The sequence below is a fragment of the Planococcus sp. TJ-302 genome, assembly GCF_058268455.1.
In genome coordinates this window covers 1,843,574-1,901,244 of record NZ_JBZDOI010000001.1, presented here as the reverse complement: position 1 = coordinate 1,901,244, position 57,671 = coordinate 1,843,574, and the positions used below count along the sequence as shown (strand labels likewise).

The following is a 57,671-nucleotide window of genomic DNA, read 5'->3' as shown; positions in this document are numbered from 1 at the left end:
TGGCTGAATCGGCGGAACCGCCGGCAGGCATGAAAGAGCGCATCCTGGCAAATGTCTTTGATGAGAGTGATCAAGAAGAACCAATCAAAAAACAAGAACCAGCTCTAGAAGCTGTGCAGCCTGCATCGAAGCCGGCGCCAAAAGTGGTGCCGATGGCGAAGCCGCCTAAAGAACGGATTTGGTGGCGTCCTTTGATCGCGGCAGTATTACTGCTGTCGCTGCTCGGCAACGCCTACGCATTCATGAAGTTATCAGATGATGGCGGAGGGCAGACAGAAGCCGCATTCCAGTCGATCGACTTGCAAGCAAGCGAAAGCTTCGCCGGCAGTGCCAAAGCAGCCTTAGTAAGCGAAGGCGATTCACTTGAAGTGGTTGTCCAAGGTGAAGGGCTGCAGGAGCTGTCAGGCAGCGAGGTCTACCAGATCTGGCTGTTGAAAGACGGCAAGCCGATACCGGCGGGTGCATTCGAAGCGGATGCAGATGGCCAAGGCGCAGCGTTTTACCAACTTGAACAGAATACGGAAGAATGGGATACAATCGCTATCACGCTTGAACCAGAAGCGGGCAACGAATTGCCGGAAGGCGAAATTGTGCTGAGTTCCGGACTATAGCATATGAAGAGCAAGGAAGGTTCTCGGATTTACACAGAGCCTTCCTTGTTTTTTTGTGGAAAAAAATATTCTTGTGCACTGGTTAAGTTTTTATTCGGCGTGAATCTTTTGCGCCAACACCAGTTAATTTCCCGGCATTGCCTGTTAACCGCTCGCCAACGCCTGTTGATTCCTCCGCAACACATGCTGCGGTTTATTTAACCCTTGTTAACGGGAAAACCTGCTCTTCGAACCCAAAAATATTATTGAGAAACTATAGGAAGTATATCTTTTCTTCAATAAATGATATGATTCGCTATTAAGATACACCATTAAATAAAGGCGAAAGCGTTCGCCAAGAGCGAAATGAAAAGAACTATCTAGAATTTCCCACTATACTACCATCCACCTGTCTGCCAAAAGCGCGTATGCTTTGTGCGCATCCATTCCTTTACAGATTCGAGAGTGATTACTTATGACTTCAGCTAACCGTTTAATTCAAATATCCATCGTTGTCAGCGTCCTGTTCTACTTGACGATTTTCATCGATGAGCGAGTGGGCTTTTCGGATTTCAGCGATCCGGCGTTTCTGATGACGCACATTATCCTAGAAATGACGAGCATCTTCATTGCCATCAGTATTGCCGTCCAAGGCTGGCTTTTTACCCGCATCGGCGACAATTACAAGCAGTTGGTTTTCTCCAGTTTGTTTTTTGCGGTCGGTGTGTTTGACGTCCTGCACATCCTGACGGTAGCGGGCATGCCTGGTTCGTTGATGGGAGAGCCTTCATTGAGCGGCTGGTTCTGGTTAATGGCGCGGATCACGGAGACCATATTGTTCATCATTCTGATGGTGGAGCTGGATTCGCCGCTTAAGCTGAGAGGATTAAAGTCGATGGCGGCGGTGTTGTCAGTTTTTTACGTAGCATCGATCTCCATTTTCATCCTCTTGCTGCAAAACGAGCTGCCGCTGTTGGTCGTGGACGGCAGGCCGACGCTGCTATTTAACGTCGGGATGGCGCTTTCGACGGTTGTCCATCTCGGAATTCTGCTGTACTTGTTTCTGCTCGAGAAGAAAGGGAAAACAAGTTCCGTCGAAGTCGGCTTTATCGCACCGGCTTCCATTTTCCTGCTGTTTTCGACTTTGGTTTATTCTTTCACAGCCATCACCGATTGGAGCGCTACGGTCTCACACGTCTTCAAAGTGGCGGGATACGGGTTTTTATTCGTACTAATTTTTGTGCGCTACGGTCAGCGGCCATTCAAGGAAGTCGAGGAAATTTCAAATACGTATGAACGGTTCCTGAATTCTGTCGGCGAAGGGATTTATGGCATTGATTTTCATGGCAAAATCACTTTCATCAACGATTCTGCGGTGGAAATGCTCGGCTTCCGGCGAGATGAACTCGTTGGAAGGGTCGGCCACCCGATCATCCACCATACGAAGACAAACGGCAGCCCTTATTTCATGGAGGAATGCACGATTTGCATCGCCGTCGAAACAAACGATTATTCGTTTGTGACGGACGAGGTGTTCTGGCGCAAAGATGGCACGAGCTTTCCTGTGGAATATTTCACGCAGCCCCTTGTCAGTGAAGAGGCAGTGGGCACGCTGGTGACGTTCAAGGACATTACGGAAAGCGAGAAGCTGAAGCGCCTGGAAATTCAGCATGAGAACATTCAGTATGAAGTGGCGCTGGCGGTCACAGTGCAGGAAGCATTGCTGAAGTCGACGAATACGCTGCCGATGGCTTTCGACACGGGTGTTGTCAGCATTCCGTTCAAAGAATTGAACGGTGATTTCTATACGCTAGTTCCGGATGCAGAAGGTGTCTTCGTATCGATTGCAGATGTCAGCGGCAAGGGCATTCCGGCGGCCATCCAGATGACGATGATGAAGTTCGCAATGGACCAGAAAGAATCTCCCGCGACCGTTTTGGCGCGGATCAATAAATTTTCAGCGCATTATATGGAACAGGCCAGCTTCATCACGATGTTCTGCAGCTACATCGACTTAGCGACAAAGACGCTTCAATACGCTTCGGGCGGACATGAACCGATTCTTGTCTACCGGCCAGCGACTCAGCACTTCCGTGAATTAGATCCGACAGGGCCAGTCCTAGGCATTGCAGAAGGGTTGGAATTCAAGTCCGACTCCATCCAGTTGGAAGATGGTGACCTGGTCGTGCTCTTTACGGATGGTCTGCTTGAAAGGAAAAAAAATACGGAAGATACGAATGTGCTATTGCGTGAAGCGATCCTTCAAGCGGATTTATCACTTGATGCCACGACTTTGGCGCAGGAGATCTTCGCACGGGTCAATGCTTTGGAACCATACGCCATTGAAGATGATCAGACCTTGATCATCCTGAAAATATAGGGGGAACATAAATGGCCTTTGCAATAGAAGATTTTCTGCTTAATTTTTTTCTGATTCTGACCCCGCTTTACTTTTTCCAGTTCATCCTGTCAGATTACTCGAAGCTGCATGCCAAGTTCTACTTAGGCGGCATACTTGGGCTGTCAGCGATTTTATGTATGACATTCCCGGTCATTTCGGGGGCTGGCTTCGTATGGGATTTGCGGTGGATTGCCCTCCTGGTATCCCTGCTCTACGGCGGCTTATTAAGCGGCGGCATAACGGCAACGATGCTGGTAATTTACCGCTTCACACTTGGCGGCATGCTCGGATCGCTCAACGTCTTGCTGGTAGCCGTGCTCATTCTGCTACTGTTCTTCTTTTTGGGGCGGCATTTCATCCATCAGCCTTTTGGCAATAAACTCAAAAGAGGGATTGCTTTCAGCGTTTTGACGTGGCTAATCGTGGTCAGCGCCATCAGTGTGCATTTCTACATGACCGGTGCAGCAGACTGGCTATGGCATAATAGTTTGCCGATTTTCGGCGTAATGCTGCTTTTGTATGTGCTGTCGACCAGCTTGTATGTTTATTTCTCAGAATCGATTAAGTTCTACTCGGCTTTGAAAGACCAGGCACTGAAGTCGGAGAAGCTGAATTACGTCACCGAAATCAATGACCTGCTTTCGCTGGAGCTTGCGCAAGGACTGGATAGGTCCGTTAAGCAGCTGGAGCCGCTTGCCAATTCGCAAGATCCAGGCGTCAGAGGACAATCCCGAGCGGCTGTGCTGGAAATCAGCAAGCTGAAAGACGCTGTCGCTCAGCATTTCACCATTGCGGAAATGGAAAGGGAGCCAGACACCATTTCCTTAGAGAAAATAATGGAAGATGTGCTGGCTACGCTGAATCCGTATATCGAACAAAAAGGCATCGAAACGGCTTTTGACATCGATCCACAGCTGGTGCTGAAAAAAGACATTTTGCGCATCAAACAAATCTTGTTGAACGTGACAAAAAATGCAATAGACGCTACATCGCGCGGCGGCAAGGTCCAAATTTCCACTTTGATGAAACGACACCATTTGTTGATCTACATTGAAGATACAGGCATTGGCATTGCCCCCGAACAGCTGGCTTCCTTGCTGGATTTCAACCGTGAAGATAGCAACACCATCATTGGCCGGGGACTGAAAGTCACTCAGCAGTTGATCCGTGAAATGGATGGGGCCATCTCCTTTACCAGCGAAATCGGAAAAGGCACGACGGTGAGTTTAAAGTTGCCTTCTCAGATTATTGGCCGGTAACTTATAATCGAACAATAGAGGTAGGAAGAAAAGGCATCCATCTGTGGGTTGAGTTGGAGGTTCTCGCGTTAACATGCACTATTTTTTGGTTAACATGAAGTGCCGGAGAATCCACATGACTTAGTGAGAAGTTAACATGAACTATTCGGAAGTTAACCGGCACTAGCAAAAAAAGGCACCACTCCACGATCCAGGTCCAAAAAAGCAATAGGAAAAACCGTTCGCTTCAGCAAACGGCTCCTTTAATTGAAAAAGTGTATTCCGCCAAGGCAGAATGCCGGCACACATAAGAAAACCGGAGTCCTTAATAAGGGGCTCCGGTTTTTTGCGTTTATTCGTAGACGGGTAAAGCTTTTGGCTGGTACCGCACAAGTATCATGTCCTCGCCCTCGGTAGAAACAATTTTAAGGTGTTTATAAATGATGGCTATGGTTTCGTGCAACTCTTCCATAGAGTTTGCAACAATCGTGAAGCGGCCGAACATCTGGGTGTATGAGCCGGTAACTAGGACTTTGTCGCCAGATGTTTTATTGATAGCGGTATGGATGACAGCCGGGAGTTCTCGGATGGCTTCGATGCCTGACACTTCGCCGATGATTCCCCCGCTGAGCAGAATTGGCAAGTTACAGGAAGGATGGGGCATATGGCCGTTATCATAAGGACTCATGTCCAAATGATCGATGCTTTCTCCGAGTGCCAGTGCCAGCATGATCTCGACTTGATTGATCCCTGTCTGCTTTTCGATTATGGAATACATCTGGGAACCGCCAAGCCGGAAGCCCATCTCATAGATATAGAATGAATCATTCTCAAATAGTGATTGGATGAAAACGACTCCGTTGCGGATGCCGATGCCTTTGATAAGCTTTCTGATATAAGGGTCCACCGACTCGATATATTGTTCGCGGTGCTGCGAAGAGAAAATCATGGCAATTGGCAGCGGCGGGAATTCTTTTGAATGCTTATGGACATAACGATCAGCGACGCCGTTCAGCACAATAATACCATTTTGGATTGTATAGATACTTTGCACACCATATGCTTCATCAACGAAGCGTTCCACAATGACTTTCTTCGATTTAGAGAATTTCAACGCTTTCTCGTAACCGGCACGCACTTCTTCGGGCGAATGGCACACTGTAATCCCCTGGCTGGCATAGCTGTCTACAGGTTTTACGATAACCGGGTATTTCAAAGTTTTTAAGTTTTCATCAGCTAAATCGCCGCCCAGCTCGAATTCCTCGATGACAGGGGCACCGTACTTGCGGCAATACTCCTTGAATGTATTCTTATCGGAGCAGATTTGCAATTGTTGAATTGTAGCGTAGAAGGGCAAGCCCAATTCTTGGCATAAAGCCTGGGCATTCCATGTGTTAATGTCATCAAAGGCATTGAAGACACCGTGAACGCCCTCAGCTTTGGCTATTTCTTTTAATTTCTGGGTGTCAGAAGTGCTGACATCATAAGATTTGTCTGCATGCTTTTTGGCGGGCGAATCAGGATCCCGATCCGTAACAATGGTGTACAAACCTAGTTTCTGCGCTGTTTTCACTACATCGATCATTTGGATAATTCCACTGAGAATTAAAATCTTTTTTTGCTTCGTGCTTTTCACTTAAATACCTCCTTTTATTGTGGTGAAATTCAATGGCGCTTGATCGGTGGACAAATACCCGCAAAGAATATCGGGAAGGAGTTCAACTTCCCTATTCATAACGTCATAAATATGACAATAAGCCTGTCATCTAATGATTCGTAGTTACTATAAAGGTATCAATCACGATATTAAATGTCAATTAATAATCTGAATTATTAATCTTTTGAAACATTCTTATCATTAGCCAGATTTTATTTCAAAAAAGAGGCGGTTTTCCATTTTCAGAAAAGTCTGCCCATTCGTGATAAAATAGAAAGCGGTTCGGTTTAATTGAATAGCAAAAAGGATGGGAGTGAGGGCATTGATGGGATATGAAACGTTCAGAACACCGCAGTTGATCGTCTATGCGCGCGGCGCATTCGAGCGCACAGGCACGGAGGCGGCTTTAAGGGGGAAAAAGGCGCTCATCGTCAGCGACGGAATCATGGAAGCGCTTGGAAATGTCAGCCGCTGCGTTGAATTGCTCAAGAAGGAAAATGTGGAAAGCGAAGTTTATACTGGAGTGGAGTCGGAACCGACAGATACATATGTCGCAGAAGCTTTAGCGTTGTTCAACGAAAGCGGATGTGATTTAATCATCTCGCTCGGTGGCGGAAGTTGCATCGATACAGCGAAAGCGGTATCGGTCCTGACGGCGAACGGCGGTTTCATCGGCGATTATATGGGCATGGCGAAAGTCGCTTCAGCAGCGCCCGTTCCGCATCTGGCCATACCGACGACTGCCGGCACGGGGTCGGAAGTAACGGATGTCACAATCATCACAAATACGGAAAATGACGTGAAGATGATGATCAAGCAACCCGCATTTATGCCGGCTGTGGCGATTGTCGATCCGTTGCTGTCGATGTCGTCGCCGAAAAAAGTCACGGCGGCAACCGGCGTTGACGCGCTGAGCCATGCAGTGGAAGCTTATTTGTCGAAAAAAGCGCATCCGATGACCGACGTCCTCGCGATGGCTGCCATCAAACTGATTGTGCCGAACTTGCGCAAAGCTTACACAGATTCAGAAGATACTGCAGCGCGTGAAGCGATGTCGACCGGATCAATGTATGCGGGAATGGCGTTCTCGAATGCTTCTGTGTGTCTGGTGCACGGCATGTCCCGTCCGATTGGCGCATTATTCCATGTGCCGCATGGTGTTTCGAATGCCATGCTACTGCCGGCAGTGCTGGAATTCAGCAAAGAATCTTGCTCTGAGCGTTTAGCTGATTTAGGGCGGGTCTTCGCCGGAGACACAACGGTGCTGACCCTAGAAGAAGCGGCGCAATTCGCAGTGGATGAAGTCAAGCGGCTATGTCTGGATCTGGAAATTCCGAATTTGCGCGACTGGGGCATCAATGCGGACCAATTCAGCCGTTCAATCGCTAAAATGGCAGTGGATGCGTTGGCCAGCGGCAGCCCGGGCAATAATCCGCGGATTCCGGACCAGCAGGAAATCGAAGAGCTTTACCGCGTTTGTTTCGATTATGAATTTACAGCTAGCGGCGCGGCAAAAGCAAACCTTTAGGAGGAAACTATTATGGAAACTATGACAAAGGATAGATTGAAAAACTATATCAACGGTGAATGGGTGGAAGCGAAAACAGCGGAATTCGATGACGTGCCGAATCCGGCGACGGGAGAAATTCTTGCGCAAGTGCCGCTTTCCACATTGGAAGATGTCGATGACGCAGCAAAAGCAGCGGCAGCGGCTTACAAACTATGGAGCAAAACAGCAGTGCCGCGGCGCGCGCGCATCCTGTTCAAATATCAGCAGTTGCTGGTCGATCATTGGGACGAGCTGGCGGAATTGATCACAGTGGAAAACGGCAAAAGCTTTGCCGAAGCCAAAGGGGAAGTGCAGCGCGGCATCGAGTGTGTTGAATTTGCGGCTGGGGCGCCTACCTTGATGATGGGCAAGCAATTGCCAGACATCGCAACGGATATCGAATCCGGCATGTACCGCTATCCTGTCGGTGTAGTCGGCGGCATCACGCCTTTTAACTTCCCGATGATGGTGCCGTGCTGGATGTTCCCGCTGGCGATTGCACTCGGCAATACATTCATCCTGAAGCCTTCAGAGAAAACGCCATTGCTTGCGAATCGCCTGGCGGAATTATTCGAAGAAGCGGGATTGCCGAAAGGCGTCTTTAATATCGTCCACGGCGGGCGTGAAGTCGTTAACAGCATTCTTGAACATCCTGGCATCCCGGCCATTTCCTTTGTCGGTTCACAGCCGGTTGCGGAATATGTCTATAAAACAGGGACTAGCCACGGCAAACGCGTACAGGCATTGGCCGGCGCGAAAAACCACTCGATTGTCATGCCGGATGCGCAGCTTGACCCGGCGGTAAAAGAAATCGTTTCCGCTGCTTACGGTTCTGCTGGCGAACGCTGCATGGCATGCGCGGTTGTCATTGCAGTAGGCGATGTAGCGGATGCATTGGTCGAAAAATTGATGGAAGCGGCAGACAGCATGAAAGTCGGCAACGGCATGGACGAAGGCGTCTTCCTTGGGCCGGTCATCCGTGACGAGCATAAAGCGAAAACGGCTAAATATATTGAAGTTGGCCAGCAGGAAGGCGCTCTGTTGCTGCGTGATGGGCGCGAAGACGCATGCATGAAAGACAATGGCTATTTCATCGGCCCGACCATTTTCGATAACGTGACGACCGATATGCGCATTTGGAAAGAAGAGATTTTTGCGCCGGTCTTGTCCATTGTCCGTGCCGCTACATTGGAAGAAGCGATTGAACTGACCAATAAATCGGATTTCGGCAACGGCGCTTGCCTCTTTACTGAAAGTGGACGCAGTGTGCGCTATTTCCGTGAGAACATCGAAGTCGGTATGCTTGGCGTCAACTTGGGCGTCCCTGCTCCGATGGCGTTCTTCCCGTTCTCAGGTTGGAAAAACTCATTCTACGGAGACCTTCACGCCAACGGATCTGACGGCGTCGAATTCTACACAAGACGAAAAATGCTGACAGCCCGCTGGAACTGAACGGTGACATAGCAAAGCCCCTCGGAAATGGAATTCCGGGGGGCTTTTTGCATAATCACTTTTGTTGAATTAGAAGCGGTTGCGGTCTTTGTCTTCCACATCGCCGTCAATGTCTGCTACTTCTTTACGGACTGTTTCTTTCACTTGCTCTGTATCTTGGACTTTGCGTTTGCCGATGACAATTTCTTCAGCAACTACGTCTGTTTTCGTCACTTCTACACGCTCTTCCGTCAATGGCACACGGATTGTGTCGCCTTCTGTATAAGCATCTTTAGAATCAAATGAATGATTCGTATCCGTTGAAGTCGATGAATCGTTCACTGGGCGGCGCTCAACGTATACTTCTTCGCGCTCAACAGGAACTTCGATTGTCTGCTCGTTTTCAACAACGTGTTTGCCGACATTCACTTCACCGGTTTGCACACGCTCTTTGTCGACATTCAAACGTTCTTCATGAAGGCGCAACTTTTCTTCTTCGGTAGTAGACGATACGCCATTTGTGCTTCCAGCCGCAAAACCTTCGTTTGTGTTGCCGGCTGCAAAGCCTTCACGGGAAGAAGAAGTTCCGCGTTTTTCATGAAATGAATTATAAGATTCGTTAAAGTCACTGTCGACATAAACCAGCAATTTGCCTTCTTCAAGTTGCCGGCGGGATTGTTCCGCATCTTTTTCATTTAAGTTCATGCTGTTGAATGCGTCGCCTGAAGCTTCTTCGCCTGCCAGCAAGTTGATGAATTTGCCCATGAAGCCTTCTTCTTGTTGCGGTGTACCGTTCGCTTCTGTTGAATCCGCTTCAACATGCACATGAGTCTGCCGCTCAACCATCGCCACCTGGTCGTGGTTTTGCGCAACGACATAAATGTCATCTTCGCTATAGCCCTGTGATTTCAACTCTGTGATTTTATTTAATACTTCTGCCTGTACGTCATATGCGCCGATCAATTTGTTTTCATGGTTTGTCATTATAAATTCCTCCTCCGTATATGGTTCGGTGTAGAACCTAAAAGTTAAGGTAGAGGTAGTGTACCCACCCTTTTCAGTATTATAAACATCCAAAATATACATTATTCTTGAGAATAGGAACTTTTCTGGAAATGAAAATCAAAGTTCCTCAGTCTTTACCTATAATATATATTTAATAAAAGCCTAATTAGGGTATTAGAAAATATCAGAGAAAAAAATGCGATGCTGCTGCCGTCCGTCTTTATATCCGAGAGGAAGGAGGAGGGAATTATGGTAAGAGAAGATCGATTAAGCAAAGAGCGTGAGGTGAATCCATTCACCGATATTTGGCTGAGAACGCGTGAAACAGTGCGTTTCGTCATTGAACGAAAATCGGCCAAATATATGATTTTGCTCATTGTCCTGACAGGATTCGCATCCGGCCTGTTAGGGATGATGAATACCCGCAGTTCGGACATGGCACCGTGGGCGGCCATTCTTCAGGCATTGATCACCGGTCCGATAGGGAGTGCTGTAGGCTATTTCTTAGGAGCAGCTATATTGACACTTGTAGGACGGCTGTTCAAAGGAACGGCGACTTATCAGGAAATGTTTAAAGCGCTTCCAGCAGCGCAAATACCGCAGATTTGGCTGTTGCCGCTGCTGATCATTTGGGCGCTTGCATCTCCGGAAACGTTCTTTGCAGACCGCGCAGATGTGGCGGGAAATCCAATTGTGGCAATCATGTCTATAGTGCTGGCGGTTGTTTCCGTCTGGACATTCATCATCGTCTGCAAAGCGGTGGGCGAAGCGCACCATGTCTCGTCTTGGAAAGGGTTTTTCATTGTCGTGCTGCCAGGCATCGTTATTACGATATTAGTGCTTCTTATTGTCTTTGTCATTTTCGCTTCGTTTTTTAATCAATTCTATTAGGAAGTTTATAAGTTCTGGATAGTTATGAAAGTGTAGATGGGGGTTTTTGTACCTCTCTAACTTTCAAATAATAGGATAATTTGGTTAGGACGCTTTTATTGTGAATTTTGATGATATTATGGATGATAAGAAGTTAAAAACGAGACAGAGAATTGCTAGGGGCAAAAGGGGGAGCTGCTAGTGCAACAGCAGACGATGCAACGCAATAACATAAAGTTGCTTGGAAATGGGAAAAAAGCGTTGGTGTCCGGGCACGGTTTGGGCTGTGACCAAGATGTATGGAGTGCGATCACGCCTGCTTTTGAAGAGGAATTGGCCATCCCATGGGAGATGCCGTCCTGCAGGAGTTGGCTGATAAACTCTTGAGCGAAATTGAAAGCGGAGCGATCGTTGCACGAATGGGTGGAGAAGAATTCATCATTCTGCTGCCCGGGCATGCCATACAACCGGCAAAAGAATTTGGTGAAAAGTTGTGTGGGCGCCTCGAAAAGGCCGATTGGCGGCATGTCCCTATCACCGTCAGTATCGGAGTGGCGAGCTACCAAGTGAGAGACACTGCTAGGGAACTGTTCGCCCGTGCAGATAAAGCGCTTTATGCTGCAAAGAATGGTGGCTGCAATTGCGTAACAACAGGATGACGCGGAAACCGATTATTTCCTGGGCAATAAATAAGAGGAATTTTTCAGTATCCTAAATCGTTGACTGACAGGTATAATAAAAGACAAAGAATGACAAACGCTACTTCGGGAGGTACCACATGAAAAGGGAAGTTACACTGCTCGGCCAACGGGTGGAAGAAGATAAATATTTAATCGCCCAATTGATCCAGGAAGAGGCATTAAAAGATGCCAGCCCGGCAGATGTTGCAGGCTATGGAGAGTTGCTGAAGGCGGTTATCGAGTTCCGTTCAGGGCTGATTGGATTGATCGGCAAATCCATCACGAATTTCCTTGATCCGCAACAGGCTTACGATGAGATTGCTGAATGGGGCCATGCCACCGGGAATTATTTCCTGAAAGAAGGCATGCAGCTCGATAGCGCTTTAGCGGAAACGAATATTTACCGCAAGCATATCGGGAAAGTTATCAAGTCGGAAGCTGTATACAAAGGCATAGAACTTGAAGTGCTTTTCGAGGTCATGGAATTTTTCCATAGCCTGCTTGACCATGCGGCGTATTCTTATAGTTTCGCGTACATCAATTCGTATCAAAAAAATCTTAAGGAAGCGCGCACGGAGTATTTGGAGCTGTCTTCGCCAGTCGTGCCCGTCAATGACGAAATTGCGATCTTGCCTCTTGTCGGGGCAATCGAAGTGGACCGCGCAGAACACATTCTGGAGAAAACGCTCATGTCAGTCGGCAATTTGGACGTTTCAACGTTAATCATCGATTTATCGGGTGTCGTGAAAGTGGATACCATGGTGGCACAACAAATCATCATGTTGACTGAGTCGCTGAAATTAATCGGTGTGCACGCTGTTCTGACCGGTATCCGGCCAGAAATTGCCCAGACGATTACGCATTTAGGTGTCGATGTCCGGCAGCTGGCACTTGGCGGCAGCTTGAAACAAGCCTTTAAAAAATTAACTGCTGAAACTTGATGCAAAAAACCCGCTGAAGCCTTTGCTTCAGCGGGTTTTTTATTATTGTGTAGCGGCCGTTTTTACTACGGGCGCTAAAGTTTCTTGTAACGTCAGTGTTTCTTGTTCCGTCAACGGAATCATCGGCAAGCGTACGCCGCCCACTGCTACACCAGCCCAGTTTAATGCTGATTTAACAGGAACTGGATTCGGTGCAGCAAATAACGAATTCATGACCGGCAGAAGTGTGCGGTGAAGCTGCGCGGCTTTTGCCGTGTCGCCGGCTTTAAAGCTGGAAATCATCACTTGCATTTCACGGCCGATGATATGGGCAGCTACAGATACGATGCCTGTTCCGCCAATTGCAAGAAGCGGCAAGGTCAAGCCGTCATCGCCGCTGTATAAACTGAACGTATCGGGTGTGCGTTCAATGATCTCGGCTGCGGCATCAAGGCTCCCGCTTGCTTCTTTGATGGAGACGATATTGTCGATTGCGGCTAAGCGCACAATGGTGTCGACTGACAGATTGACGACGCTGCGCCCAGGAATATTATATAGCATGACTGGCAGATGAGTGGCGGCTGCAATCGCTTGAAAATGCTGGAACATGCCTTCTTGTGAAGGTTTATTGTAATATGGTGTCACCAGCATAATGGCATCAACGCCCGCTTCTTCTGCACCGTGCGTCAACGTGATTGAAGCGCGTGTATTGTTTGAGCCGGTTCCTGCAATGACTGGAATGCGGCCTTGGACAGTATCGACGACAAACTTGAAGAGGTCGATCTTTTCGTCCTCCGATAAAGTCGGCGATTCGCCGGTAGTGCCTGCTACCACCAATGCATCGCTCCCGGTTTCAATTAAATGTTCCACTAGGGCTGCAGTTGCGGGGAAATCGATGTCACCGCTTGCGTCAAATGGCGTCACCATTGCTGTCACTACTTGTCCGAAATTCATAAATACCACCCTTTTCTCATTTTTTTGTGTGTTCTATTGTCTGCTGCTGCGTTGATCGTGCGTAATCAGAGGCGGCAAGCGTATCGGAAAAACAAAAAAGCAGCAACGAAGGGTCTCGTTGCTGCGATAGGATTAGCGTGTAAAGCGCTCAATCCATGCGTCAGATAGCCCTCCATATAGTCTCCTATATGACAGTCCTGCATTTGTTTAATGCAGACCCAGCAACATCGGCAATGAGCGCCTGGCCACTTCGGCAAATTCCCCTTTCAGCAGCTGTCATCGGATCTCATCATCCTCGAGCTGTCTACTGATGGTTTTTGCGCCTCTATCCTCACTCCGAAAAAGCGGAGCAAGAAATTATTGAATTAGCTAGACTTTACCAAATTCCTGCTTTAATTGCAAGTATGCAAGGCACTATTTTATAAGAATCGAGGAGATTTGATGGACGAACGGCAATACGATCACGACCTGAATATCCATACTTCAGGCATACAGCAGGGGTTCCATGATACCTTCCATTACAATCGCTACGAACCGACACCATATGAACTGCTCGAGACACTTTTCAATAGCTATCCTTTATCCCCGGAAGATAGGTTCGTCGATTTCGGCTCCGGCAAAGGGCGCCTCAACTTTTTGGTGCACCATTTGGTCGGCGCGGCATCGACCGGGGTCGAAATGGATCAGGGCCTTCACCAACAAGCCTGTGAAAACCTGGAGTCCTACGTGCAAAAGCGGCCAGCGGCAAAAGGGCGGATCCGTTTTGTCTGTACACTCGCTGAACAATACCGAATTCATCCCCACGACAATAAATTCTATTTTTTTAACCCATTTTCTGTTCAGATTTTCATCACGGTCATCAATAATATCCTGAAGTCCGTGGAACGTTCGCTGCGGAATGTCGAGCTGATCTTATTCTTTCCGTCAGAGGATTACATCGGCTATTTGGAGCATAGCACAGGATTTAAACAGTTCCAGGAAGTTGAACTGCCGGGAGTGGAAGGCGATTTAAGAGAGCGATTTTTAATTTACCGCCTCGATTGAAATGGATTAAAAGCGGTACCGAATGGGGTATAGCTTATAAAAAGTGAATGGCGAGGAGAGGAAATAGATGAAATGGAAGGGCAGAGCAGGCAGCGGCAACGTTGAAGATAGAAGAGGAAGAGGTGGCGGAGGCCTGATTGCCGGAGGCGGCATCGGCGGCTTGCTTATTGTTTTGTTGGTATCTTTTCTTGGAGGGGATCCGGGTGCAATGTTGGATACGATGGGCGGCGGATCGCAGTCAAATGAACCATATGTGGCATCCCAAGAAGAAGAGGAATTGGCGGAATTCGTGTCAGTCGTTCTTGCGGATACAGAACAGGTATGGACTGAAGTGTTCGCGGAAGAGGGCTTGGAATATGAGGAGCCGACCTTGGTGCTTTACACAGAGAGCGTTGATTCGGCATGCGGCACAGCGGGTGCGTCGGTTGGGCCATTTTATTGCCCCGGCGACCAGAAACTCTACATTGACTTGAGCTTCTACGAAGAATTGCAGACCCAATTCCAGGCACCTGGCGATTTTGCGATGGCTTACGTCGTTGCGCATGAAGTGGGGCATCACGTACAAAACCTCCTTGGTACCATGGGCAAAGTGCAGCCGATGCGCAATAAGCTGAGCGAGGAAGATTATAATGAGCTCCAAGTGAAGCTTGAATTGCAGGCGGATTACTACTCGGGTGTCTGGGCGCACCACGCAGAAGGCATGGACCTCCTTGAAGAAGGAGATTTGGAAGAGGCATTGACGGCTGCCAGTGCGGTAGGCGATGACACCATCCAGCAACGGTCACGCGGCTATGTCGTTCCGGAAAGCTTTACGCACGGCACTTCGGAGCAGCGCAAGCGCTGGTTCTATAGAGGTTTTGAACATGGCGATCTGCGCAACGGCAACACGTTCAACGCAACCGGGTTATGACGCGACAATAGTTGATATTTTCGGCGATGTGATTCATTATTGAAATAGACAGTCTTTGCGCCTTGCGGCGGAGGGAAATTAGGTTCTGTGAAGGAAGTAAATCCATGCATGAAGAAAATATAACGCGCCTGTACATCGACGGCCGGGAAATTATTCTCATCGGTACAGCACACGTTTCGCGCCAAAGCGCGGTGCAGGTCAAAGAAGTCATTGAAGCGGAGCGGCCGGATTCGGTATGCATTGAGCTGGACGCCCAGCGCTACCAGTCGGTGACTGATAAGAGCAAGTGGAAAGAAACCGATATTTTCAAAGTCATCAAAGAAAAGAAATCCAGCTTGCTGCTGATGAACTTGGCGATCTCCTCGTTCCAGAACCGTCTGGCTGACCAGTTCGGCATCAAGCCGGGGCAGGAAATGCTGCAAGGCATTGAGTCCGCCAAAGACACCGGTGCAGAGTTGGTGCTTGCAGACCGCAACATCCAGGTCACTTTTTCCCGCATCTGGAGCAATATTGGCTTCATGGGAAAAGCGCAGCTGTTAACCTCCGTATTTTACAGTATTTTCAGCAGCGAAACGATTTCTGAGGAAGACCTTGAAAAGATGAAATCGCAAGATACGCTGAACGCTGTATTGAACGATTTCACCAAATCGTTTCCGAAACTGAAAACACCGCTTATCGACGAACGGGATCAATACCTGGCCCAAAAAATCAAAGACGCCCCAGGACAGAAAATAGTGGCGGTGCTTGGTGCGGCGCACGTACCAGGCATCACCAAAGAAATTCACCGCGAACACGACCTGGAGAAATTATCTGAAGTGCCGCCGAAATCGAAATGGCCAAAGATTCTTGGCTGGGCACTGCCGATTTTGCTGGTCGTCCTTTTGGCGATTACATTCTACAATAATCCCGCTGCGGGCATCGACGGCACGATCAGCTGGGTGCTTTGGACGGCGTCACTTGGCGCCATTGGAGCGGCGTTGGCGCTTGGCCATCCGCTCGCCATCCTGACTGCGTTTGTCGGAGGACCTGTCGGCGCACTTCATCCATTGCTCGCCGCAGGCTGGTTCTCCGGTCTGATGCAGGCATATGTCCGCCGCCCGAATGTCGGCGATTTTGAAACCTTGTCCAAAGATGTATTCACCCTTAAAGGCTTTTGGGACAATAAAGTCACGCGTGTCCTGCTTGTCGTCGTGCTGACAAACATCGGCACTTCCGCCGGGAACATCATCGGCGGGGCAGACGTCATTCGCCTATTCCTGAAAAACCTATAATTAAATTCGAGAGTCCGGGACGCTTTGTGCGCCCGGCTTTTTTTCTTATGGCATGTATTGAAAGGGTTTTAGAACGGGTATAGAGAAGTAAACATACAGAGAGAAAGACATTACAGTTGGGGAGGAACAAATCATGGGCTTATTCCTTATGGGAATCCTGCTCTGGTCGCTGGTCATTGCATCGGTCATCTTGTTCGTCTACGGTTTATGGAAACGGTCATGGAAAGCGCTCGCTTGGAGCGGCGCGGCTTTGCTTTTGCCGATGGGCCTTATCGCCTTCGACGGAAGCGGAAGCATGTGGTTCAAGTTGAGCATAGTTCCACCGCTGTTAATTTTTGCGGCAGCATATTTCATGAAGAACAAAAGGGCTCAGCATATGCATTGAGCGCAAGGAAAAGGACCGGATATCTCCGGTCCTCTTTTTCTGCAATTTTCGATTGCCAATTTGGCCTTTCTTATATAAATATTATACAATAATTATACAGTAGAATAGTACATATATGAAGTCGAACTAAAGAAGTAGCATAATGAAATTCGCTCCGGATGCTTTGGGCAGTGCAAGGACGATTGTTTCTGCCCCTGCCCCTGTCTCTGTCCCTGCAACGCTGCGCTAGCTTCGGGACATGAAAAACCGTTGCAACGCTGCGCTAGCTTCGAGACATTGAAGTCTATTGCAACGCTTTGCGCTTCGCAGCTGTTTTGCGGAATATCGATAATGGAAATTCATTGGTTCAACTAATATAGAAGCGGAGGAGGCACTACATGAAATACCTATTGGATCGCAGCAAATTATTCATATTCTTGATTTTTATTTTCACCGTTATCGGTGCATATGTTTTTGTCACGCTGCCACAGCGGGAAATTCCGGAGACGCCGCCGAACCTTGTGCTGGTGTCAACAATTTTGCCAGGCGCTGGCCCTGAGGAAATCGAAACAGCCATCACCAACCCGATTGAACAGGAATTGCAGAAAGTGGATGGCATATCGTCGTTGCAATCGGTATCAGCGAATTCCGCTTCCATCATCACGCTTGAACTGGAAGACGGCTTCGACCCGGATGAGCTGGTGACGGAAATGCAGCAACAAGTGCAGCGCGCATCGAGCAGCTTCCCTGAACAGGCGCAACAGCCGTCAGTAGAAAAGCTCGACCTGACATTCCCTCTTGTATCGTATATGTTTTACGGTGATGAAGAGGAGCTCCGCGGTATGGAGCAAGCATTAGCCGAACTGTCTGAAGAGGTGGCATCGGTGAACGGAGTGGCCGGCACCGCTGTCAAAGGCTTGAACAGCCAGCAGATCCTTATTGAACTGAAAGCAGACCAATTGGCAGCGAACAACTTGCAGACATTCGAAGTGCTGCAATCGCTTCAACAGGCTAATCAGCCGCTGTCACTCGGCACCCATGACAATGGCAACGAACGGGTGGTTTTGACGGTGCAGCAGGAGCAAGGCATCGAAAAACTGAGAAAACTGCAGGTCGGTTCTGCGGCAGTGCCGCTTGAAGACATTGCAGTGATTGAAACAGTGGATGGCGAAACCCAAGACATTGTCACGTTCGAAGGCGAACGAGCCATTTCGTACACGGTATTTCTTCAAACGGGCCAGGACGTGCCCGGCGTGGATGAAAACGTATCCCAAGTGATTGACGCATTCAATGAAGACTTGCCTGCTGGCGTTGAGGCGGAACGCTACGAATCACAGGCTGAAAATGTCATCTCGATTTTTGAAGGATTGTATGTGTCGCTCTTGATTGCCGTACTTGCCGTGCTTGTGGTGACGACCGCCGGATTGACGCTATTCGGTGCATTTGTAGTTGCGGTGACGGTTCTATCCTCGGTATTGATCGGGATGATCCCGATTCCATCGATGGGCGTCGACTTGAATCAGATATCGGTCATCGGTTTAATCATTGCGATCGGTATTTTGGTCGATGACAGCATCGTCGTCAATGACAACATTCAGCGCCGCTACAAGCTGGGTGACGCCCCATTAGACGGCGCTGTCAATGGCGTCAAAGAAGTTTTTTCCTCAATCATCGCTTCCAGTTTAGCAATTGTCGTGACGTTTTCTCCGCTCTTGCTGCTGTCAGGGGGGAATGGCGCGTTCATCAAAGCATTGCCGAGCATTCTCATCACGACAATCATCGCGTCTACGATACTTTCGATTACTTTAGTGCCGATGATGCAGTGTTTAAAGACAAAAAGCCGTTCGAAAAAAATATCCGACACACCTGGTTTTCTGGGCAAGCCGCTTGAAAAGCTGGCGTTGTTTTATTCCGAAAAAGTACTGCGCGGCGTATTAAAGCGTCCGCTATGGATCGGCATTGGAGGATTGGTGCTGGCTACCGGCTTTCTGGTATTGGCATTTTTCACGCCATTCGAATTCTTCCCAGCTGCTGATCGCAAAGAGGTGACGATGAACGTACGCCTCGCAGAAGGGACTTCGATCGAAGAAACCAATGCATTTCTCGCTGACGTAACGGAAGGGTTAAGGAGCGATGACCCGAATGTCGAAGAGATTGCGATTTTCACTGGGGAAGGGTTGCCGAATTTATTCGCCTCTTCGATGGATAATACCGGCTCGAATACAGGGCAAGTGGCGTTCCGGATCGACCGGGAACAAACCACTGCAGCCGAGTTTATCGAGAAATGGCAGCCAGTGTTGCGCGACCAGTACCCGGAAGCGGAAATTTTCCTGGATACGATTATCCAAGGTCCGCCAGCAGGTGCACCGGTAACCGTGACCATTAAAGGTGAGAACCTTGAGGAACTGACTGCATTGCGCGATGAATTAAAAGCGGCGATGCTGGAAAATGGCGCAGACGTCGTCACAGATAATTTGGGAGATCCGGTTCCGGCTGTGGAATACGTGCCGAACCAGGCAGCGCTCGAAGCAAACCGCATTCCACTCAGCACGGTGACAGGGCAGCTGCAATTCTTGACCCAAGGCGTTCCGCTCTACAGCATTTACGAAGGGCAGAAGCCATATGAAGTAACACTGAAGCAGTCGGGTATAGAGAACGGCCAGGACATTAATCTGGCTGATTTCCAAGTGCCTGCCTCTTCACCGCAAGCACAGCCAGGGCCGCCGACTTTAGTGGGCTTAGATGAATTATTGACACCTGAGGACACGACTGCTTTGGCTCAGGTGCCGCATCAGGAGGCCGAACGCGCGATTACATTGAAAGCGTTTGGCGAGGCTGCTGATTTTGAAGCCAGCATGCTTGAAGTGGTCGATGCGCAGAAAGAAGACTTGGCGTCCGGCTATGAATTGTCGACGGGCGGAGAAAATTCCGATCAGGAAGCATTCTTCACTGAAATCGGTGTTTTGTTCCTGGTCGTCATCCTGCTTGTTTACTTGGTCATCGCGTTCCAGTTCAAATCGTTCGCTTTGCCATTCCTGGTCCTAATTGCCGTATACTTGGGCGTATCGGGTGCGATTCTTGGCTTGTTCTTAACGCAGACGCCATTAAGTTTCCTTGGCGTTATGGGGATTGTTTCATTGACCGGGATTGTCGTTCGAAATGCCGTCGTGCTGATCGATTTTGTTGAAATGCGCCGGCTGTCCGGCAACTTCAACATTGACGAAGCAATTATTGAATCCGGCTATGCCCGCATCAAGCCGATCGTCTTGACATCTGTGACTTCGATTGTCGCGTTGATTCCGGTCGCGCTGACGGGAGATCCGCTTTTCGAAGCATTGGCGATTACGATCATTGCAGGGCTGACGTTCTCCAGCCTTTTCACCTTGGTGATGATTCCGGCACTTTATCTTGTGTTTTACCGGATTAGCCACCGAAAAAATAAAGTTAGCGCGCAGTGATAAGCTGCGCGTTTTTTAAATGATTCAGTGGGTAATAAAGTGGGAGAAGAAAGAACGGCGGCTGAAAAAGGTTCCATAATGTGAATTTTCATTGCATTTAAACATTTTTCTATTAAAGATTTGTCACAGGTTAGGCATTTACTTATCATCGTGGATTTGATAAGATGTCTGACGACAGAGGACTAGCTTTAAGGAAAACCAATCCGAAATGAAAGCGTTTCAGATTGAAAAAAACAATGAGGTGAAAATGTGAATTTCTTATGGGGTTTATTCGGTGTATTCGTCGTCCTGGGACTTGCCTTTTTAATGTCAAGTGCTCGTAAATCAATTAAGCTGCGCACCATTTTGGGCGGTTTAGCAATACAGATTACTTTTGCGTTCATGGTGCTGCAATGGGAATTGGGCAGAAACGCTTTATTATGGCTTTCAAATAAAGTGCAAAACGTTATCAATTACGCAAAAGAAGGGATCAACTTCGTATTTGGGCCAGCGGCAGACGCAGCAAACTTCGGTTTCGTTTTCGCGTTCCAAGTCTTGACGATCATTATCTTCTTTTCTTCATTGATTTCGGTTTTGTATTATTTGGGAATCATGCAATGGTTTATTAAAATTCTTGGTGGCGCGCTTTCGAAATTGCTGGGAACAAGCAAAGCGGAATCCGTTTCCGCAGCGGCAAACATCTTCGTTGGCCAAACGGAAGCACCGCTCGTTATCCGCCCGTTCATCGCAAACATGACAAAGTCGGAATTATTCGCAGTTATGACAGGCGGACTGGCTTCAGTAGCCGGTTCTACGTTGGCGGGTTACGCGCTCTTGGGCGTGCCTCTCGAATACCTGTTGGCCGCCAGCTTCATGGCCGCTCCTGCCGGTTTGATCATGGCGAAAATCATGATGCCGGAAACAGAAGAAATTGTTGAAAAAGAATTCGTCATGGAAAAAGACCAGTCATCGGTCAACGTCGTCGATGCTGCCGCACGCGGTGCAGCAGATGGTTTGCAGCTTGCGCTGAATGTCGGTGCAATGCTTCTTGCGTTCATCGCCTTGATCGCTATGCTGAACGGGATGCTTGGCGGAATTGGCTCGTGGTTCGGAGCTGATAACCTGACAATCCAAGGCATCCTTGGCTTCGTCTTCGCCCCGCTTGCTTTCGCAATCGGCGTGCCATGGGAAGAAGCTGTACAGGCAGGCAGTTTCATCGGCCAGAAACTGGTATTGAATGAATTTGTCGCTTACACAGCATTTGCCCCGGAAATTGCAAACTTGTCACCTAAAACTGTGTTGGTAATCAGCTTCGCGTTGTGTGGATTCGCTAACTTGAGCTCGCTTGCTATCCTGCTAGGCGGATTGGGTGCTCTTGCGCCGAACCGCCGTCCGGACATCGCTCGCCTCGGCATGCGTGCTGTAGCGGCTGGTATGCTTGCTTCACTACTAAGTGCAGCAATCGCCGGCATGTTCGTTTAATAGAGTATAAAAACCTCACCCGCGGGTAATCCACGGGTGAGGTTTTTTGTTTGAAAGTAAATTTTCTTTTTTGTAGGTGGGAGCTAGCTTCCTTTGCGGATGCTCCCCCGCAAGGCGCAGCAGCAAGGTTTCCAATGCTTCGTTTTCAGTCAATCGCTCCAATCGATCACCTCTGGGTAAAGTATCTGAATTATAGCATCACTGATGCCAATAAACCATACAAGATGACAAGCGCCAACCCTTGACACTAAAGCATTTTCGGATTACAATTTTGTCTTGGCTTACCTATAAAATTTATAGGCAGAGCGGGTAGGGAGAGGGCTAATTTAATAGAAGGTTGAAATATATGTTTAATTGGATGGACCGATTTTTCGGTCTTCAAAAAAACGGTACGACGGTAAAGCGCGAAATGACGGCGGGATTAATCGGCTTCTTTACAGTCGTTTACATCATTGCAGTCAACTCGTTGATCTTATCGGAAGGCGGTATGCCGATCGAGGCGGCAATCATCGCAACAATCGGCGCCTCGGTGTTCGGGGCTTTCGTGATGGGCTTCTGGGGTAATGCGCCAATCCTATTGGTGCCTGGCATGGGCATCAATGCGCTGTTTTCATACACGATGGTGCAGTCGATGGGCCTGACGTGGCAGGAAGCACTTGCAGTAGTCTTTGTCACCGGTGCGATTTTCGTAGCGATCGCTTTCACGCGCTTTGCGAAAGTGATCAGCGCAGCTGTGCCGCATTCGCTGAAAGAAGCGATTACGGTCGGCCTTGGCCTGTTCCTGATGCTGCTGGGCCTTGAAAAAGGCGGGCTCGTCATACGTGGAGAAGCGTCGATTCTGGCGCTTGGTTCACTTAGCGATCCAACTGTGATGGCAACGGCATTGACGCTAATCCTGGCGGTCATTTTGTTTATCCGCAATGTGCCGGGGAATTTTCTCATCACGATTATCGCGGGTACCGTTATTGCGTCATTTTTCGGCTTGATTGATACGAGCAGCATGGGAGATTCTTCGCTTAATATGCAAGAAGCTTTCGCTGGCTTCGGCGCAATGTCGTTCGACAGTGCATTTTCGATGGTATTTTGGGCCGCGGTTTTCTCGCTGACCATGGTGATGGTATTTGAAAACATCGGAATCGTCCATGGCCAAGTCAACTTCATCGACCAGCCTGAAAAATTCGGGCGCGCCTTCCAGGCGACTTCGCTGTCGGCAATGGCTTCCGGCGTTTTCGGCACAAGCCCAACAGTGGCTTCTGTCGAAAGTGCCGCAGCCATGACAGCAGGCGGCCGTACAGGTTTGACAGCTATCACTGCCGGCGTTCTGTTTTTGGCTTCCGTGTTTTTCATTCCGCTCATCAAACTGATTCCGGACAGTGCGATTGCACCAATCCTGATCATTATCGGCGGGCTGATGCTGCAGACAATTCGCAACATCGAGATGAAAGACATGAGCGAAACGTTCCCGGCGCTGTTGATCATCGCGCTCATTCCGTTTACGTACAGCATCGCGGATGGCATTGCCATCGGCTTTATCCTGTACCCGATCCTCAAAATCGGAATCGGCAAATGGCGCGAAGTTTCTGTACCGCTATACGTTATCTCAGGCTTGTTCCTGATGAACTTCGTACTGCATTATATTTGAAACGCAAACCCCGCATTTGCTCCTTGCAAATGCGGGGTTTTTTGAGAAGTTAAATTAGAATCAATTCGGCAGGAAGATACTCAACATTGGCTGAACGCGCGTAAATTCTCCTGAGCGCGCATAACTCCGTTTTCTTCGCCGCTCCACCCGTCTTTTTCGCATGTCGCTTGTGAAATACATCCATTCCCCTCTTATCACGCTGCCTTTTCTTCACAATTTAAAACTCACTATCCGAGGCAATAAATTCAAAAGCTGAAAGTGGCTGTTTAAAATTTCTCGACAGCGTTTTCTTATTGAGCGGTGGTATAATGGAACAAAGAACACCGGAAAGGAGTTGCAATTCCCATGAAATACACGAAATCGAAAATGGAACAGCTCGTCAGCGATCATCCAGAGTTGAAAAAGCGCTTGAAAATTTTGATGAAAGAGATGGAGCTTGAAAAAGGCTTCGCGCTGAAGGCCCTGTACCATTCTGAAGTCACAGACAATGGCCCATACCAGAAAGATTACCAAGACCTTGACCTGCTGTAAGCAGCCGGGTCTTTTTTTGCATTTGAAATAACATTTTTTTGTTTGGCTTTACTAAAAAATAAAGATAATTGATTCTATTGTATCACCGCTGACTTTACATTAACGCTATAAAAGCTATACAGAAAAACTCCCATTAAGCATTGCTTAATGGGAGTTCTTTGATGCGGGCCAATTCTTGCTGCCATAATTCATAAGTTGGACCGATGTAGGAGACATTGCCGCTTGTCAACGGTTCAACGATGCCTTGTCCACCAATCATAAAGTGGATGCTGTCATTAGCCTTTCCGATGTCGGCAATGTAGCGCTCGACCACAGGACGGGAAGAGGGGTCGGAAATGGCCATGCAAACGATGCGGGTGTCTTGGTGCTCGACGATTTCCGCCAATCCTTCAAGCGGTGTGTCGGCACCGAAGAACATGACCGGGAAGCCGTTTTCACGCAGAAAAAGCGTGAAAAGCATTAAGCCGAGCTGGTGGAACTCGCCGCTTGGGCATAGCGCCATGACTTTAGGCAACTCGGTTGAAGTCGGGAACACACGGAAAAATTGTGTGAATCGCTGCTGGATGAGGTGGCTGATTAAATGCTCATGGGCAACTGGCATCGAGCCGTTTTCCCATTCTATGCCGATTTTCACCATCAACGGTACGACAATCGAAAAAAACACCGTGCGGTAATGGAAAAGCGAGAAGTTCAAATCCAATAAGTAATTAAAGCGTTCTGTATCTAATTCTGACGCGGCCATATACAATTCATAAATCTGTTTGTCGTAGGTATGTGCATTAAAATCACCCGGAACTTCCACTTTTTCAAACGGTTTTCTCTTGGAAGAATGCAGTTGCTTTACGGCCTCACTAATTTTAATGCCTTTTTCCTGGACTTGGATTTTCAGCCATTGCAAGTCTTCCAGATTCTGGTCTGAATAAAGGCGGTGACCGGTTTCCGTTCGGGCTGGCGTAATGGCGCTGTAGCGCGTTTCCCACGACCGGATCGTCACTTTTGGCATATCTAAAATTTTGGCAGCTGCTTTGATGTTGTACATAGCATTACCTACATTCCTTAAGATTTTTGTATAATAATTATACAACTTATTTCCGGACGCCGTAAAGCCCAGAGCCTTTGCAATATCGTTTATCGGCAATAAAAACCCCCTGCATCTTTTGCAAAAGATGCAGGGGGTTGGCAATTTCAGTGTGCGGTGCGTGTTTTGGCGGTGCGGCCGCGATGCCATGCGACTGTGATGGTCCAAGTGATCATGAGCATCACGAGGCCTAAGACAAACGGATACGAGATGTCGATATCATACAAAGCGCCTGCAAGAAGCGGCCCAAGTACGTTTCCGACGCTCATATACGCATTGTTCATGCCCATTGCAAAACCGACTTCACCTTCAGCCATTTTGGAAATCAGCGTATTGAGGACCGGGCGCAAAATTGACGTCGCAAGGAAGATGATCAGCGTTACTACGAAGAACATCGCGTAGCTTCCGGCGAACAGCGCCATCACAAAACCGGCGGCGGCAACGCCTAGGAAAGCGATAAGAATAACGGCTTCGCCGAAACGGCGGACGATGCGGTCAACGATGAACAATTGGACAATCACACTGACAACGCCTGTCGCCGTGATCATAAAGGCAATGTCCTTAGCGGTCGAATTAAACTGGTTGTCGAGATACAGGCCGATGACCGATTCAAAAGCCAGCAGCCCGAAGCTCATGACGAGCGTGATGACAAGCGGAATGAAATACGGCATGCTGACGGAACGGAAAATTTTCGTCAGCATCGCCTCGTTCTGCGTCATGTCCATTGTGGTGGCAGGATCCGCATCGATTGCATCCTGTTCTTTCAACAGTGCGACTGAGAACAATACAGCGGCAAGCGATACCAATGCTGACACAAGGAACGGCAATTTCAAGCTGAAATCTGCCAAGAAACCGCCGATGCCAGGACCCACGACGATGCCGAGTGACATCGCTGCAGATACCAGGCTCGTGCCTTTCGCGCGCTGATCGAGTGTAGTTATGTCCGCTATATAAGCGAAGATTGCCGGAATGAGCATCGCTGCTCCGATGCCGCCGATGACGCGCGACAGGTACAAGACCCAGATGCCGTTCGACAGGTAAAAGACGAACATGGAAATGGTAAGGCCCAAAAGCCCGTAGATGATCATTTGCCTGCGGCCGTACTGATCCGCCCATTTGCCGGCAATCGGCGAAAATAGGAACTGAGCTCCTGCGAAAATGGCGATCATCAAGCCTGCTGCCATGCCGCCTTGATTGATGGATTCGAGGTATGAAGGAAGGATTGGGATAACGATTCCGAAGCTCGCAATGGCGATGAACATATTAATCATCAAGATATATATTTTTTTGCGCTGGTCTGTAGTCATGAAATGCCTCGTTTCTTGTATAAAGTACAATGAAGTTTATTTGTTCAACTTTTTAATACTAGAGGCGCTTCCACATCTTGTCAATAAAAAAGCATATAGAGGGGATTCCTCATGTAGCTTCAGGATTCGGAGTTGTTCAGTCTTCTTTTGCACAAGCTCAAACAAACTGCTTGAAACCGGAGGAAATAATACGGGATTTGTTACAGGAGTGTGAAGGGAGTAAGAAAAACATGGCGTGAACAAGACGGAGTTTTATAGAATGGGGCTGCCATCCTTTATAATTGAAAGTAGGCAAGGAACACATTCTGGCGACGAAAGGTGACGAAGATGGAACAACACATTCAGCGAATTAAAGCCATTCAATTACAGGAACGGATTATAGATGCAGATGTCGCAGCTTCTTGGATTCAAGATGGAATGACGCTCGGGCTAAGCGGATTCACACGGGCAGGGGACGCAAAAGCGATTCCTTTTGCACTGCTTAAGCGCGCTGAAACTGAACATTTTAAAGTGAATGTTTTTACCGGGGCTTCTCTAGGCTCCGATATCGATAAATTGTTTGCAGAAGCCGGGATTGTGGCGAAACGCCTGCCTTTCCAGGCGGACCCGGCGATGCGGAAAAAAATCAATGAAGGCGATATGCTGTTTACGGACCATCATTTGTCCCATACCGCCGAATGGATCAAAGCAGGAGTCATCGAGCCGATTGATTTCGCTGTTATAGAAGCGCTTTCGATTACGGAAGACGGCATGATCATCCCGTCAACTTCCGTCGGCAACTCTGCCATTTTCGTGAAGCACGCAAAAAATGTAATCGTCGAAATCAATACAGCTCAACCGGAATTATTCGAAGGAATCCACGATATTTACGACACGGGGAAACAAGGGGAGCGCCTGCCGATTCCGTTGACGAAAGCGGATGACCGCATTGGCACAATCGGCATTCCGGTGGACCTTGAAAAAGTCCGGGGCATTGTCTTCACACATCAGAAAGATTCTCCTTCTACCATCGTTCCTTCCGATGCAGAAACGGAAATCATGGCCAATCACTTGCTGGACTTTCTGCGCTCGGAAGTTCGGGCAAACAGGCTGACGCCTAAACTGGCGCCTCTGCAGTCAGGAATCGGTTCGGTAGCGAATGCGGTCCTGCACGGATTGATCGATTCGGAATTCCATGATTTGCAATTATACTCAGAAGTGCTGCAGGACGCGGTATTCGATTTGATGGATGCTGGCAAAGTCGATTTCGCTTCCAGTTCTTCCATTACATTGTCTCAGGAGCGGATGGAGCACGTGTATGCTCATTTCGAGCAGTACCGCGACAAAATCATTTTGCGGCCGCAGGAAATTTCAAACCATCCGGAAATCATTCGCCGCTTGGGGCTGATTTCCATCAATACTGCACTTGAGTTCGATATTTACGGCAATGTCAACTCCACGCACGTTTCCGGTACAAAAATGATGAACGGCATCGGCGGCTCCGGCGACTTTGCCCGCAATGCCCGCCTCGCTATTTTTGTGACAAAATCGATTGCCAAAGATGGCAAAATTTCAAGCGTCGTGCCGTTTGTTACCCACACAGATCATACGGAGCACGATGTCGACGTCGTAGTCACTGAACAAGGGTATGCGGACCTTCGCGGCCTTGCGCCGCGCGAACGGGTTGAAGTGATTATTGAAAACTGTGTGCATCCGATGTATAAAAACCAGATGCGTGCCTATTACGAAGAAGCATTGACGCGCGGCGGCCAAACACCTCATATATTGGAAAAAGCGTTTTCGTGGCATGCGAACCTGGCGCAGCACGGTTCAATGCTTCTCCAGAAAGAACAATTAGTCTGATAAACTTAACAGAAGCCAGCCATCCCCATTGGGAATGGCTGGCTTCTTTGTATTATCTAATGCAGTACATTTCAGAGGTGCTGCGGCTGGAGAGTTCCAAAATGTTGCCGAAAGGGTCTTCTGTATAAACAAGGTAATGATTTTTATCTTCGTTCATCTGATGGATCCGGCTGCGCTGTTTGCCGCCTTGCTGGACGATGCGTTCAATCGCTTCGACCACATTATCGACAATCAGGCATATATGGAAAAAACCACGGTGCGCAGTCGGCGGCCCTTCATCGATGTCCGCTTCCTGGAACTCGAACAATTCGATGCCAACGCCGCCCATCGACATTAAATGGACATTGCGCATTTTTTTGATTTCCGGTCCCTGCAGGTTTTGCGTGATGTTTTCAACCTTTGCCTCGTCCGCATCAAACTCGGTCGGTCCTGACAATATGTAAAAGCCCAACACACTGCAATACCATTGCATAGCATGATCCAAATCCGGTACTGCCAGCCCGACATGTGTAATTTCGCTGCTCATCTAATCGCCTCCTGTTATATCTAAATTATTACCCTAAAATGGAGGGTTTAATTCATCTAAAAAAACAGATTTTTCAGTATAAACGAAAATAGTTGTTGTCAAGCAGGAAATTTAGTATTATAATAAGCAATTGTGAAATTCCGAAATGAGGGTACTACTAATGAAAAATTCCATTTATGGTTTGACGATAGATCAATTAAAAGAATGGTTTCTAGAAAATGGCCAGAAGAAATACCGTGCTGAGCAGGTATGGGACTGGTTGTATATTAAACGCGTCACTGAATTTGCTCACATGAACAATTTGAGCAAAGACGTCATTAGCTTGCTTGAAGATAATTTCGCGATCCGCACGCTTGAAGAAGCGGTGAAACAGGAATCAGCTGACGGTACGATTAAATTCCTTTTCCGTCTGCAGGACGGCAACTTGATCGAAACGGTTTTGATGCGCTTTAAATACGGCAACTCTGTATGTGTGACCACCCAAGTCGGCTGCAACATCGGCTGCAGTTTCTGTGCCAGCGGCCTGTTGAAAAAGAGCCGCGATTTAAACGCGGGCGAAATCGTTGAGCAGATTATGCAAGTGCAAGCTCACTTTGACGCTCAGCAAAAAGAAGAGCGCGTCAGCCATATCGTTGTCATGGGGATCGGCGAACCGTTCGATAATTACACGAATTTAATGGACTTCCTGACAGTCGTCAACTCACAAAAAGGGCTTGCCATCGGTGCTCGCCACATTACCGTATCGACAAGCGGCATTGTACCGAAAATCTACGATTACGCGGACGAAGGCCTGCAAGTCAACTTGGCGATTTCCATCCATGCGCCGACGAACGAATTGCGCACACGCATTATGAAAATCAACAAAGCCTACCCGATCGAGAAATTGATGGATGCGATCGATTATTATTTGGAGAAATCCAACCGCCGCATCACATTTGAGTATATTTTATTGCGCGACGTCAACGACCATGTCGAAGAAGCGCATAAATTGGCGAAGCTGCTTGAAAACAAGCGCCATCTATCCTACGTCAACTTGATTCCGTACAACTCGGTCAGCGAACATGACCAGTATCAGCAAAGCACACCCGAAGCGATCAGCGCTTTCTATGACGCTTTGAAGAAAAAAGGCATCAACTGCGGCGTGCGCCACGAACAAGGCGCAGACATCGACGCAGCTTGCGGGCAATTGCGCAGCAAGCAAATCAAAAAAGAAAAAACAGCTGCAATTTAACAATAGTGCAGATTGAAGGCATCCTCTTGAGAGGGTGCCTTTTTTGCGTTGATTGCGCTGAACGCGCGTAAACTGAGCGGAACAAGCTTAAATGAGACATCCAGCCCTCTTTTTTCGTAATATACTGATAAGTGATATAATCAAAATTAAAAAAGAGGTGGTAAACGATGGCAGAAATACAAATCCATAACTTAGGGAAAACTTATGAAAACGGCGCCGTTGCCGTGTCGGATTTCAACTTGGACATCCAGAATGAGGAATTCATCGTTTTTGTCGGCCCATCCGGCTGCGGGAAGTCTACAACGCTTCGCATGATCGCAGGGCTAGAAGAAATCTCGCAAGGGGACTTTTACATAGACGGCAAGCGTATGAATGATGTCCAGCCGAAAGACCGGGACATTGCGATGGTCTTTCAGAACTATGCACTGTTTCCGCATATGACGGTATATGAAAACATAGCGTTCGGCTTGAAGGTGCGCAAGTTGAAAAAGGACGATATCCACAAGCGCGTCACTGACGCAGCGGCTATTTTAGGATTGGAAGAATTTCTAGACCGCAAACCGAAGGGGTTGTCTGGTGGACAGCGCCAGCGAGTGGCGCTTGGGCGCGCAATTGTCCGCGATGCGAAAGTGTTTTTGATGGATGAGCCGTTGTCCAATTTGGATGCCAAGCTTCGCGTGCAGATGCGTGCAGAAATCACCAAACTTCACCACCGGCTGAAAACGACAACGATTTACGTGACCCATGACCAGACCGAGGCCATGACGATGGCAACGCGGATCGTAATTATGAAAGACGGCCTCATTCAACAGATCGGCAGCCCGAAAGAAGTTTATGATTTTCCAGATAACCGTTTTGTCGGCGGCTTTATCGGTTCGCCGGCGATGAATTTTTTCGAAGGGCATATGGAAAATGGCACGTTCAGGCTTGGCGAAAAAGCAGTGGATATTTTGCCCGAACAGCTGGCGTTCTTAAAAAATCAAGGTTATGAAGGCAAAGACATCACGCTTGGCATCCGTCCTGAATACATTCATGTCAATAGTGAAGATCTATCGAACTTGCCAGTCAGTGAATTTGAAGCCACAATCACGGTTTCAGAACTGACTGGTGCAGAAACCATTATTTATGCCGTCTACGCAGGCCAAGAATTTATTGCGCGCGTTGAGGCGGATACTGCCATTGAACCTGGGCATACTGCCCGTCTGGCGTTCGATATGTCGCATGTCCATTTCTTTGACACCGAAAGCGGAAACCGGATTATAAAGGTTGCAGCAATTGGCAATAAAGAAACTGCAGCCCTTTAAAACTGACTTTCTAGCAGTCTGCGCTGCTCCTTTTTTTAAAATTTACGGTATATTAAAAATATTTCATTTTCAAGTATGCGTTTATCTTGCGGGGAATGAGGGGAAATAAACAAGTATACACAATTAAGGAAAAGGGAGTGGAAAAGAAATGGTAAAAGTTGCAGTAGAAGAACCGTTTGTTTCAGTTAAAGATGCACTTGAGAAAAAAGGATATAATGCGGAAATGTTAAAAGATAAAACAGATGCGGTGGATTATGACTGTGTCGTTGTAAGAGATTTAGAAGATTTAGCAGACTTTCATATGAACGTTCCTTTAGTTGAAGCTAAAGGGCGCACATTGTACGAAATCGTTGAAGAGGTCGAAGAACGCCTTGTACGCAGCGGAAAACTCCCTGCTCCTGAACCATCCGATGAAGGCGGCATCACGGGCAGTGGATTCCTGAAAGGCGCTGTAACTGGTGCGATTGTCGGAGCAGCGGCTGGACTCCTATTGACACCGAAGAGCGGCAAGGAAATGCAAGAAACCTTGAAAGAGAAAACTGCTGGATCTAAAGAAAAATTGAGCGGCACTGTCGAGCAGGTTAAAGAAAAAGTCGGCACTGTGAAAGAAAAAGCAGCAGGTGTCACTGATAAAACAAAAGGCAAAGTCGATGAGCTTAAAACGAAGCGTGAAGAAAAGAAAGAAGAAAAAGAACTGAAAAAGCAGGAGAAAGAAGTTCAAAAAGAATTGAAAGCCGAAGACAAGGCTGAAGAAAAAGCAGTGAAAGAGCACGAAAAAGCTGAAAAACAAGTTGAAAAAGAAATCAAAAAAGCTGATAAAGAAGCCGATAAAGAAAAAGGCGGAATCGAAGTCGTTGAATTCGGAGATTCCGAAATCAAAAAGACGAGCACCGGCGCGGCAACAATCACGCCGAAAAACACAACTGATAAATAAGTCAGATCATAATAAAGCGGTCCCGGAATATTCCGGGACCGCTTTATTTTTGTTTATTCAATTGCGGCTTCATCTACTGCAATGTGTTCTTCAGGTTCAGGGACACGTGACAGGATAACGAGCCCGATGACGAATAGGATGACCAGGCTGAAAACGCCCATGCTGGAATTTCCGGTAACCTGCGAAGTAACAGCAACCAGCAGCGGTCCGAGGATTGCCGCGAATTTTCCGAAAATGTTGTAAAAGCCAAAAAATTCATTGGAATTCTCTTTTGGCACCAATTTGGCGAAGTACGAGCGGCTGAGCGCTTGGATGCCACCTTGGCTGGTAGCCACAAGCATCGCCAAAATCCAGAAGTCGGTGATGGTCTCTAGGAAAAAGGCATAGATGCAGACGACGATGTAAACGCATATTCCGACATACAGCATCTTTTTGCCGGTAAAGCGTTCAGACAAACGGCCGTAAAGGATGGCGAATGGCGCAGCTACAGCTTGGGTAACAAATAACACAATCAACAGGCTGGTTGCCGACAAGCCAAGGTCTGTGCCGTAAGCAGTCGATAAGGCGATGATTGTCCCGACGCCATCGATGTAAAAGAAGTATGCGAGAAGAAAAAGGAATAATGCACGGTATTGGCGGATTTCCCGAATTGTTTTACTGAGGCGCTTAAGGCTTTGCCGGATCGGTTTCGGTTCCCGTTCGATGTAATAATTCTGGTGCACCCGTTTGAACATCGGTATAGAGAAAGCAGCCCACCAGACGGCCGTAATCAGGAATGCAATCCGGCTGGCAGTCGTCGTCGAAATCGGAATCACTTCATTCGAAGCCAGCAGAATCACGGCAATCGATAAGATGAATGGGATGGTTGAGCCGATATAGCCCAATCCATAACCGAATGCAGAGACGTTGTTCATGCGCTTAGCGGTTGTTACATCTACGATAAAGGCATCGTAGAATACATTGGCACCCGTAGCACCCAGCGCAGCAAAGGTGTAGCATGCTAACAGCATAAGCCAGTTTTCGCTTGGCACAAACGCCAATGCGGCGGTGGAAACAGTGCCCAGCAAGAAAAAGGCGGTAAAGAATTTCTTTTTCAATCCCTGGTAATCGGCAATCGTCCCAAGAATCGGGCCGATCATTGCCAAAATAAACGTGAAAATGGCAATTGTATAGCCGAGATAAGCGGTGGAGTCAGCTAAATCGACGCCTGCTTCTGTCGCTGACGCTTTGTAATAAAGCGGAAACACAGCGGTCGTAATGATGATCGAGTAAGCGGAACTGCCCCAATCGTACAACGCCCAGCTTTTTTCTTCTTTCGTAAACTTTTTCATGGCTAAATCCCCTTAAGCTATAGATAATTTCATTGTACTTGATGAAAATGAAAAATGATGCATTATCTAATAAATTCACTGAAATTTTACATAATTTTATTGGGATTGGCAAAAAAGCACTGTAATTGAGAAGCGACGGCAATTTCAGTAGACTGAAGAGGAGAGATGGGAGCTGCTTATTTTGAAATTGATATCTTGGAACGTCAATGGCCTTCGCGCTGTGATGAAAAAAGGCTTTATGGAGTTTTTTAACGCTGAAAATGCCGATATTTTCTGCCTGCAGGAAATCAAATTGCAGGAAGGGCAGATTGATCTGGAGCTGCCGGGATACCATACATACTGGAATTACGCTTTGAAAAAAGGCTATTCAGGAACGGCCATTTTTACGAAAAAAGAGCCGCTTTCCGTATTTTATGGGCTTGGCAGCGAAGAGCATGATGCAGAAGGGCGCATCATCACGCTGGAATTCGAGGATTTTTACATGGTCAACGTCTATACGCCAAATTCGCAGCATGGCCTGCTGCGGCTCGACTACCGCTTGCAATGGGAAGATGCAATTTTGTCGTATGTGAAAAACTTGGATAAGGTCAAGCCGGTTATCCTGTGCGGCGATCTCAATGTCGCCCATGAGGAAATCGATTTGCGCAACCCGAAAGCAAACCTGAAAAACTCCGGCTTTACGCCGGCAGAACGCGGCAAGATGAGCGAATTTTTGGCGAGCGGATTTGTGGATACATTCCGCTTTTTCTACCCCGAAAAGCCCGGCAGCTACACATGGTGGTCATACCGGACCAATTGCCGGCCGCGCAACATCGGGTGGCGCATCGACTATTTCATCACGTCAGAAAGCCTGGCGCCGAAATTGGCTGGGGCCAGAATCCATACCAATGTTCTTGGTTCGGATCATTGTCCCGTTGAATTGGAACTCGATTTATAAGGAGGATGAGAATGCTCCGCCCGTTAACCTGCAGCTTTTCAAAATCAACTTGGCTTACGAAAAAATTAACACGTATTAGCGGGCGCTTATCATGCATTGTTTCAGTTTTAACCGGCACTAAGCGCCGCACGGCCGCCAGAATTTAACTGCAAAAATAGAAAGTCCCTTCGCGCGAAGCGAAGGGACTTTCTATTTTAAGTGCATATACTTTAAACTTCCAGCACGCGTTCAGCGAGGCGCAGGCAATTTTGATGATCGAAATAATCGATGTATTGGTGTGCCTGTGAATACCACTCATTAGTGGTGATGTTTTCTTCAACAATCCGTTTCAATGACGTATAAACTTCGTTGATGGAATCAGCTTTGTAGCCGTACAAATCTTTTTCCAGGTCCAAATAACTGCCGCGCTTAGCGATGTATTCGTCCCGGTCGAACATATTGAAAATGATGGGCTTATTTAAATACAAAAAGTCCCACGACACGCTCGAGATATCAGTGATCAGCATATCATTGTCCTCAATCGCTTTCTCGATTGGGTGGTGATTGGCGTCAAGAAATTCAATGCCAGTGGCAGGATTTTCCAGCCCAACGAAATGCTTTTCAAACTTCTTCATGAACGGATGCAAGGCAATCTGCATGTGCAAACCGTTTTGACTGATCAATTCACGGATTCCTGGATGCTGAATCAACCCGATCGTGTTGCGGAAATAAGCGCTTTCCAGGAATTCTTCTTCCGTTAGATCGAAGAGCCATTCGCGCCAAGTCATCATCATGAGGATATTTTTCATCTCTTTGGCGGGCTCATGTATTTCGTAACGGTCAAATCGCGGAAAGCCGGTGACAATCAGTTTTTCTTCCGGGATTTTCCACTCTTTCCGTTTTAGTTCTTTTTCATACTTTGACGCGCAATTAAAATAATTTGTGCGGCTCAACAGTGGAATATCTTCTTTTTGAATCAATATTTTTTTGAAGCCTTCAATGCCGTGGCTGACGTGCGTGATGATGGTTTTGCGGTTGAGGAAAAGGAATTTATCCGCTGACGGCACGATGTCATAAAGCAATGAGTGCCCATGGAATGTGTATTCCGCTTGGAAAAACAAGACGTAATTGCGGAAGCTTCCAAGAGGTACCGCATTTTCAACTTTGCCGTCGAGGGCATAAGTTGTCTTGGGATCATACATCCAATAAGCCATCACTTTGTCCGCGTGGTTGGTCACTACGTATTTATGGAAAACGGCGGCGTTGTCTTCATATTTTTCACCAAGATTGCCGCCGATCAATGCAATCTTTCTTTTTTCTTTACGGGTAGACATCTTTGAGACCAAATAGGCGGCAGCTACTTTTGCAAATACCTTCAAAGGATCCCATCTCCCTTTTTCTTTTAATACGACACTCATTCCAAACCCTGCTTTCTAAAGAACGTTATCCTTCAAGTTTTTCATATTCCAGCCTTTTTGTCTATCTGGAATAAATAAACTAATAATTCTGGTGTTAATAATACAAACATATGTCTCTTAGACTTTTGGGAAATGCTCTTCTCTGCCATTTCAAACAATTATGTAAATGAAGGACTGAATTTGCGCAACTAAAAAACCAGAATCCCATAGATTCCGGTTTTTTAAGTTATTTATAAGATCATCGCAGCAAGTTTCATTCCATTCTGCTTAATGAAGAATGGTTGACGCCGAAAACTTCTTCGACATCTATCAAAAAAGCGATGCCTTGTCCTGGAGAGTAAAGGTCGATGGCTTTTTCGATGCGGTTAACAACAGCATTGGCGAAACTTTCCGGCACCAATGTAAAAACAATATCTTTTTCAGGATCGATTGTGAAACTCATGAACTTTGTCTGTTCGTTTACACCAGTGCCGCGGCCGGTAAGGATGGTGCCCCCCTCGGCACCGGCTTCAGCAGCGGCAGCGACCACTTTTTCGGAATCGCCGCTATTGACGATGGTGACAATCAATTGAAACTGATCCTTCAAAGGCTTCATGGAACGTTCCCCTTTCTGCGGTTTGGTGAAGTAAAGGCGATCCGATAAATGCGGCACGCCGATCAATTTGTTTAAATGGAGCGTGAAGCCGAGTCCTTGCCCAGGGTGGCCCAATTTTGCGCAGCGGGAAACCGCTTCAGCAACCGGTTTTTCCAGTGACCCGTCAATGGCGATAAAAATGATGTCTTTTTCATGGGTAGCGGGTAGGCCTAGGAATGTCGGCTTTTCATTGCGTCCGATGCCTTCGCCGTACATGACAGTTGCTCCTTCTGCACCGGCTTTTTTCGCTTCTGCAATGACGGCGCGGGAAAAGCCGCGTTTGACGATTGCAATCATCAGTCTATGATTCAGGTTCATCGTTTGCATCGCCACCTTTTCTTGTGAAAATCAGTCCGACTATTAATACTGCGATAATGGGCGTCAACGCCACTAACGCGATTAGGCCGAAACCATCTGTCAGCGGATGCCTGCCTTCAATTACAGAAGCCGCTCCGACCGCCATCGCTGAGATGAATGTAACCGTCATGGGTCCGGTAGCGACACCGCCGCAATCAAAAGCGATGGCAATAAATGTTTTATTGGAAAAAAATACGAGGATTAAAGCAATTATATATCCAGGAATGAGGAAATACCAAAGTGAAATGCCGTAAAGGATGCGGAACATTGATAACGCTACTGAAATTCCCACTCCAGTGGACACTGTGTAAAGCATAACTTTTTCTGAAATATAGCCGCCGGTCACTTTGTCGACTTCACTGTTCATAATGCTGACAGCGGGCTCAGCAAACGTGGCCACGAAACCGAGCACAAAACCAATTGGCATGAGAAGCCACGTATTTTCTTCAGAGCCCAGCGCTTGCCCCATCATGTGGCCAACAGGGAAAAAGCCGATATGAACGCCTTGCAAAAAAAAGGCAAGTCCGAAAAAGGTGAGGATAAAGCCCAGGACGATTTGATGGACCCGCTGTTTATCCAGTTTGAGCATGAAGAATTGGAAGGCGATAAAAAAGAGGATTAATGGGATCAGGGCGTAGCTCACTTCAATGAGGATGTCCCCGAACCCTTCGAACACATGAAGGTTCACTGGAATAACACCCCCAATAGCATGATCGCAAGAATCGGTCCGATTGACGCCAAGCCGATTAAGCCAAATCCTTCGCTCGCTGCTGATGAGCCAGAGCGCAGGACGGACGCTACGCCGACGCCAAGGGCAAGGATGAACGGTACCGCCATCGGGCCGGTAGTGACACCCCCGGCGTCGAAAGAGATGGCGACATAGTCATGGGGTACGAAAAACGACAAAGCGAAAACCAGGAGATATCCGCCAATCAGCAGAATATGGATTGGAATGCTGAAAATGGTCCGGACCATGGCAAGTGCGACGAATAAAGCCAGGCCGAGTGCGACAGACAATACCAAAATTCCTGATCCGATTTCTCCGTCGGAAACTTGGTCAATCTGTTTTGCCAGCACGCGGACATCTGGTTCGGCAATCGTCACCACCAACCCCAGCAAAAAGCCAGTGCCGACAATGGTAAAAATGTTTTTGGTTTTCGGCAATCGTTTGCCGATCATCTCACCGACAGGCAAGAGGCCGGCTGTGACCCCGAGGAGAAACAGGAAAAAACCAATACCGACAAAAGCGGCGCCGATCAGGAATTGCAGCATTGCTTCTAAAGGCAAGCGGATAAAGATGATTTGCAGGACGACGACTACGGCAGTGACCGGCAGGATGGCAGCGGCTACTTCTTTCAACGTATCTCTGACGTTTCCCATCATCCATAAACCCCTTCACCGCTTTTTTTCCTGTTATTCCCTTTTTCCGTTAGTCATAAACTTGACATTTTAATGAAAAAACACTATTTTGTTATTCCGCAAAAAAGGCTGCCGGAAAACTCCCGGCAGCCTGAGAAACTGTTGGTTCAATACTGATTACTGTGAATCTTTCTGTTTTCCATAAAGTGCGTCGTGCAGCGCATCTTCTGTCGAGGAATCCGACATTTTAACGCGAGAGCGGTAGGCTGCCCGCGTTATCAAGTGGCCCGCAACCGGTGCTGTTAAAAAGACGAACAAGATACCGAGAAGCAGGCGGACGCTGATGAAGTTCTCGGACGCCCAAAAGTAAATGAACGTTCCGGTCAAGGAGAGCAGAACCGCCAATGTCGAGCTTTTGGTTGCCGCATGCGAGCGGGTATAAACGTCCGGCAAACGCAAGATGCCGATTGCACTGATAACCGCCATAATGGAACCGATCAAAATAAGGAAAGCTCCGATGTATTCAAAGATTTCGTTTATGCTCAACGATATCCCCCCTCTCAACAAAGCGTGCCAAAGCGATTGTGCTGATAAAAGCAAGGATGCCGACAATCAGGATGACTTCCAGAAAAGCATGTGTCTGCAGAACCACTGAAAATACCGCTACGCCTGAAATCAAGTTGACCCCGATCATGTCGAGTGCGACAACCCGGTCGGGCATCGAAGGTCCTTTGATGATGCGGTAAAGAGCGAGCAGCACGGCAAAAATGAACAAGAACAGCGCAATCGATAATATCGTGTCAATCATCCTCGTGTCACCTCCATAATCGCTTTTTCAAAGGTTTTGATTGATTTTAGAATGGTATCCCTGGATTCTTCAACGTCCATGGCGTGGATATAAAATGTTTTCCCGTCCGGCGATACTTCCATGACGACCGAACCCGGGGTTAGCGTCAACAGCAATGCGAGTGTCGTCAGTTCATAGGGGCCATTCATGTTGTGTTCATACGTGAAGATGCCTGGCCTGATTTTCAATGTCGGGCTGAGGATCTGCTTCATGATCAACAGGCTCGACTGGGCAAGTTCAGAGGTGAAGATGAACAATAGTTTAATAGTGGAATAGACGCGCAGCATGTAGAACTTCGTGCCGAAAAATCGGTGCATGAAAAACAGAATGCCGATGCCGATCAGGTAGCCGGTTAAAAAAGTGGGTAAGTAGAAGGCATCTTCATCCATGAGCAAAGTCCATAGCAAGGCGATGGTGATGTTCAGCAGAAACTGAGCCGGCATTAAAAGCCTCTCCTTTCGTTAGGGATTAGATTTGTGCGGACAGCCATTACTGTACGCCTTCTTCTAAAATGGCGTCTATATAAATTTCCGGATGGAGCAGCGTATCAGCAGCATCGGTCACATAGACGGAAAGCCATTCAGTGCCGATGCCCATTCCAAACGTCAGCAAGACCAACAGCAGGCTCGGGAAAAGGAATTTACTGTGCAGCGGGACTTGTTCTTCTTTGCTGATGATGGTCTCGCCCCAGAAACTGTTTTTAAAGATGCGCAGCATGGAATACAAGACGAATAAGCTTGATAGCAGCGCGAGTGCCAGCAGTCCATAAGATCCGCTGTCAATCGTACCTTCAACTATGAGGATCTTGCCGATGAATCCGCTGAATGGCGGTACGCCGGCAAGAGACAGCATAGCGATGAAAAACGACCAGCCGAGCAGCGGATAGTTTTTCATCAAGCCGCTCATTTGGTTCAGCTGGACGGTGTCCGTCAGTGATATGAGCGTACCAATCAACAAGAACAACAGCGCTTTGACAATCATGTCGTGGACAAGATAATAAACAGCGCCTTCGATGGCGTTCGGTGTCGAAACGGCGAGCGCGACAAGGATGAAACCGACCGAGATGACAATGTTATAGGCCGCTATTTTCCGGATATCGTTGAAAGCGATGGCGCCTAAACTGCCGCCGATAAGCGTTGCAGCAGCCATGACGCCGATGATGGTATGGGTGATTTCCGGCTGGTGATGGAAAATAAGAGAGAATACACGGAACAACGCGTAGATTCCGACTTTTGTCAGGAGCGCTCCGAAAAGCGCTGAAACGACAGTCGGCGGCGTACTGTATGAACCCGGCAGCCAATAATACAGCAGCAAGCCGGCTTTTAGGCTGAAAACGATAAGGAATACGAGGCTGATCGTCGTGAGCAGCGGCCCTTGGCCATTTTCAGCGACGCGCACGGCAACATGTGCCATGTTCAAGGTTCCGACCGTTCCATACAAATAGGCCAGCGCCACTAAAAAGAACCATGATGATACGATATTGATGATGACATATTTGACAGCTTCCCGGAGCTGGCGCTTGGTGCCACCGAGCGTAAGGAGAACGTAAGAAGACAAAAGCATGACTTCAAAGCAGACAAAAAGATTGAACAAGTCGCCTGTCAGGAATGAGCCGTTGACGCCTGCGATGAGAAAAAGCACGGTGGGATAAAAATACATTGACTCCAGCAGTTTGCCAGTCGTGAACAATGCATACAGTAGGCAAACGAGCGTGACAATGCTTGTCGCGAACACAAGGAGCAGCGCAAACGAATCTGCCACGAAAAGGATGCCGAAAGGCGGAACCCAGCCGCCAAAGTCCAGGCGCAAAATGCCTTGGTCCTGGACGGCGTTTAACAGATAAAATGAGATGCCTGCCACTGCTGCTATAGAGCCGATGCTAAACCAGGCTTGTGTGCGGCCGAAAGTGCGCAGGAAAATCAGCATCACGCCCATTAATATTGGAATCAGCATGGGGAGCAAAATGATATTATTCATCGTTTACACCCCTCATTTCCTTGAGGTCGTCGGTTCCCAGTTCCTGATAGGCCCGGTAAGCCAATACCAGAATGAAAGCTGTGACAGCAAAACTGATGACGATCGCGGTCAGGATCAGGGCTTGGGGCAATGCATCCACATAGCTCCCGGATTCTTCGCCGAGAAGTGGGACTGTGCCTTTTTTTAATCCGCCCATCGATAAGATCAATAAATGGACAGCATGCGATAGGATTGCGGTACCGAGGATGACCCGGACCAAGCTTCTGGAGAGCAGAAGGTAGATGGCGACGGAAGTCAGCACACCGACCAATAAAATTATCAGGGTTTCCATTGGCTATTCATCCTCACTTATACTCAAAATTATATTGACTACGACTCCGATGACCGTCAAAGCGATGCCCGCTTCGAAAATGGTCACCGTCGCCAGTTCGGTTTTGCCGTAAATCGGCAGATCGAAATAGCCGAAAGACTGGCTTAGAAAAGCTTGTCCGAAAAACATCGGAATGGTTGCGCTTGAAAGAGCCAGCAGAACACCGAACGCTGAAAGTTTTTTGAAGTCGATCGGAATGGCGTCGCTGACCGTTTCGGAATCATAGGACAGGAACATCAGCACAAAAGCCGATGCCAGGACGAGTCCGCCAATAAAGCCGCCTCCGGGTTCATTATGCCCTGAGAGAAATAAATAAATGCCGAAGGTGAAAATGATTAGCACTACAGCTTTGGCTACCGTTTTTAAAATAACGTCATTGATCTCCATGTTTACGGGTCTCCTTTCCGCCTTTAAGCCGGATTAGCGTATAGACGCCGAGGCCAGCGATAAAAAGGACAAGCGATTCGAGCAATGTGTCAAAAGCGCGGAAATCGCCGAGAATGGCATTGACCATGTTTTTTCCACCGGTCAATTCATAGGAGTCTTCATAAAAGCTGGAAATCGAATCGAACAACCGAGTGCCGTTCACGGATAGCGCAATGAGCGTGATGGTGAGCCCTCCGAAAATGGCGATAACAGCGTTACGGATTTTCGTTTTTTTAGGCGACTTTTCCTTTTGCCACTCGGGCAGATGGTAAAAGCTCAATAGGAACAATGCAGTTGTCACTGTTTCAATGACCAATTGGGTAAGGGCCAAATCGGGAGCCCGGAACAGCACGAAGAAAATCGCGATGGAATAGCCGAGAACACCATTCAACAAGATCGCAGTGAGCCTGGATTGAGCAAAAACTATGGCGATGGCGGCAATCATCATGACAATTGCCAGCAACACTTCGTAGGCCGGGAGCGGTGCATCGTTTGCAAAGTCGAATGTCAATCCGCCGGACAAGAGCAAAGACCCGCCAGCCGCTACAATGAAGAACATAAAAATATAAGTGAAATAATGGGGCAAATGTCCGGTCATATAAGAGGAGGTCACTTGAGCCGATTTCCGTTCAAGGCCGCTTAGGAAATTAGTGTATAAAACATTAAACGCCCAATTTTCAGGCAGAATGCCATAGATTTTTTTCCATTGGCGCAAGAACGCATACAAGATGGCACCGACAGCAAAAACTCCAAGCGTCATCAACAACTCTGCGTTAATGCCATGCCAGGCTGAGATGTGTGGGGCTGCTCCAACCACACCCGGGAGCAAAGTGGCCATTGCCGGCTTCAGCAAATGGTCTCCAAGCAAGTTCGGCGCGAAAAAGATGCCGATGATCAAGATGGACAGGATTGCTGGAGAAATCAGCATGCCCAAAGGAGCTTCTTTCGGTTTTTTATCGAGTTTTTTCGGATGGTAATTGCCGAAAAACGTCTGGAATACGAGAATCATGGAATAGGCGAATGTCAATACGCTTGCTGTCCAGGCGACGACTGGAATAATCCAGCCCCAGGTAACAGCGGAAAACAGCGGAAGGCCGGCCGCGTTGATCGAAGCTGTGAAAAACATCTCTTTGCTTAGAAAACCATTGAAAAACGGCAAACCGGCCATGGAAAAACTGCCGATGACCGCGAACGTAAGAGTGACTGGAAGAAATGCGATAAGGCCGCCGAGGCGACGGATATCACGCGTTCCTACTTGATGGTCAATGATGCCGACCACCATGAATAATGCGCCTTTAAAGGTGGAATGATTGACCAAGTGGAAAAGAGCGGCAAACGTGGCCAGCCCGTATATCGCGCCTTCAGGTTCAGCACCGAAATGCAGGGCAGCCGATCCCATACCGAAGAGGCTCATAATCAAGCCGAGCTGGCTGACGGTCGAATAGGCAAGCAGTGCCTTTAAATCGGTTTGGCGGACAGCGCAGAATGCTCCCCAGAACAAAGTGATGAGCCCTACCAATGTAACCGTCCAAAACCAGGAAGCAGTGCCGCCGAAAATCGGTGTGAAGCGGGCGACCAGGTAAATGCCAGCCTTGACCATGGTTGCCGAATGGAGGTAGGCGCTGACGGGAGTCGGAGCTTCCATGGCATCAGGCAGCCAGATATGGAAAGGGAATTGGGCCGATTTCGTGAACGCTCCAAGAAGCACCAGGAATAAAGCCGGATAATATAAGATGTGGTCTGTATGCTGTCCGATGACGGATATGATTTCGCGGATGCTGTAGGAGCCGGTCATGACATGCAGCATCAAGAAGCCCGCTAGCATGCCGAAGCCACCGAAAACCGTGATCAGCAAAGATTTTTGGGCACCGACACGGGAATTTTTTCGATGATACCAAAAAGCGATCAATAGGAACGAAGAAATGCTTGTCAGTTCCCAGAAAACATACAGGACCAATAAGTTGTCAGTGAGGACAACGCCCAGCATAGCTCCCATAAACAAGAGCAAGTAAGCGTAAAAATGCGGAAGTGAATCCCCTGGAGATAGATAATAGATGGAATAGAGAATAACTAGGGTTCCCATGCCGGTAATCAGCAAAGCAAGAATCAGGCTCAGGCCGTCTGCAAAAATTGAAAAATTGATGCCGAGGGAAGGGATCCAATCGATAGATGCGGAAATGGTTTTTCCAGAGGAGATGATGGGAATCTGAAAAACAAAAACGACGAAAAGCGCTAAAGGAACGGCAAGGACGAGCCAACCGATGTTAATTAGCCCGATGCGCCTATGTATGAATGGGATGCAAGCGGCTGCGAGAAAAGGGATTAAAATGGCGAGGATAAGAAAATGCACTGCAAAACCTCCTGAAGTTGGGATTAGGAACGGAAAAATAAAAAAGGCGGAAAACAGAAGCCTGAATGGAATGGAATATGGGTTGGGCTGTTGGCATATACGTTAAATTATACAGGAATAACGGCTTGTTTTCACTTGTGAACTCCGTTATGGTACAGATAAGCAGGGGCATGCCTTGATTTATAATGGAATACGCAGTACAATATCATAGTTTTGAACTTACGGGTTGTGCAGAAGAATTGAACAGAAAAACCACTGGAGGGGTGTGAAAAGATGAAAAAAATCAGAGGACGTATGGACGAAAGCATATTGGTCTGCGTTTTTTACGGGCCCAATGGCGAACGCCTGATCAACCGTGGAAACAAGCTGGCGAGCATGCTGGATTGCCCGTTGTATATACTGACGGTTGATGCGCTGCCATTCGATGAATTTGATACTGAAAAATCAGCTTATGTTGAACGATGGAAAGAACTAGCTGAAGAATACGGGGCTGAGGACTTTATCATCCGGGATAATGAAAGCCGCCCCTCCGCAAAGGTCATCGCGGAAGTTTCGCATGATTTGAATATTACCCAAATCATCATCGGCCAGACGGCGAGAAGCCGCTGGGAGGAAATCACGAAAGGATCATTCCTGAATTCACTGCTGCGGGAAATCCCTTTTGCGGATTTTCATGTTGTTTCAGTCGAACGATCCATCAAAGGCAGCGACCATGAAGAATTTGAAAAAGGCGTTCGCTGCTACTTAGTGAAGGACGCCGACACTTATAAAATCAGTTTCACCCAAACGAAAGAATGCCAGTACGAAGGGATTTTCTTCAAAGAAATCGGCACTGATTTCAATAATGGAATTTTCAAGTTCATGCATAACAGCAAACTTTACCAAGTGGAAGTGGAAGACGACCACATCGTGGATCCGATGCTTGTCCGGTCCTGCATAGATAAAGCGCCGTCAGTTGGATAAATTGTTATAGCAAAGCGGCTACTTCCCAGTTGGAAGCGGCCGCTTATTTAATTAAAGGGGGATTCATGATGAAAAAAGCCAAACGCTTAGCGCCAATCGTATCTAATGATATGGAAACCATACCCTTTTCCTCCGCATTGGATGACCATTACATAAGCAATTGCAAAATCTTACATGAAACCATCGACATTGAACCGGAAGAAGGGCTTCGTGTCGATAAAGTAATATTCGAGAACGTCAGTTTCCTTGAAGCAGCCTGGCCACGCAGTGAATTTATCGATGTACTGTTCATCAACTGCGATTTGTCGAACGCGGATTTCAGCCGCTGCGTCTTTCACCGGACGGAGTTCCGCAATTCAAAGCTTGTCGGCACGAACTTCGCGGAAGCCGGCGTCCGCCATACCTTGTTCCAGGATTGCGTGCTCAATTACGCGACATTCGGCTTTTCGCTGTGCAATACGGCGCGCTTTGAATCTTCAAGTCTGCGCTACGCGGATTTTTACGAAGCGGAATTAAAGCAGACCGAATTCGATAAATGCGACATGAATGATATCAATTTTGTTGAAGCGAGCCTGAAAGGCGTCGACCTCAGCAGCAACTCATTTGAGAACATTCAAGTCACCGTCGACAAACTGGCTGGCTGTAAAGTATCGCCGGAGCAGGCGATGGCTTTCGCCCGCCAGATGGGGCTTGTCATCAAAGACGTTTGACCATCGAAAAAAGGCCGGAAGCAAAATGCTTCCGGCCTTTTGGTATTTATTTATCGTACGCCTCTCATAAAGCGCTGAATGGTTGGTGCTAATAGGAACAGGATAATACTCAGGACGATGGATGCTCCGCCGATGATACCGAAGTACATCATTTCGTTTTCAGCTGAGTAAAATTTCACGAGCTGTGCGTTGATCGCTTGCGCGGCTGCGTTTGACAAGAACCATAGGCTCATCGTCTGCGCTGAGAAAGCGGCAGGGGCAAGCTTGGTGGTTGCTGACAATCCGACTGGCGACAAGGCAAGTTCCCCTAACACGATGATTAGGTAGCTCAGTACAAGCCATAACGGATTCACCAGTGTATCCGGTCCGCCGAAGTATGCAGGAAGCAGGATGACCAGGAACGAAATCCCGGCAAACAGCAATCCGAGTGAAAACTTCTGCGGGATGGAAGGCTGGCGGCTGCCAAGTTTAACCCACATCCATGCGAACACTGGAGCAAGCAAAATAATGAACAGCGGGTTCAATGACTGGAACCAAGCGGGAGAAATCGTGATGCCCGCAAATTCAAGGTCCGTGCGTGTATCAGCATATGCTGCGAGGATGGTCGAACCCTGCTCCTGGATTGCCCAAAACATGACGGATGCGATGAACAAAGGAATATAAGCCAAGATGCGCGAACGTTCCACTTCCGACGTTTTGCTGCTGCGGTACATGACCACAAAATAAGCTGTCGGCAACAGGATACCAAGGATGCCGACTGATGCGATAAAGCTGTCGAACGTCAGGAAGCCGATTTGCAGTCCGAAATAAACGATGGCTGCAATGGCAATGGCCCCGATTGAGAAAACTTTAACGGTTCTTGATTTTTCGGAAGGGGACAACGGATTTGCTACCATTGTGCCAGCCAGTCCTAGGTTTTTCTTTTTCGTCAACATGAACACGACAAGCCCAAGGAACATGCCGACTGCGGCGATGCTAAAGCCGAGATGGAAGCTGATGTTCATGCCGATTGTACCGACGATCAACGGTGCAATAAATGCACCCATATTAATCCCCATGTAGAAAATGCTGAATCCGGCGTCGCGGCGGTTATCATTTTCGGCGTAGATTTCGCCGACGACACTCGAAACATTCGGCTTCAGTAAACCGGTACCGAGGACAATGAGCACCATCGAAACGAAGAACAGTGGCAGACTGCCTGGAATGGCCAAAGCAATGTGACCGAACATGATGAGTATTCCGCCGTAAAAGACGGCTTTCGATGTGCCGAATATTCGATCGGCCAACCAGCCGCCGATTACGCCGGACATATAAACAAGAGATCCGTAAATGGACATGATGGAAAGAGCCGTTGTTTGATCTAAGCCAAGTCCGCCATCGGAAAGCTCGTAGTACATGTAAAACACCAGGATGGCTCTCATGCCGTAATATGAAAAGCGCTCCCAAAATTCTGTAAAGAATAAAGTAAACAATCCTTTTGGATGGCCGAAGAAACCTTTTTGTGGCACTGTGTTTACGATGTCTTGGCGATTGTATTTATCAGACATCTTACTACCTCCTTTTTACGTATTCTAATATAATACTTTCTTTAAGTTTGAAAATCAAAAAAAACTTGAAAATTAGTAAAATAGGCGCTGAATCTAAACTTTTTCGTAAGACTATTTAATATATACTGTCAAAAAAAGTTTTATCAAAATAATAAATGAATTAAAAAAAATGGAACTTTTCTAAAAATGCACCTAGAATGACAAATTTTTAGCCAAACGAGGCAATCGACAAATTATAGTAAGCATTTATGTACCATAATAACCATTTATTAGGTATTTTCGCGAAAATTGTCGAAAAAGGTCAACAAATGTACACATTTTTATCCGAATATTATAGAAATATATTGTATAATGTTATAAGTTACTGTATATTTTAAATAGTTAGAATTTAATATAAAGGAGTAGAAAACTAATGAACGATTTAGGAAGAAAAATTAAAGACCTGCGCGAAGAGAAAGCATTGACTCCGGAGCAGTTGGCGGAAAAAATCGGATTTGCTAAAAGCGCAATTTGGGCTTATGAAAGCGGCAAGAAACAAATTACAGTGAGTCATTTAACGCGTTTAGCTGATTTCTTCGAAGTTTCTGTTGACGGATTATTGGATCGCACCGAAAAAGTCATAGACTTGGACCTGCAAAACGCTTCAACTATAAGTGATTATAATTTAATGCTCGATAACAAACCGCTCGATCACAGCGAGATTGCGGAAGCAGCATCTTACATCCAAGTGAAACGCCGCATGGGAAGCTATGGGGCAGCCAATTAAGCTGGGATAAACCATTATTTTACAAAAGCATTCAAAAAGTCCACTCTCTACCGAGTGGACTTTTTGTTAATATTAGGCATTTTAAGATAAATAAATATTTACTTATAATAACTAAATATTCAGAAAAAATGATATAATTGAACTAAAATACTATTCGAATGATTGGTTGTTGTCATTTTTGTCAATAATTGAGGTGCTCGTTAAAATTATCAAATCTACTTTTCCGTAAGGCAGGCGATCCCAGATGGACAGATATATATTATATGAAACATACCGTTTGGCTATTTTGATTGATTTGATCCAGCCTGCTGAGCTGATTCGGGAAATCGACTTTTATATTACGGCTACCCCTGTGGAAGAGATTCCGCATGTTTTTTACGTTTTATCGCTCGCAAGCAATCGGCGCGTCATGCTTGAACTTCTGACGGATCTTGCAAAAGGCGTTGACCAAGAGCTGCCAAGTAGTATCGTAGCTGGACTATTGTATGAACGCCGGGATCAATACGATTCCAAGGAACTGTACCGCAAGGCGGGGATGCTTGCATCTTTGTTAAGTGATCCTGAAGATGATGTTGCGATGGAATTCAGAGAGCTTGCCCACCGCAATGAAGCTGCCCAGCAAGCATACAGCAGCCGCTTTAAACGCAAAAAAACGAGAGAACGCATGCTGGCCAAAAATGAACTGGAGCTGCAAAACGGCTTGGCGAAATATGCTGGCTTTGCACAGCATTTCAGTTTTCAGGAATGGGGGTATTAATATAGAAGAAACCTTATAAAATATTGTTTGAAAAGTGGCTTGAAAAATCCGCTTTTTTGGTTCACCACTAAGGTTTAAGGTCTTCCTTTGAAGATGAAAACCAAGCGGAACGCTGAGAATGGAAATTTAAATACAGGAATTCGGGAAACTGTTCCAAAAGCGTAGGCTGATGGAACAGTTTTTTGTTGCAGAGTGTTTTCTGTGATTTCGGAAAGAGAAAAAACCCGATGGAATGTGATAAGCTGTTAGATACGAGACGAGTTTTGGGAGTGTTTTATTTTGTTGGAAGAAGCAAGGAAATTACTGCAGACGTATTTTGGCTATGAGACATTTCGGACTGGGCAGGAACAGGCGATTTCACAGGTTTTCGAAGGGCAAAATACAATCTGCGTCATGCCGACAGGCGGCGGTAAATCGATGTGTTATCAGATTCCCGCTTTGGTCATGGAAGGTACGACGATTGTCGTATCGCCGTTGATTTCGTTGATGAAAGATCAGGTAGATGCGTTGCTGGCAGCCGGCATCCCGGCTGCTTATATAAATAGTTCGCTGGGTTTTGAAGAAGTACGGGAAACTTTGCACGATGTTCAGCGAGGGGCAATTAAATTATTGTATATCGCGCCAGAACGGCTGGATTCGGAAATGTTCCTTAATGAATTGCAAGGCGTTCAAGTGCCGCTGATCGCGGTCGATGAAGCGCATTGTATTTCACAATGGGGACACGATTTCCGCCCGAGCTATCGGCTGATCAGCCGCATGGCTGGCCTGTTCCCGAATAACCCGACCGTATTGGCTCTTACAGCGACTGCTACGCCGCAGGTCAGGGAAGATATTTGCCGCATCCTTGATATTGAAGAAGAACATACGGTCATGACCGGATTTGAACGCGCCAACTTGTCGTTTTCGGTCATCCGCGGACAAGACCGGGACCGCTACGTAAAAGAATACGTGCAAAAAAATGAAAAAGAAGCGGGCATCATTTACGCGGCGACGCGCAAGACAGTCGATTCGGTTTATGACATGCTGATTAAAAAAGGCGTCAAAGCCGCCAAGTACCACGCGGGCATGCCGGACCAGGAGCGGAAAAGCGGCCAGGAGCGTTTCTTGAACGATGAAGTGACGGTTATGGTGGCTACTAACGCATTCGGCATGGGCATCGACAAATCCAATATTCGCTATGTCATCCACTACCAATTGCCAAAAAATATGGAAAGCTATTACCAGGAAGCAGGCCGTGCGGGGCGTGACGGGCTTCCGAGTGAATGCATCGTCCTTTACGCTTCACAGGATGTCCAAACGCAGCGTTTCCTGATAGACCAAGCGCAAGATCCTGCGCGGATTCCGGGAGAGCTGGCCAAATTGCAGGGGATGGTCGATTATTGCCATACTGAAAATTGCCTGCAGCAATTCATCATCTTTTATTTTGGAGACACTGGGGCTGAACCATGCGGGCATTGCAGCAGCTGCAGCGATGACCGCGAAAGCCTCGACGTGACTACGGATGTCCAGATGGTATTGTCGTGCGTCGTCCGTATGGGCCAAAAATTCGGCAAAATGATGACGGCCCAAGTTTTGACAGGTTCCCGAAACAAAAAAGTGCTCGATTTCGGATTTGATAAATTATCAACGTACGGTATTCTAAAGCATCACAATGCCAAAGAAGTATCCAACTTGATCGAGTTCATGATTTCCCAAGAACTGCTTGCTGTCGAGCAAGGTTCTTTCCCGACAATTTATGTGCCGGACGGCGGACGGGATGTGCTGCTAGGCAAGCGGCGGGTTCTGCGCAAAGGCGCTGTAGCAACCAAGCAGATCACCCAGAACGATCCGTTGTTTGAAGAACTGCGCAAAATCCGCAAAAAGCTTGCGGATGAAGCAGGTGTGCCGCCATTTGTTATATTTTCCGATAAGACGCTCCAGGATATGGGCTCGAGAAGACCGAAGACCGAGGAAGAGTTCCTCGAAGTGAACGGTGTCGGAACGAGCAAATTAGAGAAATACGGAGAAGCGTTCTTAACTGCGGTCCGTGACTTTAAAGATGTTGAATGAATAAATGTTCAAGCTGCCGAGAAATTCTCGGCAGCTTTTTTGATTTCATTTAAATAGAAAAACTTTGATTTTTTTATGCATAACTTTTAGTGTGAAAATGGCTTTAAAACGGGATTTTATCGAAAATACATAGGTGCAAAGCCTTTTAATGAAACCGTTTTCATTATTCTGACGTTAATTTTATTTGATAAAAGCGTATATATATTCAATAACCGTGCTATAATATTCTGATATTATGACACTCTAATGAGTTAAAGGAGGCGATTTGATGAGAAAGAAAGAGTATCCAGCCGCACAAGGGCTTTATCATCCGGATCAAGAACATGAAGCATGCGGAATCGGCATGATTGCAAATATCAACGGAGAAAAATCGCATTCGATTGTTCAGAATGCCATCAATATTCTTTGTAACCTTGAACACCGTGGAGGACAATCTTCTGACACCAGTACCGGCGATGGAGCCGGCATTCTGACACAGATTCCCCACCGTTTCTTCTATAAACAATGCGAAAAAGAAGGAATCGCCCTGCCAGCTGAAGGCCGATATGGCATCGGTATGGTTTTTATGCCACAGGATTACGATTTGCGCATGCAGACGAAAGGTGTCATCAAGCGAATCATCGAAGAAGAAGGACAGAAGTGCCTTGGCTGGCGCCCGGTCCCGGTAAACGATTCGTTTGTCGGAAAAGTAGCCGCCAAGACTAAGCCAGTTATCCGCCAAGTGTTTATCGAGGCGGCTGATGAGCTGGAAGACCGTATGGAGCTCGAGCGGAAATTATACATTATCCGGAAGCGCATCGAAATGGAAATGGAAGGCGACCCTGATTACAGCGATGTCTATTTCAGCAGCTTGTCAGCGGGCACGATTGTCTATAAAGGAATGCTTATTCCAGAACAGCTTGACTCGTTTTACATTGACCTCAACCACCCCGAATTCAAATCGGCGCTGGCATTAGTTCACTCCCGTTTCAGCACGAATACATTCCCGAGCTGGCAGCGGTCGCATCCGAACCGCTATTCTATCCACAACGGAGAATTTAACACACTTCGCGGCAACGTCAATTGGATGCGCGCGCGGCAAGTATTGTGCGACTCCCCTTATTTTACGGAAAAAGATATAGAGAAAGTTTTGCCTGTCATCGATGAAAGCGGAAGCGACTCATCCATGTTCGACAATTGCTTCGAATTCCTTCATTTATCAGGGCGTTCGCTGGCCCATACGGCCATGATGATGGTTCCGGAGCCTTGGGTTAATGATCCGACGATTAAACAGGAAAAACGTGATTTTTACGAATATCACAGTACTTTGATGGAACCGTGGGATGGCCCAGCTGCACTAGTCTTCACCGACGGCAAGCAGATTGCAGCCTGCCTGGACCGCAACGGCCTGCGCCCGGCGCGTTATTACGTGACCAAAAGCGGCATGATCGTTCTTGGTTCCGAAGTTGGTGCCCTTGATATTTTTGCGGACGATATCGTTTATAAAGAGCGTTTGCGCCCAGGGAAAATGTTATTGATTGATTTGGAGGCGGGTAAAATAATCCCGGATGAAGAAATTAAACTCCAAATAGCTGCTGAGCTGCCTTACCGTTCATGGATAGAAGACAACATGCTGGATCTGGCGGATATTCCTGACCCATCTGTAGCGCCTAACTATTCCGATACGGAAGACTTGCTCGTACAGCAATTGGTATTCGGCTATACGACAGAAGAAGTCCAAAAGATCATTAAACCACTCGCGACAGACGGCAAAGATCCGGTGGGATCGATGGGATACGATTCGCCTCTCGCGGTGTTGTCGAAAAAACCGCAGCTCTTATATAGCTATTTCAAGCAATTATTCGCTCAAGTGACGAATCCGCCGATTGACGCAATCCGCGAACATATCATTACAGCAGCACAGACCACAATCGGGGCGGAAGGCAATCTTGTCCAACCAGGCCCAGGAAGCTGCCGCCATATCCGCTTGGCAACCCCTGTCTTGACGAATGGGCAGTTGGAAAAGCTGCGCCAGCAGGAACTGCCTGAATTCAAAGCAGTGACGCTGTCAATTTTATTTGAAGCTGCAGGCGGAGCGCAAGCGCTCGAGCAGAAACTGGAAGAGCTTTTCATCAAAGCGGACGAGGCATTTGACGCAGGCGCTACATTGCTGATCTTATCCGACCGCGGCGTCGATAAACAACACGCAGCGATACCGGCGCTGCTCGCCGTATCCGGCCTTCACCACCATTTGATCCGCCAAGGTACACGCACACGGATGAGTATCCTCCTGGAGTCAGGTGAACCGCGGGAAGTGCATCATTTCGCTGCTTTGCTGGGCTATGGTGCTGAAGGGATCAATCCCTATCTAGCGTTCAAGTCGATCGACGACCTAATAGTTTCAGGTGATATCGGCGGTGTTTCATATGAAGAGGCGGAAGCCGGCTACATCAATGCGGTGACTGATGGCATCATTAAAGTATTGTCGAAAATGGGCATTTCAACCATTCAAAGCTACCGCGGTGCTCAAATTTTTGAAGCGGTCGGTATTCACATGGATGTCATCGATCGCTACTTCACCCGTACATCATCGCGCCTTGGCGGAATCGGCCTCGATATTATCACGAAAGAAGTGCTGATGCGCCATGCCCAAGCCTATCCGGAACGTGAAGGCGGGAACCACGCGCTCGAGCCGGGGGACGAATACCAATACCGTGCAAACGGCGAAACACATCAATACAATCCAGTAACCATCCATACACTGCAGCAGGCATGTCGGACGAATAATTATAAAACGTTCAAGAAATACAGCGGCTTGCTGACGGCTGAAACGTCGAATGTGCAATCTCTTCGCGGCTTGCTGGAATTCAAGGAGCAGACGCCAGTGCCGATTGACGAAGTCGAAACGATTGAGCAGATCTGCGCGCGCTTCAAGACCGGCGCAATGTCATTCGGCTCGATTAGCCAGGAAGCGCATGAAGCTCTGGCAATTGCGATGAACCGTATCGGCGGTCGCAGCAACTCAGGAGAAGGCGGCGAACAAATTTCCCGTTTTACACCGGACGAAAATGGCGATAATCGACGCAGTGCAATCAAACAGGTTGCGTCAGGCCGATTTGGTGTGACAAGCCATTATTTAGTTAATGCCGATGAAATTCAGATAAAAGTGGCACAAGGCGCAAAACCTGGAGAAGGCGGCCACCTGCCCGGCAAGAAAGTTTATCCATGGGTTGCAGAAGTTCGTGGTTCAACGCCTGGCGTCGAACTGATCTCGCCTCCTCCGCATCACGATATCTATTCAATTGAAGATTTGGCGGAATTGATCTTTAATTTGAAAAATGCCAACCCACGAGCGCGCATCAGTGTGAAGTTGGTCTCTGCTGTAGGTGTTGGTACGATAGCTGCCGGTGTTGCAAAAGGCCGAGCAGATGTTGTGCTCATCAGCGGATACGACGGCGGGACCGGGGCGGCTCCGAAAACGAGCTTGAAGCATACCGGACTGCCATGGGAAATCGGATTGGCTGAAACGCATCAGACTTTGTTGCTCAATGGCTTGCGCGACCGCATCGTCGTTGAAACGGACGGCAAGATGATGACAGGACGCGATGTTGTTACGGCAGCCCTTTTAGGAGCAGAAGAGTTCGGTTTTTCCACAGCGCCGCTGGTTGTCCTTGGCTGCATCATGATGCGCGTTTGCCATATGGACACTTGCCCGGTTGGGATTGCGACGCAAAATCCGGAACTCCGCAAGAAATACATGGGAGATCCAGAACATGTCGCGAACTTTATGCGCTTTGTGGCACAGGAAACACGCGAATTGATGGCGGAACTTGGCTTCCGCACAATCGATGAAATGATCGGACGCACAGATGTGCTTGAAACGAAACAGGACATTGACCACTGGAAAGCGAAAGGCTTAGATCTGTCAGCATTGCTGCATCAGCCCGACCTGCCGGAAAAAGTTGGCCGCTACGCCACGGTCAAGCAAGACCATGGATTGAAGCAAACACTCGATTACCAGGAATTGCTGCCGCGCTGCAAAGACGCGATCGAAAACGGCAACCGTGTGGAATTGACAACAGCTATCCGAAACATTCACCGCGCGACCGGAACAATCATCGGCAGTGCAATTTCCAAGCGTTATGGAGCCGAAGGGTTGCCAGAAGACACCATCAACTTGAACTTCCGGGGTTCGGCAGGCCAAAGTTTCGGTGCGTTCATTCCAAAAGGGATGACCTTGAAATTGATTGGCGATGCCAATGACTTTGTCGGAAAAGGCTTATCAGGCGGTAAAATAGTCGTCTACCCTGCACCCGATTCGACCTTCATCCCGGAGAAAAATATTATCATCGGCAACGTCGCGTTTTACGGAGCGTCAGCGGGTGAGGCCTATATCTACGGTGTAGCAGGCGAACGTTTTGCAGTCCGCAACAGCGGCGCGAAAATCGTAGTGGAAGGGGTTGGCGACCACGGCTGTGAATACATGACCGGCGGTCGCGTAGCAATCCTGGGCTCTACAGGGAAGAACTTCGCGGCCGGCATGTCGGGCGGCGTGGCGTATGTGCTGGACGAAGACGGCACATTCGGTACGCGCTGCAATCCTGAGATGGTCCATATGCAGCCATTGGCTGAACCGGCTGAGATGGAAGAACTCCGTGGCATGATCGAAAACTACGTGCGTTATACAAACAGTGAAAACGGCAAACGGATTTTGGCGTATTGGGATACATTCTCGGCGAAATTCATACGCGTTATTCCGAAAGCATATTTGAAGATAAACGACCGCATTGATAAGCTTCAGCAAAGCGGTATGGCAAGAGCGGACGCTGAAATGGCAGCTTTTGAAGAAAGCAAAATGGCAGGAACCGGAAAATAACCGAGGAGGAGGGATTCGATGGGCAAACCAACTGGATTTATGGAATATAACCGACAGACCCTCAAAGAGCGCGTTCCGCAAGAGCGCGTGAAGGATTGGTCGGATTACACCATTCCGCTGTCGGATGAAGAAGTAAGCAAGCAAGGCGCTCGCTGTATGGATTGCGGCGTTCCGACATGCCAAACAGGCATGGAGCTGGAAGGCGCTACAACAGGCTGCCCTGTAAACCACCTAATCCCGGAGTGGAACGACCTTGTTTATCGCGGGCAATGGAAAGAGGCTCTGCACCGAGAACATATTATGAATAATTTCCCGGAATTTACGGGAGTGGCGTGCCCGGCTCCATGTGAAGGCGCTTGTGTCCTTGGCATCAATGAGCCAGCGGTCGCAATCCGTACGGTGGAACGTTCAATCATTGAGAAAGGCTTTGCGGAAGGATGGGTAGTGCCGGAACCGCCAAAAACGCGCACCGGCAAAAAGGTTGCTGTCATCGGTTCAGGCCCTGCAGGTCTGGCAACGGCTGCCCAACTGAATAAAGCCGGCCATTTTGTGACAGTCTTTGAACGGAGCGATCGTGTCGGAGGGCTTTTGACTTACGGCATTCCCGAAATGAAGCTTCCTTATGATATGGTAATGCGCCGCGTCAAAATCCTGGAGCAGGAAGGGATCACATTCATCACGAACACCGAAGTCGGAAAAGATTATCCGGTTTCCTCGCTGCGTTCCGATTTTGATGCAGTTGTCATGTGCGGCGGCGCGACTGTCCACCGCAATGTCGATGTAGCGGGACGCGATTTGAAGGGAATCCATTTCGCAATGGATTTCCTCCACAGCAACACAAAAAGCCTATTGGATTCGAATTTGGCAGATGGCCGGTTTATTTCAGCTGAAGGCCAGGATGTCATAGTCATCGGAGGCGGCGATACCGGGACAGACTGTCTGGCAACAGCGGTCCGCCAGAATTGCCGCAGCCTCATACAATTCGATGTCTACGATCAAAAAGGCGCATTGCGCGATGAAGCCGGCAACCCATGGCCGCAGTATCCAAAAATTCATCGCGTCGAATACGGCCAAAAAGAAGCGGCTGCCGCTTTCGGCCACGATCCGCGGGCATTTGCGGTAATGACGAAAAAATTTGTCGGCGATGAAAATGGGGCTGTCAAAGAAGTTCATACCGTCAACGTCAAACTGAAAATTGATGAGCAAGGAAACCGGATCCGTGAAGAAATTCCGGGCACTGAAAAAGTCTGGAAAGCGGACTTGGTGCTGCTGGCAATCGGTTTCAGCGGGCCAGAACAAGGACTGATCCAGCAATTGGCTGTAGAAACGACGACGAAGTCTACTGTCAAAGCGGAATATGGCAAATACAATACCAATGTGGAAGGTGTCTTCGCTGCGGGAGATATGCGCCGAGGCCAAAGCTTGATCGTCTGGGCAATCAACGAAGGCCGCGAAGCCGCGCGCGAATGCGACCGTTACCTGATGGGCTCGACTGTATTGCCATAAATAAGGCGAGCTGTTAAACCATCAATCCCTAAATATGATATCAATGTGGAAAGGCCGGAATCTCTTCCGGCCTTTTTTGATTCTAAACACCTTGAATCTTAATGAAACTTTTGGTTTTGTAAAGGATTGACAAATTATATTGTACTATTGCTATGGTTCTTATATACTAAGTAGGAGGACCGGCGATAGTTAAATGTATCAAATACTGGAAGCTCAGGGGGAGCTTTCACTATCTGGACGCAGAAAGCGCTGGAGACCCAATTAACCGACCCAATTGGAGGAAAGAGAATGTTCAAGAAAAATGTACTTGCTGCTATTATCACAGTAATGCTTAC

Annotated in this window: 50 protein-coding genes and 1 riboswitch (2 of these 51 running past the window's edge); of the genes, 30 read left to right on the top strand and 20 right to left on the bottom strand. The window is 47.8% G+C overall.

The features are described from left to right. From AC4EHB_RS09260 to AC4EHB_RS09250, 3 genes are all read left to right on the top strand, one after another. Positions 1 to 611, top strand: partial view of an anti-sigma factor gene (locus AC4EHB_RS09260; protein ID WP_490975280.1) — the 3' portion only. Its footprint begins 142 nt before the window's first position; 611 of the gene's 753 nt are visible here — the last part of the coding sequence; the start codon falls outside the window, past its left edge; it ends in the stop codon at positions 609 to 611. A gap of 454 nt (positions 612 to 1,065) precedes the next feature. Further along, positions 1,066 to 2,970, top strand: a complete 1,905-nt coding sequence (locus AC4EHB_RS09255; protein ID WP_490975279.1) for a SpoIIE family protein phosphatase — start codon at positions 1,066 to 1,068, stop codon at positions 2,968 to 2,970. 11 nt (positions 2,971 to 2,981) lie between these two features. Then, entirely contained in the window at positions 2,982 to 4,250 is a 1,269-nt protein-coding gene (locus tag AC4EHB_RS09250; protein WP_490975278.1) for an ATP-binding protein, read from the top strand. Between the two features lie 331 nt (positions 4,251 to 4,581). Here the strand turns inward: AC4EHB_RS09250 and AC4EHB_RS09245 are convergent, their stop codons facing one another. After that, positions 4,582 to 5,865 (bottom strand): ATP-binding protein, encoded by a 1,284-nt coding sequence (locus AC4EHB_RS09245; protein WP_490981250.1) that lies wholly within the window; start codon positions 5,863 to 5,865, stop codon positions 4,582 to 4,584. A 346-nt stretch (positions 5,866 to 6,211) separates the two neighbouring features. On the opposite strand from AC4EHB_RS09245, the gene AC4EHB_RS09240 reads away from it, so the two are divergent. Both AC4EHB_RS09240 and AC4EHB_RS09235 read left to right on the top strand, forming a co-directional pair. Continuing rightward, complete coding sequence (locus AC4EHB_RS09240; RefSeq protein WP_490981507.1) at positions 6,212 to 7,414, top strand: iron-containing alcohol dehydrogenase; 1,203 nt, start codon at positions 6,212 to 6,214, stop codon at positions 7,412 to 7,414. Between the two features lie 12 nt (positions 7,415 to 7,426). Continuing rightward, positions 7,427 to 8,887, top strand: a complete 1,461-nt coding sequence (locus AC4EHB_RS09235) for a CoA-acylating methylmalonate-semialdehyde dehydrogenase (protein ID WP_490981249.1) — start codon at positions 7,427 to 7,429, stop codon at positions 8,885 to 8,887. A gap of 69 nt (positions 8,888 to 8,956) precedes the next feature. On the opposite strand, the gene AC4EHB_RS09230 is transcribed toward AC4EHB_RS09235, so the two are convergent. Beyond that, positions 8,957 to 9,850 carry a DUF2382 domain-containing protein gene (locus AC4EHB_RS09230; RefSeq protein WP_490981248.1) on the bottom strand — a complete coding sequence of 298 codons (894 nt, stop codon included), beginning with the start codon at positions 9,848 to 9,850 and terminating at the stop codon, positions 8,957 to 8,959. Positions 9,851 to 10,120: 270 nt separating this feature from the next. On the opposite strand from AC4EHB_RS09230, the gene AC4EHB_RS09225 reads away from it, so the two are divergent. From AC4EHB_RS09225 to AC4EHB_RS09210, 4 genes are all read left to right on the top strand, one after another. Continuing rightward, positions 10,121 to 10,762: a Yip1 family protein gene (locus AC4EHB_RS09225; protein WP_490975274.1), complete on the top strand. Its 642-nt coding sequence runs from the start codon at positions 10,121 to 10,123 to the stop codon at positions 10,760 to 10,762. Between the two features lie 180 nt (positions 10,763 to 10,942). Further along, positions 10,943 to 11,128: a hypothetical protein gene (locus AC4EHB_RS09220; protein WP_490981247.1), complete on the top strand. Its 186-nt coding sequence runs from the start codon at positions 10,943 to 10,945 to the stop codon at positions 11,126 to 11,128. Continuing rightward, positions 11,086 to 11,400: a GGDEF domain-containing protein gene (locus AC4EHB_RS09215; RefSeq protein ID WP_490981246.1), complete on the top strand. Its 315-nt coding sequence runs from the start codon at positions 11,086 to 11,088 to the stop codon at positions 11,398 to 11,400. Before AC4EHB_RS09220 ends, AC4EHB_RS09215 begins: the two co-directional genes overlap by 43 nt. Before the next feature lie 119 nt (positions 11,401 to 11,519). Beyond that, positions 11,520 to 12,362 (top strand): STAS domain-containing protein, encoded by an 843-nt coding sequence (locus AC4EHB_RS09210; protein WP_490975271.1) that lies wholly within the window; start codon positions 11,520 to 11,522, stop codon positions 12,360 to 12,362. Positions 12,363 to 12,404: 42 nt separating this feature from the next. Here the strand turns inward: AC4EHB_RS09210 and dapA are convergent, their stop codons facing one another. After that, positions 12,405 to 13,295: a 4-hydroxy-tetrahydrodipicolinate synthase gene (dapA, locus tag AC4EHB_RS09205; RefSeq protein ID WP_490975270.1), complete on the bottom strand. Its 891-nt coding sequence runs from the start codon at positions 13,293 to 13,295 to the stop codon at positions 12,405 to 12,407. Between the two features lie 157 nt (positions 13,296 to 13,452). Further along, a riboswitch (Lysine riboswitch) is annotated at positions 13,453 to 13,631 on the bottom strand. Between the two features lie 105 nt (positions 13,632 to 13,736). Here dapA and AC4EHB_RS09200 point away from each other — a divergent pair. The 6 genes from AC4EHB_RS09200 (at position 13,737) to AC4EHB_RS09175 (ending at position 21,803) form a co-directional block, all read left to right on the top strand. Next, the gene (locus AC4EHB_RS09200; protein WP_490981245.1) at positions 13,737 to 14,339 is read left to right on the top strand and encodes a class I SAM-dependent methyltransferase; all 603 of its coding nucleotides are present in this window, start codon (positions 13,737 to 13,739) and stop codon (positions 14,337 to 14,339) included. Positions 14,340 to 14,406: 67 nt separating this feature from the next. Then, positions 14,407 to 15,249, top strand: coding sequence for a KPN_02809 family neutral zinc metallopeptidase (ypfJ, locus tag AC4EHB_RS09195; protein ID WP_490981244.1), 843 nt, complete (start codon positions 14,407 to 14,409; stop codon positions 15,247 to 15,249). Positions 15,250 to 15,353: 104 nt separating this feature from the next. Next, positions 15,354 to 16,520, top strand: a complete 1,167-nt coding sequence (locus AC4EHB_RS09190; RefSeq protein WP_490975267.1) for a TraB/GumN family protein — start codon at positions 15,354 to 15,356, stop codon at positions 16,518 to 16,520. Positions 16,521 to 16,653: 133 nt separating this feature from the next. Further along, positions 16,654 to 16,905 (top strand): hypothetical protein, encoded by a 252-nt coding sequence (locus AC4EHB_RS09185; protein WP_490975266.1) that lies wholly within the window; start codon positions 16,654 to 16,656, stop codon positions 16,903 to 16,905. 377 nt (positions 16,906 to 17,282) lie between these two features. Next, positions 17,283 to 20,342: an efflux RND transporter permease subunit gene (locus tag AC4EHB_RS09180; protein ID WP_490981243.1), complete on the top strand. Its 3,060-nt coding sequence runs from the start codon at positions 17,283 to 17,285 to the stop codon at positions 20,340 to 20,342. A gap of 249 nt (positions 20,343 to 20,591) precedes the next feature. Further along, entirely contained in the window at positions 20,592 to 21,803 is a 1,212-nt protein-coding gene (locus tag AC4EHB_RS09175; RefSeq protein WP_490975264.1) for a NupC/NupG family nucleoside CNT transporter, read from the top strand. Positions 21,804 to 21,818: 15 nt separating this feature from the next. Here AC4EHB_RS09175 and AC4EHB_RS09170 read toward each other — a convergent pair whose 3' ends face one another. Further along, positions 21,819 to 21,965 (bottom strand): hypothetical protein, encoded by a 147-nt coding sequence (locus tag AC4EHB_RS09170; protein WP_490975263.1) that lies wholly within the window; start codon positions 21,963 to 21,965, stop codon positions 21,819 to 21,821. Between the two features lie 184 nt (positions 21,966 to 22,149). Here AC4EHB_RS09170 and AC4EHB_RS09165 point away from each other — a divergent pair, with 184 nt between their 5' ends. Both AC4EHB_RS09165 and AC4EHB_RS09160 read left to right on the top strand, forming a co-directional pair. Beyond that, positions 22,150 to 23,445 (top strand): NCS2 family permease, encoded by a 1,296-nt coding sequence (locus AC4EHB_RS09165; protein ID WP_490981242.1) that lies wholly within the window; start codon positions 22,150 to 22,152, stop codon positions 23,443 to 23,445. A 345-nt stretch (positions 23,446 to 23,790) separates the two neighbouring features. Continuing rightward, positions 23,791 to 23,976, top strand: coding sequence for a hypothetical protein (locus AC4EHB_RS09160; RefSeq protein WP_290212582.1), 186 nt, complete (start codon positions 23,791 to 23,793; stop codon positions 23,974 to 23,976). A 133-nt stretch (positions 23,977 to 24,109) separates the two neighbouring features. On the opposite strand, the gene AC4EHB_RS09155 is transcribed toward AC4EHB_RS09160, so the two are convergent. Both AC4EHB_RS09155 and AC4EHB_RS09150 read right to left on the bottom strand, forming a co-directional pair. Then, positions 24,110 to 25,015 carry a MerR family transcriptional regulator gene (locus AC4EHB_RS09155; protein WP_490975261.1) on the bottom strand — a complete coding sequence of 302 codons (906 nt, stop codon included), beginning with the start codon at positions 25,013 to 25,015 and terminating at the stop codon, positions 24,110 to 24,112. A gap of 146 nt (positions 25,016 to 25,161) precedes the next feature. Further along, positions 25,162 to 26,361, bottom strand: coding sequence for an MFS transporter (locus tag AC4EHB_RS09150; protein WP_490975260.1), 1,200 nt, complete (start codon positions 26,359 to 26,361; stop codon positions 25,162 to 25,164). 327 nt (positions 26,362 to 26,688) lie between these two features. Here AC4EHB_RS09150 and scpC point away from each other — a divergent pair, with 327 nt between their 5' ends. After that, positions 26,689 to 28,203 (top strand): succinyl-CoA:acetate CoA-transferase ScpC, encoded by a 1,515-nt coding sequence (gene scpC / locus AC4EHB_RS09145; RefSeq protein ID WP_490975259.1) that lies wholly within the window; start codon positions 26,689 to 26,691, stop codon positions 28,201 to 28,203. Positions 28,204 to 28,255: 52 nt separating this feature from the next. On the opposite strand, the gene AC4EHB_RS09140 is transcribed toward scpC, so the two are convergent. After that, positions 28,256 to 28,729: a VOC family protein gene (locus AC4EHB_RS09140; RefSeq protein ID WP_490981241.1), complete on the bottom strand. Its 474-nt coding sequence runs from the start codon at positions 28,727 to 28,729 to the stop codon at positions 28,256 to 28,258. Between the two features lie 160 nt (positions 28,730 to 28,889). On the opposite strand from AC4EHB_RS09140, the gene rlmN reads away from it, so the two are divergent. The 3 genes from rlmN to AC4EHB_RS09125 all read left to right on the top strand — a co-directional run bounded on the left by rlmN (position 28,890) and on the right by AC4EHB_RS09125 (position 32,198). Continuing rightward, complete coding sequence (gene rlmN / locus AC4EHB_RS09135; protein ID WP_490975257.1) at positions 28,890 to 29,960, top strand: dual-specificity RNA methyltransferase RlmN; 1,071 nt, start codon at positions 28,890 to 28,892, stop codon at positions 29,958 to 29,960. Positions 29,961 to 30,127: 167 nt separating this feature from the next. Next, the gene (locus AC4EHB_RS09130; RefSeq protein ID WP_490981240.1) at positions 30,128 to 31,264 is read left to right on the top strand and encodes an ABC transporter ATP-binding protein; all 1,137 of its coding nucleotides are present in this window, start codon (positions 30,128 to 30,130) and stop codon (positions 31,262 to 31,264) included. A gap of 148 nt (positions 31,265 to 31,412) precedes the next feature. After that, the gene (locus tag AC4EHB_RS09125; protein ID WP_490975255.1) at positions 31,413 to 32,198 is read left to right on the top strand and encodes a YkuS family protein; all 786 of its coding nucleotides are present in this window, start codon (positions 31,413 to 31,415) and stop codon (positions 32,196 to 32,198) included. Between the two features lie 53 nt (positions 32,199 to 32,251). On the opposite strand, the gene AC4EHB_RS09120 is transcribed toward AC4EHB_RS09125, so the two are convergent. Continuing rightward, positions 32,252 to 33,529, bottom strand: a complete 1,278-nt coding sequence (locus AC4EHB_RS09120) for an MFS transporter (protein WP_490975254.1) — start codon at positions 33,527 to 33,529, stop codon at positions 32,252 to 32,254. A gap of 181 nt (positions 33,530 to 33,710) precedes the next feature. Here AC4EHB_RS09120 and AC4EHB_RS09115 point away from each other — a divergent pair, with 181 nt between their 5' ends. Continuing rightward, positions 33,711 to 34,466 (top strand): exodeoxyribonuclease III, encoded by a 756-nt coding sequence (locus AC4EHB_RS09115; RefSeq protein WP_490981239.1) that lies wholly within the window; start codon positions 33,711 to 33,713, stop codon positions 34,464 to 34,466. Between the two features lie 209 nt (positions 34,467 to 34,675). On the opposite strand, the gene AC4EHB_RS09110 is transcribed toward AC4EHB_RS09115, so the two are convergent. The 11 genes from AC4EHB_RS09110 to AC4EHB_RS09060 form a co-directional block, all read right to left on the bottom strand. After that, a complete protein-coding gene (locus tag AC4EHB_RS09110) occupies positions 34,676 to 35,863 on the bottom strand; it encodes a CDP-glycerol glycerophosphotransferase family protein (protein WP_490981238.1) in 1,188 nt (395 codons plus the stop codon). A gap of 253 nt (positions 35,864 to 36,116) precedes the next feature. Further along, positions 36,117 to 36,815, bottom strand: coding sequence for a P-II family nitrogen regulator (locus tag AC4EHB_RS09105; RefSeq protein WP_490981237.1), 699 nt, complete (start codon positions 36,813 to 36,815; stop codon positions 36,117 to 36,119). Continuing rightward, on the bottom strand, positions 36,799 to 37,542 hold the full coding sequence (locus AC4EHB_RS09100; protein ID WP_490975250.1) for a DUF1538 domain-containing protein: 744 nt from the start codon (positions 37,540 to 37,542) through the stop codon (positions 36,799 to 36,801). The genes AC4EHB_RS09105 and AC4EHB_RS09100 overlap by 17 nt, the downstream gene beginning before the upstream one ends. Continuing rightward, positions 37,539 to 38,234 (bottom strand): DUF1538 domain-containing protein, encoded by a 696-nt coding sequence (locus AC4EHB_RS09095; protein WP_490975249.1) that lies wholly within the window; start codon positions 38,232 to 38,234, stop codon positions 37,539 to 37,541. The genes AC4EHB_RS09100 and AC4EHB_RS09095 overlap by 4 nt, the downstream gene beginning before the upstream one ends. Before the next feature lie 156 nt (positions 38,235 to 38,390). After that, positions 38,391 to 38,759, bottom strand: a complete 369-nt coding sequence (locus AC4EHB_RS09090; RefSeq protein ID WP_490975248.1) for a Na+/H+ antiporter subunit G — start codon at positions 38,757 to 38,759, stop codon at positions 38,391 to 38,393. Next, positions 38,737 to 39,021: a Na(+)/H(+) antiporter subunit F1 gene (locus AC4EHB_RS09085; protein ID WP_490975247.1), complete on the bottom strand. Its 285-nt coding sequence runs from the start codon at positions 39,019 to 39,021 to the stop codon at positions 38,737 to 38,739. The genes AC4EHB_RS09090 and AC4EHB_RS09085 overlap by 23 nt, the downstream gene beginning before the upstream one ends. Continuing rightward, the gene (locus tag AC4EHB_RS09080; protein WP_490975246.1) at positions 39,018 to 39,503 is read right to left on the bottom strand and encodes a Na+/H+ antiporter subunit E; all 486 of its coding nucleotides are present in this window, start codon (positions 39,501 to 39,503) and stop codon (positions 39,018 to 39,020) included. The genes AC4EHB_RS09085 and AC4EHB_RS09080 overlap by 4 nt, the downstream gene beginning before the upstream one ends. 46 nt (positions 39,504 to 39,549) lie before the next feature. Continuing rightward, positions 39,550 to 41,037, bottom strand: coding sequence for a Na+/H+ antiporter subunit D (locus AC4EHB_RS09075; protein WP_490981236.1), 1,488 nt, complete (start codon positions 41,035 to 41,037; stop codon positions 39,550 to 39,552). Then, entirely contained in the window at positions 41,030 to 41,368 is a 339-nt protein-coding gene (locus tag AC4EHB_RS09070; RefSeq protein WP_490975244.1) for a Na(+)/H(+) antiporter subunit C, read from the bottom strand. Before AC4EHB_RS09070 ends, AC4EHB_RS09075 begins: the two co-directional genes overlap by 8 nt. A gap of 3 nt (positions 41,369 to 41,371) precedes the next feature. Beyond that, positions 41,372 to 41,794, bottom strand: a complete 423-nt coding sequence (locus AC4EHB_RS09065; RefSeq protein WP_183736462.1) for a Na(+)/H(+) antiporter subunit B — start codon at positions 41,792 to 41,794, stop codon at positions 41,372 to 41,374. Continuing rightward, positions 41,781 to 44,183: a Na+/H+ antiporter subunit A gene (locus AC4EHB_RS09060; RefSeq protein WP_490981235.1), complete on the bottom strand. Its 2,403-nt coding sequence runs from the start codon at positions 44,181 to 44,183 to the stop codon at positions 41,781 to 41,783. The genes AC4EHB_RS09065 and AC4EHB_RS09060 overlap by 14 nt, the downstream gene beginning before the upstream one ends. A 273-nt stretch (positions 44,184 to 44,456) precedes the next feature. On the opposite strand from AC4EHB_RS09060, the gene AC4EHB_RS09055 reads away from it, so the two are divergent. Together AC4EHB_RS09055 and AC4EHB_RS09050 are read left to right on the top strand one after the other, a co-directional pair. Next, positions 44,457 to 45,146 carry a universal stress protein gene (locus AC4EHB_RS09055; protein WP_490975242.1) on the top strand — a complete coding sequence of 230 codons (690 nt, stop codon included), beginning with the start codon at positions 44,457 to 44,459 and terminating at the stop codon, positions 45,144 to 45,146. A 68-nt stretch (positions 45,147 to 45,214) separates the two neighbouring features. After that, entirely contained in the window at positions 45,215 to 45,856 is a 642-nt protein-coding gene (locus AC4EHB_RS09050; RefSeq protein WP_490975241.1) for a pentapeptide repeat-containing protein, read from the top strand. 50 nt (positions 45,857 to 45,906) lie between these two features. Here the strand turns inward: AC4EHB_RS09050 and AC4EHB_RS09045 are convergent, their stop codons facing one another. After that, entirely contained in the window at positions 45,907 to 47,403 is a 1,497-nt protein-coding gene (locus AC4EHB_RS09045) for a peptide MFS transporter (protein WP_490981234.1), read from the bottom strand. 412 nt (positions 47,404 to 47,815) lie between these two features. Here AC4EHB_RS09045 and AC4EHB_RS09040 point away from each other — a divergent pair, with 412 nt between their 5' ends. The 6 genes from AC4EHB_RS09040 to AC4EHB_RS09015 all read left to right on the top strand — a co-directional run. Then, the gene (locus AC4EHB_RS09040; protein WP_490975239.1) at positions 47,816 to 48,169 is read left to right on the top strand and encodes a helix-turn-helix domain-containing protein; all 354 of its coding nucleotides are present in this window, start codon (positions 47,816 to 47,818) and stop codon (positions 48,167 to 48,169) included. Positions 48,170 to 48,413: 244 nt separating this feature from the next. After that, complete coding sequence (locus tag AC4EHB_RS09035) at positions 48,414 to 48,926, top strand: hypothetical protein (RefSeq protein WP_490975238.1); 513 nt, start codon at positions 48,414 to 48,416, stop codon at positions 48,924 to 48,926. Between the two features lie 279 nt (positions 48,927 to 49,205). Further along, the gene (gene recQ / locus AC4EHB_RS09030) at positions 49,206 to 50,975 is read left to right on the top strand and encodes a DNA helicase RecQ (RefSeq protein ID WP_490975237.1); all 1,770 of its coding nucleotides are present in this window, start codon (positions 49,206 to 49,208) and stop codon (positions 50,973 to 50,975) included. A gap of 268 nt (positions 50,976 to 51,243) precedes the next feature. Continuing rightward, on the top strand, positions 51,244 to 55,830 hold the full coding sequence (gltB, locus tag AC4EHB_RS09025; protein ID WP_490981233.1) for a glutamate synthase large subunit: 4,587 nt from the start codon (positions 51,244 to 51,246) through the stop codon (positions 55,828 to 55,830). An 18-nt stretch (positions 55,831 to 55,848) separates the two neighbouring features. Continuing rightward, entirely contained in the window at positions 55,849 to 57,336 is a 1,488-nt protein-coding gene (locus AC4EHB_RS09020) for a glutamate synthase subunit beta (protein WP_490975235.1), read from the top strand. A 288-nt stretch (positions 57,337 to 57,624) separates the two neighbouring features. Further along, positions 57,625 to 57,671 carry the 5' end (the start) of a hypothetical protein gene (locus AC4EHB_RS09015; protein ID WP_490981232.1) on the top strand. It continues 388 nt past the right edge of the window, so 47 of the gene's 435 nt are visible here — the first part of the coding sequence; it begins with the start codon at positions 57,625 to 57,627; its stop codon lies beyond the right edge, outside the window.

Bases quoted from the DNA above. Each gene is read 5' to 3' on its own strand.
- AC4EHB_RS09225 (WP_490975274.1), top strand. From the start codon at position 10,121: ATGGTAAGAGAAGATCGATTAAGCAAAGAGCGTGAGGTGAATCCATTC.
- AC4EHB_RS09140 (WP_490981241.1), bottom strand. From the start codon at position 28,729: ATGAGCAGCGAAATTACACATGTCGGGCTGGCAGTACCGGATTTGGAT.
- AC4EHB_RS09130 (WP_490981240.1), top strand. From the start codon at position 30,128: ATGGCAGAAATACAAATCCATAACTTAGGGAAAACTTATGAAAACGGC.
- AC4EHB_RS09210 (WP_490975271.1), top strand. From the start codon at position 11,520: ATGAAAAGGGAAGTTACACTGCTCGGCCAACGGGTGGAAGAAGATAAA.
- AC4EHB_RS09155 (WP_490975261.1), bottom strand. From the start codon at position 25,015: ATGTACAACATCAAAGCAGCTGCCAAAATTTTAGATATGCCAAAAGTG.
- dapA (WP_490975270.1), bottom strand. From the start codon at position 13,295: ATGAATTTCGGACAAGTAGTGACAGCAATGGTGACGCCATTTGACGCA.
- AC4EHB_RS09230 (WP_490981248.1), bottom strand. From the start codon at position 9,850: ATGACAAACCATGAAAACAAATTGATCGGCGCATATGACGTACAGGCA.
- AC4EHB_RS09185 (WP_490975266.1), top strand. From the start codon at position 16,654: ATGGGCTTATTCCTTATGGGAATCCTGCTCTGGTCGCTGGTCATTGCA.
- AC4EHB_RS09240 (WP_490981507.1), top strand. From the start codon at position 6,212: ATGGGATATGAAACGTTCAGAACACCGCAGTTGATCGTCTATGCGCGC.
- AC4EHB_RS09150 (WP_490975260.1), bottom strand. From the start codon at position 26,361: ATGACTACAGACCAGCGCAAAAAAATATATATCTTGATGATTAATATG.
- AC4EHB_RS09085 (WP_490975247.1), bottom strand. From the start codon at position 39,021: ATGATTGACACGATATTATCGATTGCGCTGTTCTTGTTCATTTTTGCC.
- AC4EHB_RS09020 (WP_490975235.1), top strand. From the start codon at position 55,849: ATGGGCAAACCAACTGGATTTATGGAATATAACCGACAGACCCTCAAA.
- AC4EHB_RS09200 (WP_490981245.1), top strand. From the start codon at position 13,737: ATGGACGAACGGCAATACGATCACGACCTGAATATCCATACTTCAGGC.
- scpC (WP_490975259.1), top strand. From the start codon at position 26,689: ATGGAACAACACATTCAGCGAATTAAAGCCATTCAATTACAGGAACGG.
- AC4EHB_RS09215 (WP_490981246.1), top strand. From the start codon at position 11,086: ATGGGAGATGCCGTCCTGCAGGAGTTGGCTGATAAACTCTTGAGCGAA.
- AC4EHB_RS09180 (WP_490981243.1), top strand. From the start codon at position 17,283: ATGAAATACCTATTGGATCGCAGCAAATTATTCATATTCTTGATTTTT.
- AC4EHB_RS09065 (WP_183736462.1), bottom strand. From the start codon at position 41,794: ATGGAGATCAATGACGTTATTTTAAAAACGGTAGCCAAAGCTGTAGTG.
- AC4EHB_RS09125 (WP_490975255.1), top strand. From the start codon at position 31,413: ATGGTAAAAGTTGCAGTAGAAGAACCGTTTGTTTCAGTTAAAGATGCA.
- AC4EHB_RS09095 (WP_490975249.1), bottom strand. From the start codon at position 38,234: ATGGGAAACGTCAGAGATACGTTGAAAGAAGTAGCCGCTGCCATCCTG.
- AC4EHB_RS09055 (WP_490975242.1), top strand. From the start codon at position 44,457: ATGAAAAAAATCAGAGGACGTATGGACGAAAGCATATTGGTCTGCGTT.
- AC4EHB_RS09045 (WP_490981234.1), bottom strand. From the start codon at position 47,403: ATGTCTGATAAATACAATCGCCAAGACATCGTAAACACAGTGCCACAA.
- AC4EHB_RS09050 (WP_490975241.1), top strand. From the start codon at position 45,215: ATGAAAAAAGCCAAACGCTTAGCGCCAATCGTATCTAATGATATGGAA.
- gltB (WP_490981233.1), top strand. From the start codon at position 51,244: ATGAGAAAGAAAGAGTATCCAGCCGCACAAGGGCTTTATCATCCGGAT.
- AC4EHB_RS09070 (WP_490975244.1), bottom strand. From the start codon at position 41,368: ATGGAAACCCTGATAATTTTATTGGTCGGTGTGCTGACTTCCGTCGCC.
- AC4EHB_RS09160 (WP_290212582.1), top strand. From the start codon at position 23,791: ATGAAATACACGAAATCGAAAATGGAACAGCTCGTCAGCGATCATCCA.
- AC4EHB_RS09075 (WP_490981236.1), bottom strand. From the start codon at position 41,037: ATGAATAATATCATTTTGCTCCCCATGCTGATTCCAATATTAATGGGC.
- AC4EHB_RS09040 (WP_490975239.1), top strand. From the start codon at position 47,816: ATGAACGATTTAGGAAGAAAAATTAAAGACCTGCGCGAAGAGAAAGCA.
- rlmN (WP_490975257.1), top strand. From the start codon at position 28,890: ATGAAAAATTCCATTTATGGTTTGACGATAGATCAATTAAAAGAATGG.
- AC4EHB_RS09035 (WP_490975238.1), top strand. From the start codon at position 48,414: ATGGACAGATATATATTATATGAAACATACCGTTTGGCTATTTTGATT.
- AC4EHB_RS09235 (WP_490981249.1), top strand. From the start codon at position 7,427: ATGGAAACTATGACAAAGGATAGATTGAAAAACTATATCAACGGTGAA.
- AC4EHB_RS09105 (WP_490981237.1), bottom strand. From the start codon at position 36,815: ATGAACCTGAATCATAGACTGATGATTGCAATCGTCAAACGCGGCTTT.
- AC4EHB_RS09255 (WP_490975279.1), top strand. From the start codon at position 1,066: ATGACTTCAGCTAACCGTTTAATTCAAATATCCATCGTTGTCAGCGTC.
- ypfJ (WP_490981244.1), top strand. From the start codon at position 14,407: ATGAAATGGAAGGGCAGAGCAGGCAGCGGCAACGTTGAAGATAGAAGA.
- AC4EHB_RS09165 (WP_490981242.1), top strand. From the start codon at position 22,150: ATGTTTAATTGGATGGACCGATTTTTCGGTCTTCAAAAAAACGGTACG.
- AC4EHB_RS09080 (WP_490975246.1), bottom strand. From the start codon at position 39,503: ATGCCGGCTCAGTTTCTGCTGAACATCACCATCGCCTTGCTATGGACT.
- AC4EHB_RS09190 (WP_490975267.1), top strand. From the start codon at position 15,354: ATGCATGAAGAAAATATAACGCGCCTGTACATCGACGGCCGGGAAATT.
- AC4EHB_RS09120 (WP_490975254.1), bottom strand. From the start codon at position 33,529: ATGAAAAAGTTTACGAAAGAAGAAAAAAGCTGGGCGTTGTACGATTGG.
- AC4EHB_RS09250 (WP_490975278.1), top strand. From the start codon at position 2,982: ATGGCCTTTGCAATAGAAGATTTTCTGCTTAATTTTTTTCTGATTCTG.
- AC4EHB_RS09110 (WP_490981238.1), bottom strand. From the start codon at position 35,863: ATGAGTGTCGTATTAAAAGAAAAAGGGAGATGGGATCCTTTGAAGGTA.